At 42.6% G+C, this 56064-nt stretch carries 65 protein-coding genes (2 of these 65 only partly in view); 22 read left to right on the forward strand and 43 right to left on the reverse strand.

The genetic code is table 11. The annotated features are described in order from the left end of the window. Both SKC37_RS06985 and SKC37_RS06990 read right to left on the reverse strand, forming a co-directional pair. Positions 1 to 314, reverse strand: partial view of a hypothetical protein gene (locus SKC37_RS06985; RefSeq protein ID WP_377980788.1) — the 5' end (the start) only. 910 nt of this gene lie to the left of the window's left edge; the window shows 314 of its 1224 coding nt (coding positions 1-314); its start codon is at positions 312 to 314; its stop codon lies off the left edge, out of view. 22 nt (positions 315 to 336) lie between these two features. Then, entirely contained in the window at positions 337 to 1236 is a 900-nt protein-coding gene (locus SKC37_RS06990) for a hydrogen peroxide-inducible genes activator (protein WP_377980789.1), read from the reverse strand. 270 nt (positions 1237 to 1506) lie between these two features. On the opposite strand from SKC37_RS06990, the gene katG reads away from it, so the two are divergent. Continuing rightward, complete coding sequence (gene katG / locus SKC37_RS06995) at positions 1507 to 3654, forward strand: catalase/peroxidase HPI (protein ID WP_377981075.1); 2148 nt, start codon at positions 1507 to 1509, stop codon at positions 3652 to 3654. Between the two features lie 59 nt (positions 3655 to 3713). On the opposite strand, the gene SKC37_RS07000 is transcribed toward katG, so the two are convergent. From SKC37_RS07000 to SKC37_RS07020, 5 genes are read right to left on the reverse strand one after another with little or no spacing between them, the layout of a single operon-like run. Continuing rightward, on the reverse strand, positions 3714 to 5114 hold the full coding sequence (locus tag SKC37_RS07000) for a Gfo/Idh/MocA family protein (RefSeq protein ID WP_377980790.1): 1401 nt from the start codon (positions 5112 to 5114) through the stop codon (positions 3714 to 3716). A 33-nt stretch (positions 5115 to 5147) separates the two neighbouring features. Next, positions 5148 to 6065 carry a TolB family protein gene (locus SKC37_RS07005; RefSeq protein ID WP_377980791.1) on the reverse strand — a complete coding sequence of 306 codons (918 nt, stop codon included), beginning with the start codon at positions 6063 to 6065 and terminating at the stop codon, positions 5148 to 5150. 36 nt (positions 6066 to 6101) lie between these two features. Continuing rightward, on the reverse strand, positions 6102 to 6452 hold the full coding sequence (locus tag SKC37_RS07010) for a VOC family protein (RefSeq protein ID WP_377980792.1): 351 nt from the start codon (positions 6450 to 6452) through the stop codon (positions 6102 to 6104). Positions 6453 to 6455: 3 nt separating this feature from the next. After that, positions 6456 to 8597, reverse strand: coding sequence for a xanthine dehydrogenase family protein molybdopterin-binding subunit (locus tag SKC37_RS07015; RefSeq protein WP_377980793.1), 2142 nt, complete (start codon positions 8595 to 8597; stop codon positions 6456 to 6458). 5 nt (positions 8598 to 8602) lie between these two features. After that, positions 8603 to 9082: a (2Fe-2S)-binding protein gene (locus SKC37_RS07020; protein ID WP_377980794.1), complete on the reverse strand. Its 480-nt coding sequence runs from the start codon at positions 9080 to 9082 to the stop codon at positions 8603 to 8605. A 124-nt stretch (positions 9083 to 9206) separates the two neighbouring features. On the opposite strand from SKC37_RS07020, the gene SKC37_RS07025 reads away from it, so the two are divergent. From SKC37_RS07025 to SKC37_RS07055, 7 genes are read left to right on the forward strand one after another with little or no spacing between them, the layout of a single operon-like run. Further along, on the forward strand, positions 9207 to 9803 hold the full coding sequence (locus SKC37_RS07025; RefSeq protein ID WP_269001221.1) for a TetR/AcrR family transcriptional regulator: 597 nt from the start codon (positions 9207 to 9209) through the stop codon (positions 9801 to 9803). Between the two features lie 50 nt (positions 9804 to 9853). Then, positions 9854 to 11128, forward strand: coding sequence for a TolC family protein (locus tag SKC37_RS07030; RefSeq protein WP_377980795.1), 1275 nt, complete (start codon positions 9854 to 9856; stop codon positions 11126 to 11128). A 9-nt stretch (positions 11129 to 11137) separates the two neighbouring features. Beyond that, entirely contained in the window at positions 11138 to 12073 is a 936-nt protein-coding gene (locus SKC37_RS07035) for an HlyD family secretion protein (protein WP_377980796.1), read from the forward strand. An 8-nt stretch (positions 12074 to 12081) separates the two neighbouring features. After that, on the forward strand, positions 12082 to 13008 hold the full coding sequence (locus tag SKC37_RS07040; protein ID WP_377980797.1) for an ABC transporter ATP-binding protein: 927 nt from the start codon (positions 12082 to 12084) through the stop codon (positions 13006 to 13008). Beyond that, the gene (locus tag SKC37_RS07045; RefSeq protein WP_130922354.1) at positions 12992 to 13729 is read left to right on the forward strand and encodes an ABC transporter ATP-binding protein; all 738 of its coding nucleotides are present in this window, start codon (positions 12992 to 12994) and stop codon (positions 13727 to 13729) included. The genes SKC37_RS07040 and SKC37_RS07045 overlap by 17 nt, the downstream gene beginning before the upstream one ends. A 4-nt stretch (positions 13730 to 13733) precedes the next feature. After that, positions 13734 to 14831 (forward strand): ABC transporter permease, encoded by a 1098-nt coding sequence (locus SKC37_RS07050; protein ID WP_377980798.1) that lies wholly within the window; start codon positions 13734 to 13736, stop codon positions 14829 to 14831. A gap of 1 nt (position 14832) precedes the next feature. After that, a complete protein-coding gene (locus SKC37_RS07055; RefSeq protein ID WP_377980799.1) occupies positions 14833 to 15942 on the forward strand; it encodes an ABC transporter permease in 1110 nt (369 codons plus the stop codon). A 4-nt stretch (positions 15943 to 15946) separates the two neighbouring features. Here the strand turns inward: SKC37_RS07055 and SKC37_RS07060 are convergent, their stop codons facing one another. Continuing rightward, positions 15947 to 16435, reverse strand: coding sequence for a 2TM domain-containing protein (locus SKC37_RS07060; protein ID WP_377980800.1), 489 nt, complete (start codon positions 16433 to 16435; stop codon positions 15947 to 15949). A gap of 59 nt (positions 16436 to 16494) precedes the next feature. Continuing rightward, positions 16495 to 17142 (reverse strand): DUF1801 domain-containing protein, encoded by a 648-nt coding sequence (locus tag SKC37_RS07065; RefSeq protein WP_377980801.1) that lies wholly within the window; start codon positions 17140 to 17142, stop codon positions 16495 to 16497. A 53-nt stretch (positions 17143 to 17195) separates the two neighbouring features. Here SKC37_RS07065 and SKC37_RS07070 point away from each other — a divergent pair, with 53 nt between their 5' ends. From SKC37_RS07070 to SKC37_RS07080, 3 genes are all read left to right on the forward strand, one after another. Next, positions 17196 to 19193, forward strand: a complete 1998-nt coding sequence (locus tag SKC37_RS07070; RefSeq protein ID WP_377980802.1) for a glycoside hydrolase family 3 protein — start codon at positions 17196 to 17198, stop codon at positions 19191 to 19193. A 117-nt stretch (positions 19194 to 19310) separates the two neighbouring features. Beyond that, positions 19311 to 19460 (forward strand): hypothetical protein, encoded by a 150-nt coding sequence (locus tag SKC37_RS07075; protein ID WP_377980803.1) that lies wholly within the window; start codon positions 19311 to 19313, stop codon positions 19458 to 19460. Between the two features lie 8 nt (positions 19461 to 19468). Beyond that, positions 19469 to 19957 carry a DUF4442 domain-containing protein gene (locus tag SKC37_RS07080; RefSeq protein ID WP_377980804.1) on the forward strand — a complete coding sequence of 163 codons (489 nt, stop codon included), beginning with the start codon at positions 19469 to 19471 and terminating at the stop codon, positions 19955 to 19957. Here the strand turns inward: SKC37_RS07080 and SKC37_RS07085 are convergent. Then, entirely contained in the window at positions 19952 to 20584 is a 633-nt protein-coding gene (locus tag SKC37_RS07085) for a hypothetical protein (RefSeq protein ID WP_377980805.1), read from the reverse strand. The genes SKC37_RS07080 and SKC37_RS07085 overlap by 6 nt on opposite strands. A gap of 85 nt (positions 20585 to 20669) precedes the next feature. Here SKC37_RS07085 and SKC37_RS07090 point away from each other — a divergent pair, with 85 nt between their 5' ends. Together SKC37_RS07090 and SKC37_RS07095 are read left to right on the forward strand one after the other, a co-directional pair. Next, entirely contained in the window at positions 20670 to 22133 is a 1464-nt protein-coding gene (locus SKC37_RS07090; RefSeq protein WP_377980806.1) for a cryptochrome/deoxyribodipyrimidine photo-lyase family protein, read from the forward strand. Further along, the gene (locus SKC37_RS07095; protein WP_377980807.1) at positions 22130 to 23569 is read left to right on the forward strand and encodes a cryptochrome/photolyase family protein; all 1440 of its coding nucleotides are present in this window, start codon (positions 22130 to 22132) and stop codon (positions 23567 to 23569) included. Before SKC37_RS07090 ends, SKC37_RS07095 begins: the two co-directional genes overlap by 4 nt. On the opposite strand, the gene SKC37_RS07100 is transcribed toward SKC37_RS07095, so the two are convergent. From SKC37_RS07100 to SKC37_RS07130, 7 genes are read right to left on the reverse strand one after another with little or no spacing between them, the layout of a single operon-like run. After that, on the reverse strand, positions 23549 to 24625 hold the full coding sequence (locus SKC37_RS07100) for an FAD-binding domain-containing protein (RefSeq protein ID WP_377980808.1): 1077 nt from the start codon (positions 24623 to 24625) through the stop codon (positions 23549 to 23551). The two genes, SKC37_RS07095 and SKC37_RS07100, sit on opposite strands and share 21 nt — an antisense overlap. Next, the gene (locus tag SKC37_RS07105; protein ID WP_377980809.1) at positions 24625 to 24918 is read right to left on the reverse strand and encodes a TIGR03643 family protein; all 294 of its coding nucleotides are present in this window, start codon (positions 24916 to 24918) and stop codon (positions 24625 to 24627) included. The genes SKC37_RS07100 and SKC37_RS07105 overlap by 1 nt, the downstream gene beginning before the upstream one ends. Continuing rightward, entirely contained in the window at positions 24893 to 25030 is a 138-nt protein-coding gene (locus SKC37_RS07110; protein ID WP_377980810.1) for a DUF2256 domain-containing protein, read from the reverse strand. Before SKC37_RS07110 ends, SKC37_RS07105 begins: the two co-directional genes overlap by 26 nt. Before the next feature lie 54 nt (positions 25031 to 25084). Beyond that, positions 25085 to 25600: a DinB family protein gene (locus tag SKC37_RS07115; RefSeq protein ID WP_377980811.1), complete on the reverse strand. Its 516-nt coding sequence runs from the start codon at positions 25598 to 25600 to the stop codon at positions 25085 to 25087. 5 nt (positions 25601 to 25605) lie between these two features. Then, positions 25606 to 25767: a hypothetical protein gene (locus SKC37_RS07120; RefSeq protein WP_377980812.1), complete on the reverse strand. Its 162-nt coding sequence runs from the start codon at positions 25765 to 25767 to the stop codon at positions 25606 to 25608. 2 nt (positions 25768 to 25769) lie between these two features. Then, positions 25770 to 26555, reverse strand: a complete 786-nt coding sequence (locus SKC37_RS07125) for a PhzF family phenazine biosynthesis protein (protein WP_377980813.1) — start codon at positions 26553 to 26555, stop codon at positions 25770 to 25772. Further along, on the reverse strand, positions 26555 to 27211 hold the full coding sequence (locus tag SKC37_RS07130) for a DUF4386 domain-containing protein (protein WP_130922368.1): 657 nt from the start codon (positions 27209 to 27211) through the stop codon (positions 26555 to 26557). Before SKC37_RS07130 ends, SKC37_RS07125 begins: the two co-directional genes overlap by 1 nt. A gap of 151 nt (positions 27212 to 27362) precedes the next feature. On the opposite strand from SKC37_RS07130, the gene SKC37_RS07135 reads away from it, so the two are divergent. Together SKC37_RS07135 and SKC37_RS07140 are read left to right on the forward strand one after the other, a co-directional pair. After that, complete coding sequence (locus SKC37_RS07135; RefSeq protein ID WP_377980814.1) at positions 27363 to 28445, forward strand: Fic family protein; 1083 nt, start codon at positions 27363 to 27365, stop codon at positions 28443 to 28445. Beyond that, positions 28438 to 28605: a hypothetical protein gene (locus SKC37_RS07140; RefSeq protein ID WP_377980815.1), complete on the forward strand. Its 168-nt coding sequence runs from the start codon at positions 28438 to 28440 to the stop codon at positions 28603 to 28605. Before SKC37_RS07135 ends, SKC37_RS07140 begins: the two co-directional genes overlap by 8 nt. A 10-nt stretch (positions 28606 to 28615) precedes the next feature. Here SKC37_RS07140 and SKC37_RS07145 read toward each other — a convergent pair whose 3' ends face one another. The 4 genes from SKC37_RS07145 to SKC37_RS07160 are packed head-to-tail and all read right to left on the reverse strand — an operon-like array spanning position 28616 to position 32714. Continuing rightward, a complete protein-coding gene (locus tag SKC37_RS07145; protein ID WP_377980816.1) occupies positions 28616 to 29959 on the reverse strand; it encodes a dihydroorotase in 1344 nt (447 codons plus the stop codon). Then, positions 29956 to 30906, reverse strand: coding sequence for an L-threonylcarbamoyladenylate synthase (locus tag SKC37_RS07150; RefSeq protein WP_377980817.1), 951 nt, complete (start codon positions 30904 to 30906; stop codon positions 29956 to 29958). The genes SKC37_RS07145 and SKC37_RS07150 overlap by 4 nt, the downstream gene beginning before the upstream one ends. 7 nt (positions 30907 to 30913) lie before the next feature. Continuing rightward, positions 30914 to 31756: a DUF6671 family protein gene (locus SKC37_RS07155; protein ID WP_377980818.1), complete on the reverse strand. Its 843-nt coding sequence runs from the start codon at positions 31754 to 31756 to the stop codon at positions 30914 to 30916. Continuing rightward, a complete protein-coding gene (locus tag SKC37_RS07160) occupies positions 31749 to 32714 on the reverse strand; it encodes a sodium-dependent bicarbonate transport family permease (RefSeq protein WP_377980819.1) in 966 nt (321 codons plus the stop codon). Before SKC37_RS07160 ends, SKC37_RS07155 begins: the two co-directional genes overlap by 8 nt. Positions 32715 to 32830: 116 nt before the next feature. Between SKC37_RS07160 and SKC37_RS07165 the strand changes: the two genes are divergently transcribed. Beyond that, on the forward strand, positions 32831 to 33742 hold the full coding sequence (locus SKC37_RS07165) for a LysR family transcriptional regulator (RefSeq protein ID WP_130895686.1): 912 nt from the start codon (positions 32831 to 32833) through the stop codon (positions 33740 to 33742). A 154-nt stretch (positions 33743 to 33896) separates the two neighbouring features. On the opposite strand, the gene SKC37_RS07170 is transcribed toward SKC37_RS07165, so the two are convergent. After that, positions 33897 to 34799, reverse strand: coding sequence for a CorA family divalent cation transporter (locus tag SKC37_RS07170; RefSeq protein ID WP_377980820.1), 903 nt, complete (start codon positions 34797 to 34799; stop codon positions 33897 to 33899). A gap of 206 nt (positions 34800 to 35005) precedes the next feature. Here SKC37_RS07170 and SKC37_RS07175 point away from each other — a divergent pair, with 206 nt between their 5' ends. Then, the gene (locus SKC37_RS07175; RefSeq protein WP_377980821.1) at positions 35006 to 35521 is read left to right on the forward strand and encodes a hypothetical protein; all 516 of its coding nucleotides are present in this window, start codon (positions 35006 to 35008) and stop codon (positions 35519 to 35521) included. Between the two features lie 3 nt (positions 35522 to 35524). Here the strand turns inward: SKC37_RS07175 and SKC37_RS07180 are convergent, their stop codons facing one another. The 4 genes from SKC37_RS07180 to SKC37_RS07195 are packed head-to-tail and all read right to left on the reverse strand — an operon-like array spanning position 35525 to position 39172. Next, a complete protein-coding gene (locus SKC37_RS07180) occupies positions 35525 to 37765 on the reverse strand; it encodes a xanthine dehydrogenase family protein molybdopterin-binding subunit (RefSeq protein ID WP_377980822.1) in 2241 nt (746 codons plus the stop codon). A gap of 1 nt (position 37766) precedes the next feature. After that, on the reverse strand, positions 37767 to 38222 hold the full coding sequence (locus SKC37_RS07185; RefSeq protein ID WP_276528112.1) for a (2Fe-2S)-binding protein: 456 nt from the start codon (positions 38220 to 38222) through the stop codon (positions 37767 to 37769). Between the two features lie 45 nt (positions 38223 to 38267). Continuing rightward, positions 38268 to 38717 carry a nuclear transport factor 2 family protein gene (locus tag SKC37_RS07190; protein WP_377980823.1) on the reverse strand — a complete coding sequence of 150 codons (450 nt, stop codon included), beginning with the start codon at positions 38715 to 38717 and terminating at the stop codon, positions 38268 to 38270. A 5-nt stretch (positions 38718 to 38722) separates the two neighbouring features. Continuing rightward, positions 38723 to 39172 (reverse strand): nuclear transport factor 2 family protein, encoded by a 450-nt coding sequence (locus SKC37_RS07195; protein ID WP_377980824.1) that lies wholly within the window; start codon positions 39170 to 39172, stop codon positions 38723 to 38725. Positions 39173 to 39322: 150 nt separating this feature from the next. Between SKC37_RS07195 and SKC37_RS07200 the strand changes: the two genes are divergently transcribed. Beyond that, the gene (locus SKC37_RS07200; protein WP_377980825.1) at positions 39323 to 40234 is read left to right on the forward strand and encodes a helix-turn-helix domain-containing protein; all 912 of its coding nucleotides are present in this window, start codon (positions 39323 to 39325) and stop codon (positions 40232 to 40234) included. 71 nt (positions 40235 to 40305) lie between these two features. Further along, on the forward strand, positions 40306 to 41442 hold the full coding sequence (locus SKC37_RS07205) for a Fic family protein (protein WP_377980826.1): 1137 nt from the start codon (positions 40306 to 40308) through the stop codon (positions 41440 to 41442). Here the strand turns inward: SKC37_RS07205 and SKC37_RS07210 are convergent, their stop codons facing one another. From SKC37_RS07210 to fabV, 4 genes are all read right to left on the reverse strand, one after another. Next, positions 41443 to 41994: a sugar O-acetyltransferase gene (locus SKC37_RS07210; protein ID WP_377980827.1), complete on the reverse strand. Its 552-nt coding sequence runs from the start codon at positions 41992 to 41994 to the stop codon at positions 41443 to 41445. A 3-nt stretch (positions 41995 to 41997) separates the two neighbouring features. Beyond that, on the reverse strand, positions 41998 to 42360 hold the full coding sequence (locus tag SKC37_RS07215) for a cyclophilin-like fold protein (RefSeq protein WP_377980828.1): 363 nt from the start codon (positions 42358 to 42360) through the stop codon (positions 41998 to 42000). A gap of 79 nt (positions 42361 to 42439) precedes the next feature. Further along, a complete protein-coding gene (locus SKC37_RS07220) occupies positions 42440 to 42673 on the reverse strand; it encodes a hypothetical protein (RefSeq protein ID WP_377980829.1) in 234 nt (77 codons plus the stop codon). Between the two features lies 1 nt (position 42674). Continuing rightward, on the reverse strand, positions 42675 to 43877 hold the full coding sequence (gene fabV / locus SKC37_RS07225) for an enoyl-ACP reductase FabV (protein ID WP_377980830.1): 1203 nt from the start codon (positions 43875 to 43877) through the stop codon (positions 42675 to 42677). Positions 43878 to 43987: 110 nt separating this feature from the next. Between fabV and SKC37_RS07230 the strand changes: the two genes are divergently transcribed. Next, positions 43988 to 44401 carry an SRPBCC domain-containing protein gene (locus SKC37_RS07230; protein WP_377980831.1) on the forward strand — a complete coding sequence of 138 codons (414 nt, stop codon included), beginning with the start codon at positions 43988 to 43990 and terminating at the stop codon, positions 44399 to 44401. Here the strand turns inward: SKC37_RS07230 and SKC37_RS07235 are convergent. The 5 genes from SKC37_RS07235 to bla all read right to left on the reverse strand — a co-directional run bounded on the left by SKC37_RS07235 (position 44394) and on the right by bla (position 49085). After that, positions 44394 to 46865: a zinc-dependent metalloprotease gene (locus SKC37_RS07235; RefSeq protein WP_377980832.1), complete on the reverse strand. Its 2472-nt coding sequence runs from the start codon at positions 46863 to 46865 to the stop codon at positions 44394 to 44396. The two genes, SKC37_RS07230 and SKC37_RS07235, sit on opposite strands and share 8 nt — an antisense overlap. 116 nt (positions 46866 to 46981) lie before the next feature. Beyond that, a complete protein-coding gene (locus SKC37_RS07240) occupies positions 46982 to 47536 on the reverse strand; it encodes a hypothetical protein (RefSeq protein WP_377980833.1) in 555 nt (184 codons plus the stop codon). A gap of 94 nt (positions 47537 to 47630) precedes the next feature. Then, positions 47631 to 47858 (reverse strand): hypothetical protein, encoded by a 228-nt coding sequence (locus SKC37_RS07245; RefSeq protein WP_377980834.1) that lies wholly within the window; start codon positions 47856 to 47858, stop codon positions 47631 to 47633. A 38-nt stretch (positions 47859 to 47896) separates the two neighbouring features. Further along, the gene (locus SKC37_RS07250; RefSeq protein WP_377980835.1) at positions 47897 to 48343 is read right to left on the reverse strand and encodes a QcrA and Rieske domain-containing protein; all 447 of its coding nucleotides are present in this window, start codon (positions 48341 to 48343) and stop codon (positions 47897 to 47899) included. A gap of 37 nt (positions 48344 to 48380) precedes the next feature. Further along, on the reverse strand, positions 48381 to 49085 hold the full coding sequence (bla, locus tag SKC37_RS07255) for a subclass B1 metallo-beta-lactamase (protein ID WP_377980836.1): 705 nt from the start codon (positions 49083 to 49085) through the stop codon (positions 48381 to 48383). Between the two features lie 161 nt (positions 49086 to 49246). On the opposite strand from bla, the gene SKC37_RS07260 reads away from it, so the two are divergent. Then, entirely contained in the window at positions 49247 to 51670 is a 2424-nt protein-coding gene (locus SKC37_RS07260; RefSeq protein WP_377980837.1) for a TonB-dependent receptor domain-containing protein, read from the forward strand. Here the strand turns inward: SKC37_RS07260 and SKC37_RS07265 are convergent. Next, positions 51667 to 52113 (reverse strand): DinB family protein, encoded by a 447-nt coding sequence (locus SKC37_RS07265; RefSeq protein WP_377980838.1) that lies wholly within the window; start codon positions 52111 to 52113, stop codon positions 51667 to 51669. The genes SKC37_RS07260 and SKC37_RS07265 overlap by 4 nt on opposite strands. A gap of 39 nt (positions 52114 to 52152) precedes the next feature. Between SKC37_RS07265 and SKC37_RS07270 the strand changes: the two genes are divergently transcribed. Continuing rightward, positions 52153 to 52371 carry a DUF4287 domain-containing protein gene (locus tag SKC37_RS07270; RefSeq protein WP_377980839.1) on the forward strand — a complete coding sequence of 73 codons (219 nt, stop codon included), beginning with the start codon at positions 52153 to 52155 and terminating at the stop codon, positions 52369 to 52371. Here the strand turns inward: SKC37_RS07270 and SKC37_RS07275 are convergent. From SKC37_RS07275 to SKC37_RS07305, 7 genes are all read right to left on the reverse strand, one after another. Continuing rightward, on the reverse strand, positions 52368 to 52625 hold the full coding sequence (locus SKC37_RS07275; RefSeq protein WP_377980840.1) for a Txe/YoeB family addiction module toxin: 258 nt from the start codon (positions 52623 to 52625) through the stop codon (positions 52368 to 52370). The two genes, SKC37_RS07270 and SKC37_RS07275, sit on opposite strands and share 4 nt — an antisense overlap. Next, positions 52625 to 52876, reverse strand: coding sequence for a type II toxin-antitoxin system Phd/YefM family antitoxin (locus SKC37_RS07280; protein ID WP_252624698.1), 252 nt, complete (start codon positions 52874 to 52876; stop codon positions 52625 to 52627). Before SKC37_RS07280 ends, SKC37_RS07275 begins: the two co-directional genes overlap by 1 nt. 110 nt (positions 52877 to 52986) lie before the next feature. Continuing rightward, positions 52987 to 53538 carry a nuclear transport factor 2-like protein gene (locus SKC37_RS07285; RefSeq protein ID WP_377980841.1) on the reverse strand — a complete coding sequence of 184 codons (552 nt, stop codon included), beginning with the start codon at positions 53536 to 53538 and terminating at the stop codon, positions 52987 to 52989. Positions 53539 to 53684: 146 nt separating this feature from the next. Further along, a complete protein-coding gene (locus SKC37_RS07290) occupies positions 53685 to 54131 on the reverse strand; it encodes a winged helix-turn-helix transcriptional regulator (protein ID WP_377980842.1) in 447 nt (148 codons plus the stop codon). 24 nt (positions 54132 to 54155) lie between these two features. Further along, positions 54156 to 55034 carry a sugar phosphate isomerase/epimerase family protein gene (locus SKC37_RS07295; protein WP_377980843.1) on the reverse strand — a complete coding sequence of 293 codons (879 nt, stop codon included), beginning with the start codon at positions 55032 to 55034 and terminating at the stop codon, positions 54156 to 54158. Between the two features lie 64 nt (positions 55035 to 55098). Next, positions 55099 to 55725: an SCO family protein gene (locus tag SKC37_RS07300; protein ID WP_377980844.1), complete on the reverse strand. Its 627-nt coding sequence runs from the start codon at positions 55723 to 55725 to the stop codon at positions 55099 to 55101. Next, positions 55703 to 56064, reverse strand: partial view of a toxin-antitoxin system YwqK family antitoxin gene (locus SKC37_RS07305; protein ID WP_377980845.1) — the 3' portion only. It continues 43 nt past the right edge of the window; 362 of the gene's 405 nt are visible here — the last part of the coding sequence; its start codon lies beyond the right edge, outside the window; the stop codon is at positions 55703 to 55705. The genes SKC37_RS07300 and SKC37_RS07305 overlap by 23 nt, the downstream gene beginning before the upstream one ends.

Below are 56064 nucleotides of genomic sequence, written 5' to 3' on the forward strand. Positions count from 1 at the left end.
GCTCCGATGCCTGGCATTACAAAAAAGGACATATTGCGCGGAAAATACCGGTCATGAGACAAACTAAAAATATCCGGAAATTGCATGAAAAAAGCAGCTAGAGAAGCGACAAAAATAAGCAACACCCAATCACCCTTAGAACCCCAAGAAGTAGACGAGACAGCTAGACGTTCGTGCCAAATTTTTGCCGAAATCTCTGATGAAATCTGTGGATAAACGGTGTGAAAGGCGCGAGTAAAAGCAGACGGATTCGAGCGATATAATTGCTCTAAAGCAGCCGGATTTGCAATCTGTTGTATGATTTGATTTTCCATAGGAGGAAATTTACGACAAGGTTTAAGAATTCAATCGCTCATTCACTTTAACGGTGATTTCCGCTTTTAAGCGGTTCAAAATATTCCATTTTGCATACGGGCGATAATACGCAAGACTCACTTCGCGTGTCAAAGCTCCATCCGTTAAATCAATTAAATGCGCTTGCCTGGCTTCGCTCATTTGGCCTACATACAAAGCTGGTAACACCGTAAAGCCACTGAATTCGTCCACTAAATTTAATAAAGTATCAAACGTGTTCGATTCCACTGATAAATTAGACGGCAAGGACTTGTTCTTCTTCAAATCACACAGCTGAATGATTTGATCCCGAAGGCAGTGCCCCTCTTGCAATAGAAACATCCGTTGCTTCGCTAATTCAGATTTCGCAATGGAACGACTTCCTGATGGCAAATGGCCATAAACACACAAATCTTCCACATACAAAAGCTCCGTTTCTACCTCGGTCGAGGCAATGGGTGTACTTAATACACCTACATCTAATTTCCCTTCACGTAAATCCTTGATCAGTTGATTTGTTGTCACTTCGTACACTTCTAGCTGTAACAAAGGGTATTTCTCTACCAAATGCTTCAGAATTAGGGGCAACATCGAACTCGCAATGGTAGGAATAACGCCCATCTTAACGCGTCCCTCTACTTTTTGATTAATCGCCTTAGAGGAAGATAATAGCGCGTTCGCGTGGGCCACCACTTGCTGGGCCTGCAGTAAGATCTCTCTACCATTTTCAGTAGTCGCAATGGGACTTGCCTTTCGATCGAAAATCACGATATCCAGCTGCTCCTCCAGCTTTTTTACCATCGCACTCAAAGTCGCCTGCGTAACATGACAATAATCAGCTGCTTTCGAGAAGCTTTTAAATTGATCAACGGCCAGTATGTATTCTAATTGCTGTATATTCATTGTTATAGATATTGTCTATGTCAAATATAGAAAATTTCAGTTTTCTCTATCCATTTTTTGCCACTAATTTGGCACTACTAAAAATCAAGAATCATGAAAAAACTACTTTTCCTTTGCGGCGTCCTTGCTTCCACAGCAACTTTCGCGCAAGATTATCCGAATCCGCACGCGGCGGCGGGCGCAAACCCCCACACGGCAAGCCCACACGGAGCGAATCCTCACGCAGCAGCTGGCGTGAATCCACATGCTGGAATCAATCCTCACACGGGAATGAAAGCGTCTGGAACGACAAACAAAGATTGGTGGCCTAACCAATTGAATGTGGGTATGCTTCGCCAAAACTCAGAGAAGTCAAACCCGATGGGCCCAGACTTCAATTACATCAAAGCATTTAAGAGCCTAGACTACTTTGCCTTGAAAAAAGACATCGCAGCGGTCTTGACTAAATCACAAGATTGGTGGCCGGCTGACTTTGGCAATTATGGTCCACTATTCATTCGTATGGCTTGGCATAGTGCGGGTACGTATCGTACAGGCGATGGCCGTGGCGGTTCTCGCGCGGGTCAACAACGTTTCTCTCCATTGAACTCTTGGCCAGATAATACGAACCTAGATAAGGCGCGTCGTTTGTTATGGCCAATCAAGCAAAAATATGGTGATAAAATCTCTTGGGCAGACTTAATGGTCTTGACAGGAAACGTATCATTAGAGCAAATGGGCTTCAAAACCTTTGGTTTTGCGGGTGGTCGTACGGATGTATGGGAGCCAGAAGCGAACGTATATTGGGGATCTGAGAAGAAATGGTTAGACGATAAAAACCGCTATTCAGAGGGTCGCAAATTAGAGAATCCATTAGCGGCGGTTCAAATGGGCTTAATTTATGTAAACCCAGAAGGTCCTAATGGTGTGCCAGATCCGGCAGCTTCTGCGAAAGATATCCGCGAGACTTTTGGTCGCATGGGTATGAATGATGAGGAGACAGTTGCGTTGATCGCGGGTGGTCACACATTCGGTAAAACACACGGTGCGGGTCCGGCTACAAACGTTGGAGAAAATCCTGAAGCAGCCGGAATCGAGGAGCAAGGCCTAGGCTGGAAGAGCACGTATAAATCAGGTAAAGGAAAAGATGCGATCACGTCTGGTTTAGAAGTGACGTGGACTTCAACACCTACACAATGGGGTATCGGGTACTTGCACTTATTGTTCAATAATGAGTGGTCTTTAGAGAAAAGCCCAGCGGGTGCGAACCAATGGATTGCGAAAAATAGCGCCAACATTATTCCTGATGCATTTGACAAAAATACCTTCCACAAGCCTACGATGTTAACAACGGATATTGCTTTACGCGTGGATCCGGCCTACGAGAAAATCTCTCGTAACTTCTTAGATAATCCAGAAGTATATGCAAAGGCTTTTGCCAAAGCTTGGTTCAAATTAACGCACCGCGATATGGGTCCTAGCTCTACTTACTTAGGACCAGAAGTGCCGAAGGAGCAATTGGTTTGGCAAGATCCCATTCCTGCTTTAAACCACGAGGTAATCAACGCAACGGACATTGATGCCTTGAAATTGAAGTTATTGAACTCGGGATTATCGATCAGCGAATTAGTTTCGACAGCTTGGGCTTCGGCTTCAACCTACCGTCACTCAGATCGCCGTGGTGGTGCTAATGGAGCACGTATTCGTTTAATGCCACAACGTAACTGGGAGGTAAATAATCCGAAGCAATTAGAGAAAGTATTAGCTGTATTAGAGAAAATTCAAAAAGAATTCAACGCTACATCTAGCAAGAAAAAAGTATCGATCGCAGACTTAATCGTCTTAGGTGGTTCTGCTGCGGTAGAAAAAGCCGCTGCAAATGCGGGTGTGAAGACTACTGTGCCATTTATCCCAGGCCGTATGGATGCAACACAAGAGCAAACTGACGTAGCTTCCGTAGGATTGTTAGAGCCGATGGCTGATGGTTTCCGCAACTACTTGAAAACACAATACACGTTATCGACGGAAGAATTGTTCGTAGATAAAGCGCAATTATTAACCTTAACAGCGCCAGAAATGACGGTATTAACAGGTGGTATGCGCGCCTTGAATACGAACTACAATGGTTCGAAGCACGGTATTTTCACTACGAAAAAAGATGCGTTAACAAATGACTTCTTTGTGAACTTATTAGAGATGGGAACGACTTGGAAGCCAGCGAACGCAACGAAAGAAGAGTTCGTAGGAACGGACGAGAAAACGGGTGCGGCACGCGCTACGGCGACACGTGCGGACTTGATTTTTGGATCGAATTCTGAGCTTCGCGCTTTAGCTGAAGTGTATGCAACGAAAGATTCTCAAAACAAATTCGTCACTGACTTTGTTAAAGCATGGGTTAAAGTGATGAATCTTGATCGCTTTGACGTCACATTCAAATAATAATTAGTTGAGTTTAATTAATGAAAAAAGCCGGCCCTTATTAGAGCCGGCTTTTTTGTTTACTTCAATTTCATATTGACTGGATCCCACTGGATGATTTTCTTTTGGAAGTAACTTTCGTTACAAGCTAAGGCTGGCGCCGCTGCTCTAAATCCAAAGGTAGCATCTTCTACTACGGACGTCCCGTTGCGAATCGCATCAAAGAAATGTGTGAAGTGATCCACGTGCTCATCATATCCAGCAGGTGCTCTGAAAATCACGTCCTCTTTCGTAGGGCGTTTGCGTTGTGCGTCTGTCCATTTCGCGTTATAATCGCGCGTCATTTCTTCCTGCATACTCTTAGGTAGTGTAAACACGGAATCATAACCACCAAAGCCCGGAGCTTCTGGCATAATGCTATGCTTCACAGAAATCGTATTTCCTTTCACATCCATCACACCCTCTGAACCGATCAAACGTATCACCTCTTGCCCGCCTGTTCCGCTGACAAAGTTGACTTGCAAGGTTAACTGGAAGGCAGGGTGCTCAGCCGTGTTACCATATTGCATCACACCTGACATCACATCTGGTAAGTTACGGCCGTCGTTCCAGTGGCTAAATTGCCCTGTCGAGAAGATCGTTTCTGGACCATTCGAGTTTGTCATGAAGTGCGTTCCAGACAATAAGTGGATGAATAAATCACCCGCTACGCCGGTTCCTACTTCTTTAAAGGCACGCCACCAGAAGAATTTCTTCGCGTCGAATTCCATTTTCGCGGTTGCCTCGATGAAACGATTCCAATCACAAGTGGAAGCGTCTGCATCCTTCGGAATGGTGTATTGCCAAGCGCCGATGGAGCTTTGGCGATCGTAGACCGCGTTCACCATATTTAATTTTCCGATCTCACCAGCCGCTAACATCTCTTTTGCTTTCGCTAGGCCGATGCTGCTCACGCGCTGAGATCCTACTTGTAAGACTTTGCCGTATTTCTTTTGGGCTGCAATGACCTTAGGGCCTTCATCTATTTTATAAACCATCGGTTTTTCGATGTAGACGTGTTTGCCTTTTGCCAAAGCGTCGATCGTAATGCGCGCGTGCCACACATCATGTGTCGCAATGATCACCGCATCGATGTCCGAACGGTCTAATAATTCTTTGTAATTACGCGTCGTGTATAAATCCTTGCCGTATAATTCCTTCGCATTTTCGATGCGACCCGTGTATAGATCACAGATTCCGGCTAATTCCACCCCTGGCACTTTCAGCGCTGAGGCTAAATCAAAGTGACCCTGTACCCCAAAACCAATCACCCCTAAGCGAATCTTTTCGCCCACCGAGATGCGTTTTTCGTAAGTTAAAATGCGTTCCTCTGCTTTTTGTTGTGCGCCCAAAGAGGCGAATGGCGAAGAGGCTGCCACAAGGCCAGTTGCCCCGATTTGTTGTAAAAACTTCCGTCTAGAAGCTTGACTATCTTTGTTCATGTTAACTAGGTTTTTTGTGAATTTACTCCCTTTTTACAAATCTTCCAAAGCATAACGTACATAGGCAAATTTCTGGCCATCTGGGCTCCAGGAGGGCACATTAATCGTTCCTTGACCGCCATAAAATGCGTCCGTTAAATCTTTGACCGCTTTTGTTTTTAAATCCAATAAGCGCAGTTTGACTTGATGGCCAAAGGGGTGGGCCTGCTTTTGGTCCTCCATATAGGTGATAATCGTCGCCACTTGATTGTTAGGCGCGATGTGTGCAAACCAGTTCGAGTGCGCATCGAACGTCATCTGTTCCGGCTCTGATCCGTCCGCTTTCATTCGCCAAATCTGCATCATCCCAGACCGATACGAATTGATATAAATGTGCTTGCCATCCGGCGCATATTCCGGACCGTCATCTAAGCCTTCTGTAGAGGTCAACCGAATCTCATCGCCGCCATTCGAAGACATCGCATAAACGTCATAATTGCCATTTCTCGCCGCGCAATAGACCATCGTCTTGCCATCTGGAGAAATGCCATGCCAGTAAGAGGGGGTTAATGGAGTAAGCTGAACCGGATTTCCGCCTTCGGAAGAAACTTTGTAGATGAAGGAGGTATGCTCTTTGATCTCGGCTTTAGCACTCGAAATATACAAGGATTTCCCATCGAACGAATAACCATGATCGTTATTCGCTTTGTCCACCGATCCGGTGTTTAATTCGCCTAATTTTACGCCTGTCGGGCTGATTTTCTCTAGCTTTCCGTACGCATTAATCAACAAATACTGGCCATCTCGCGACCAATTAGGGGCTTCGAAATGGCGCTTTTCGGTGAGGATTAATTCCGATTTGCCAGAGTCCAAATCATACACATAGAGAGAAGAAATCACTTTTTTTCCGGCAGGAATCTGCGCAGAAAGAGACAGGCTGAATCCCAGCAAGAGAATCGCTAATTTTTTCATGTTTCATAGGTTTAGAAACGTAAGTTAGAAAAATAATTAGCTATTCATATCCTGACCGAAATGAATGATATTCCCACTGTTATCTAAGATGCTGAATTGGCGCATGCCCCAGGCCATCGTTTGAAGCTTCCCATTAGGGTGCACGATTCCAAGTACTTCGCATTCTATGTATAAAGCGTCAATCTCATCCACATAGACGTAACATCCCGTGTTTTTCGGGATGCTCTCGTCATCGCAACACCACAAATGAATGTTGATTTCGTCTCGCGAAAACATCAAATAGCCATCCCATTTGGCATTACTTGTAAAGCCCAAATTTTCATAGAACGCTACCGTTGCGTCGCGATCTAAATAGGCTAGAATGGGGGTGGCTTTTAATAAAGGCATAGCTTAAACAAAATCAATCTCTAATGGCAACTTGCGTAAACGCTTCTTCGTCAAAGCAAAGATAGCGTTCCCTAAAGCCGGCGCAAACGGCGGCAAACCGGGCTCGCCTACCCCTTTAATTTTTGTGCCTTCCGTGATGATTTCGACAATCACCTCTGGGGCCTCGCTCATGCGCGTCACTGGAGTGGTATCGAAGTTCTTTTGCTCCACTACCCCGTTTTTCAAGGTAATGGCCGGATGAATCGCTGCACTTAAAGCCATTAAAACGGCACCTTCCACTTGTGCTTTCACGTTATCTGGGTTTACGACTGTTCCTAAATCGATGACCACGTATACTTTGTCTACCGACACCGCTCCGTTTTTCGCCAAACTCACTTCCACCGCTTGAGCCGAAAGTCCTGCAAAAAAGTCCCATTGTGCCACACCGCGAGCTTTACCTGCCGGCAGCGGTTTGTCCCAATTTGTGATCTCGCGTAATTTTTTCAACACGCGTTTGGTATCAGTATTCGTTGATTGTAAATCGATGCGGAAGTCTAGCGGATCTTTTTTGGCCTTGTGCGCTAACTCATCAATGAAACATTCGTGTGCAAATGCCAAAGTAGAACTTGTTACCGAACGCCAAGCCGCCATAGGCACGTGATAATCCGCAAACACAAAGCTATTCTTCATGTTCGGGATATCGTATTCCTGGGCACTAATGCCCTCCGTCATCATACTGTCTAACTTCGTTTTGTCCCAATTAGGCATCGCGCTGTCCATAAAACCGGGGCTGATGACCTTGTGTTGAAATGAAACTAATTGATTTTTTTCAGACAAACCGCCGATCATTTTAGAGAAAGTCATGGGACGGAAAGGCCCCTGCGTCGTCGTGTCTTCGCGCGACCAAACCACCTTCACCGGACTATCCACCTGCTTCGCCACATTAATCGCTTCCACGATATAATCGAAGTACAATCTTCTGCCAAAGCCTCCGCCAATAAATCCAGCGTGCAGCGTGATATCTTCTGGATTAATGTCCAAAACCGCCGGCATACTTCCCATCATTCCCGGTCCTGTCACTGAAACAGGCACCTGAGTCGAAGTCCAAATCTCTACCTTCTTGCCTTTTACGTGCACCGTGCAGTTCATCGGTTCCAACGGATGATGCGCCACCATAGGCGTCTCATAAAAGGATTCGACCACCTGATTTACCGGAATGTCGACTGATCCTTTTTGCTTATCTAAAATGCCCTCCTCTTTCGAAAGCGCACGTAATTTGTTCTCGTAATCGCTGGAATTGAATGTCTCAAAACCTTTGGTATCCCAGTCTATTTTCAAGGCTTTTCTTCCTTGAATTGCCGCCCAATAGGTCTTCGCAATGACTGCAACTCCCGTCGAACTGTATTTCCCAATCACGCGTTCAGCTGAAACCACTTTCACCACACCTGGAACTTTCAGGGCCGCAGTGGCATCGAACGTTTTCAGCGTACCGCCTATGACAGGGCATCTTTCCACGCTGGAATATAGCATTCCTGGAACATCGGCGTCGATCCCGAATTCAGCCTTACCGGTCACTTTTAAGGGAATATCAGGGCGCTTGACAGATTTTCCAAGCATTTTGAAGTCTTTCGGATCCTTTAATTTAGGCTCTTTAGGGATTTCTAAAAGAGACGCGGCCTCCGCTAATTCTTCGTATTTAAGAAAGCGATTAGTCGCAGTGTGTAAGACTTTTCCTTCTTTCGCCGTACAAGATTCGGGGCTAACTCCCCATGTCTGGCTTGCGGCTTTGACTAGCATTTCTTTAGCGGATGCACCTATCTTGCGGTAGGTCAAATAGCCTTCGCGAACGGTCGAACTTCCGCCAGCCCATTGGCCTCCGCCGAATTCCTTCTCACCGCTAGTATTTTTGATGGTGATTTGGTCCAAAGTTACTTCTAACTCTTCCGCTATCATCGAGGCAACGGCCTGGTATGACCCTTGTCCCATTTCTGGATTTGGGTTGAAGATTGTGATGCCGTTGGCGTCAATTTTAATGAAAGGCGTTAGGGATTTTGCCGTGGAAATGACCGCAGTGCTTTCTCCTTTTACGTAGGACAATCCTAACCAAAACGTTAGTCCCGTTGCCCCTGCTTTTTTGATGAAACTTCTTCTAGATTCGAGTGACATAAGGCTTAGGATTTAGTGGATTTGGACGCGTTTTTGGCAGCAGTTTGAATAGCTGACTTAATGCGAGAATACGTACCACAACGGCAAATATTTCCGGACATATAATTCTCAATATCGGATTCCGATGGCTTGGGATTTGATTTCAACAAAGCGGTGGCTGACATAATTTGGCCAGACTGGCAATAGCCACATTGGGGTACTTGGTGCTCGATCCAAGCCGCTTGAATGATTTTCTCTAAACGCGTCGAAGCACCCTCAATCGTCGTGATTTTCTGTTTAGCGGTAATACTGCCTACCGGAGTTTGACAAGAACGAATAGGTTGTCCATCTAGCTGTACCGTGCAAGCACCACACAGGCCCTGACCGCAGCCAAATTTCGTTCCTTTCAATCCTACGATATCGCGGATCGCCCACAATAAGGGCATTTCTGGGTCCACCTCGATGCGGTGAACTTTCTGATTAATCGACAGTTCGATTGTTTTCATAGATTTAGAGTATTCGTCCGCTACTAAATTAATAGGTTAATCCGATATGATTTTAAAAAAATGAAAAACTAAGTTGGACGAGTAAAAATAAATTCTGACATTTGTGTCAAACGTAGTTGTCAGCATGGAAAGCCCAGAAGAAGAAATCTTAGTGTCAGCCTTTCAAGTCTTTGTCGAAAAAGGCTTTGAAAACGCTACGATGCAAGAAATTGCAGAACGGGCAGGCATTAAACGTACGGTATTAAACTACTATTTCAGATCCAAAAAACTGCTTTACCATCAAATTGCTAAAACATTGATGCGTCAAGCGCTTCCGCAGATGTTAAAAATCTTGAATAGCGATCTGGCTTTTGAAGACAAAATAGCGTCGTTTGTTAAAAATTACATTGAACTAGGATTGAAAAATCCATTTATGCCCCTGTTCATCATTAATGAGTTAAACAGCCTTGGGATAAAATTTGTCGAAAATTTACTCGATGGAGATAAGCCTACTATCGAACCATTTCTCACACAAGTAAATGCCGAAATCAAAGCTGGCCGAATTACCCCCATTGAGCCCATCCAATTATTTATGCACATCATTTCACTTTGTGCATTCCCTGTTTTGGCTAAACCAATGATCATGTTAGTAACTCAGACGAACGAAAAAGAATTTAAAGACCTTTTAGAAACGCGTAAGACAGAAGTCACTCGCTTAATTTTAAGAAGCATCAAACCTTAAAAAAATTTACCTAAAAACTGACAATATTGTCAGACACAAAAGTCAAAACGATGAAAATAAAAATTTACACACTTTGGGCGATTCTACTCATTGGAAAACCCGTGATAGGTCAAAATGTGACGCTTGCTATGTGCTTAGAAGCGACTCAAAAAACAGCGACCAATACTAAACAAAAAGAAATTGAACAAGAACTAGGTAAGCTAAACGCGCGTGTCATTCAAACAGGATGGTTACCGCAAATGTCACTCAACGGGCAAACAACTTATCAATCAGATGTTACAGGGTTAGCCATCGAAATACCTAACCTTCGTATGACCCCAATCAATAAAGATCAATACAAAACCTTTATTGATATAAATCAATTAATCTACGATGGAGGTGCAAGCAAGACAAGAACAATGCTTCAAGACCTTAGCTCAAAAAACTCACTCACTCGCATTCAGTTAGCGAATCGAAATCTCCTTCAAGAAACACAAAAAATATATTTTAGCGCCTTATTAGCGCAAGAAAATCGGCAGATTTGGGAAACCGCCAAAGAAGAAATTTTAGCAAGGAAAAGCGTCTTAGAGACGGGCATTCGCTTTGGTGCACGCACGAAAAATCAACTTGATATTTTAGCTGTTGAGTTGCTTAAAATTGAACAGCAAATCACAGATATCAGTGCTGCAAAAACGATTGCCGTTGAAATGTTAAACCTATTAACCGGCATGAAACTAAACAACCTAACCTCATTCCAAATCCCGGCTAACATTCAAAAGATCACACCGCTTTCCTATGAAACCTATGAAATGAAACTGCTTCAAAATCAGCAATCTTTAATTGCGACAACCGAAGAGCTGAATCAATCGAAGCTACGCCCTAAAGCCTTCGTTTTCGGACAAGGTGGCTACGGAAATCCGGCTCTAAATATGTTGAAAAACGAATTTCAGTCCTATTATTTGATGGGTGTCCGACTAAATTGGGACCTTTCCTCATTCTACACGAAACGCCTGAACCAAAAAAGCTCCCAATTACAAAAAGAACTAATTCTTCAACACCAAAGCGATTTAGAACGCCAACTTTCGATGCAATACACGAAAATGTCCGAGGAAGTGAAACGCTATGAGAAGTTGATTGAAATGGATCAAGCCATGATAAGCATTCGGGAACGCATCAGCGTTACGGCTGCCTCAGAATTAGATCTGGGTACAATCACAGCGACACAATTCGTAACAGAAAAAAATGCAGAAAAAGTAGCTAAACAATCCTATCTATTACACCAAATTCAAAAACTAGCTTTCCTTCAAGACGCTACCTTATTATTTGACTCAAATTCTTCTTTATAAATCAATCACATGAAATCATCTATTTACTTATCCCTTCTAATTTGCGCTTCCTTAGTAAGCTGCAATCAAACAAAAGAAGCCGACGCTTATGGCAATTTTGAAGCTACAGAAACGATCGTTTCTGCCGAGGCAAATGGAAAAATTAAATCCATCTTACTTTCGGAGGGAGATGTCATTTCAGCGGGCACACTCGTTGCAGAAATCGACCCCTCTATTTTAGCCCAACAAAAAAATATTGTTGAGGCAAATATCCGAACAGTCAAAAGCAAATCCCCTGCCATTGAAGCTCAATTAAACGTATTGCAAAATCAAATCGCTAGCTCTGAAAGTCAACGAAAAACCTTTGCTCATGAACTAAACAGAGTTTCAAATTTACTGGCAAATGGAGCTGCAACACCTAAGCAGGTGGATGATATCCAAGCGCAAATCACGCAATTAGATAAGCAAATTATCACGCAAAAAAGCCAACTGAAAGCCCAAGAAATTGCCTTAAAAAGTCAAGCAAAAACCATTACTAATGAAGCAGCTGGTCTGAAGGAACAAATCAACCAAATTCAACTTCAGTTAGATCAAGCCAAGGTGTTAAATCCGATCAATGGTACCGTTACAGCTAAATTTGTAGAGGCAAACGAAATCGTATTCTATGGTAAACCATTGTACAAAATCGCAGATTTATCCAACCTAATTTTACGTGCCTATTTCTCCGGAGATCAATTAAGCCAAGTTAAACTGAATCAGAGCGTTAAGGTCCGTATTGATGAGGCAGCAGGAGCATACAAAACGTACACGGGAAAGGTCATCTGGGTAAGTCCAAAATCAGAATTCACCCCAAAAATTATTCAAACAAAACAAGATCGCGTCAATTTTGTCTATGCCGTCAAGATCAAAGTAGTGAATGACGGTGGGTTAAAAATGGGGATGCCTGCAGAAGTTATTTTAAACTAAGCATCAGATTGAAAAAGAGCGCAATACATATAGAATCGATATCCAAAAGATATGCTGAAGTCCAAGCTTTAGATCAAATAAGTTTAGACGTAGAAGAGGGGGAATTATTTGGATTGATAGGGCCAGATGGTGCTGGAAAAACGACGTTGATTAAGATCTTAGTCACCCTTTTTAGTGCTGATGACGGGAATGCCAGTATATTGGGAATGGATACGAATGATTCAAAAGCATCTATTCGAAAAATTATAGGTTATATGCCTGGGCGTTTTTCCCTGTATCCTGACTTAAGTGTAGAAGAAAACTTGTCCTTTTTTGCCAGGGCTTTTGACACCACAATGGAGGAAAATTACTCCTTAATACAATCGATCTATGACCAACTAAAGCCGTTTAAAGATCGAAAATCAGGAGCTCTTTCTGGAGGAATGAAACAGAAATTAGCCTTGTGTTGTGCGCTGATCCATCGACCAAAAGTCTTAATTCTTGACGAACCCACCACCGGCGTGGATGCTGTTTCTCGGAAAGAATTTTGGCAAATGCTACACGAAATAAAATCACAGGGAATCACCATTTTAGTATCTACCCCTTATATGGATGAAGCGAATTTATGCGACCGAATTGCGTTTTTACAAGGAGGAAAAATACTATCCATTGATACGCCAAGTAAAATAACAGGCCAATTCCCTTGGCAACTTTTTGCGATTAAAAGCCAGCAAAAATATGCATTAATAGAATGGCTAAGAGCCTGGGAAAAGGTAAGCTATTGTTATGCTTTTGGAGAATACCTCCATATAGCCTTTTCAGAAAATGCTATTCAAATGAACGAGATAAAAGAATATTTGTCCGCAGGTTCCATTTCAGATGCAGAAATAGTGAACATTCCTCCGACAATAGAAGACACATTTATATACCTCATGGAGAATGGAAACAGTCGTTAAAGTAGATCAACTTACGAAGAAATTTGGTTCCTTTATTGCCACAAATGCCATCAGCTTTGAGGTAAAAAAGGGTGAAATTTTTGGGTTTCTAGGGGCGAACGGCGCCGGGAAAACCACCGCAATGCGCATGCTTAGTGGCCTCTTAACCCCAACGTCAGGAGAGGCGAGTGTCGCCGGTTTTGATGTGGCCACACAAGCAGAACTTGTCAAACAAAACATAGGCTATATGAGTCAAAAATTCTCACTTTACGAGGATTTGACCATCCAAGAAAATATTGATTTCTATGGTGGGATTTATGGGTTAAGCCGACAAGAAATAAAGGATCGATCCAAAGGCATCGTTTCCAAGTTTCAGTTAGAGTCTGTCATTCACAAATTAGTGAAAACAATTCCGCTGGGATGGAAACAGAAATTAGCGTTCGCCTTAGCCCTTATACACAAGCCCAAAGTGGTTTTCTTAGATGAACCCACTGGAGGAGTCGACCCTATCACACGTCGCCAGTTTTGGGACTTAATTTATGAAGCGGCTAACGATGGGGTGACCATTTTTATTACGACGCACTACATGGATGAAGCGGAATATTGCGACCGAGTGTCCATCATGGTAGATGGACTCATTAAAGCATTAGGAACGCCAAGTGAATTGAAGACCTCTTTTCAAGTGGATAGTATGGATGCCGTGTTTCAACTTCTCGCCCGCGGAACGGCAAACAAAATATAATTTGATGAAAAAATTCTATGCCTTCGTTCAAAAAGAGTTCTATCATATTTTCCGCGATACGCGGACAATGATGATTCTTTTCGCATTACCCATCGCGCTGGTAGTCATTTTCGGCTATGCGCTAAATAACGACTTTAAAAATATCCCTATCGGAATCTTAAATCAATCGAAAGGTCAAACATCGGAAAAACTGATTCATCGAATCATTGGTTCCGGTTATTTCGTAGTAGAACAAACTTTAGAAAAACCTCAAGACATCCCCAAGGCATTTAAATCAGGCAAAGTCAAACTTGTTATCTTTTTCCCCACGAACTTTCAGCAAGAATTATATCATGCAAAAAAAGCTCAAGTACAATTAATTGCAGATGCAAGCGATATTAATACAGCGATCAATACTACCAGTTATGTATCGGGAATCATAGGGGATTTTAATACTGAAAATGGGCGCGAAAACAGCGTGGGGATCCAGCTAAGCACGCGGATGATATTTAATCAACGATTACTCTCTGTTTACTTATTTATTCCTGGGGTAATCGCCTTGATTCTTTTGATTATTTCAGCCTTATTAACCTCCGTAACCCTAGCACGAGAAAAAGAAACTGGGACCTTAGAGTTACTATCCATCTCTCCAATTAGTCCCTACATGATCATCATTGGAAAAGTAATACCTTATTTGATCCTTTCCCTCCTAAACAGTTTTCTAATCATCCTATTGGGAATCTTTGTATTCGGATTACCCATGGTAGGATCTGTAGCTTTATTAATTTTAGCCTGTCTTGTCTATACCGTAGCCTCCTTATCACTTGGAATTCTTATATCCACTCGCGTAGAAACACAACAAGCAGCGATGTTTGCGAGCTTAGTGTCGCTCATGATGCCCACCATGCTTCTTTCTGGCTTCATTTTTCCCATTGAAAGTTTACCATTGCCCTTACAACTCATTTCTAATATCATCCCAGCTACTCACTTTATCATTTTGATTAAAAGCATCATGATCAAAGGAGCAGGAATAACACTTATTTGGAAACCATTTTCCATCTTAATCGCAATGACCGCGGTCTTTATTTTAGTGAGTATTCAAAGCCTGAAACGAAACAAATAATATGCGCAACATTCTCATTCTTGTCCGAAAGGAATTTTTACAAATCTTTAGAAATAGGCAATTACTGCCATTCATGACCGTGTTGCCCGTAGTCCAGGTGATCTTGCTCACGTTTGCAGCAAATTATGAAATCAAAAATTTGCGATTGGGAATTTGGGATTTAGACAAGAGTACAAGCTCTTCCCAACTCATTCATAAATTTACGGGAGCTAATTTCTTTCAAAAAACAGACTTGATTAACAATCAAAAAAAGGCGGATGACCTCCTCATGCGAGATGCCATTGATCTTGTTTTAGTCATTCCAAAAGACTTTGAAAAAAACATCAAAATACAAAACTCTCCTCCCGCAGTTCAATTTCAAATTAACGCATTAAATAATTCAAAAGCGGGAATTGTTCAAAATTACGCTAGTGCAATAACTCAGGATTTCATGAGTGACGTGCGAGGTAATTCAAATACCTCCGCAAGCCCTAAAATTATACCCGTAACGAATTTCTGGTACAACCCTACCTTAAATTATAAAACCATTATGCTTCCGGGTATCGTTGCTGAAGTAATGACCTTAATCATTATCTTAATTTGTGCCTTGAATGTAGTGCGAGAAAGAGAAATTGGAACCATTGAACAACTGAATGTAACCCCCTTAAAGAAATACGAATTTATCCTTGGGAAATTAATCCCCTTTTGGTTTATCGGACATTTTATTTTTTGGGCTGGTATTGCCCTAGGCCGACTGATCTTTCATATCCCAATGGTGGGAAGCTTAGGTTTACTTGAACTATTCTTAGCTGTATTTCTTTTTGTCCCGCTTGGCATTGGTTTGTTCATTTCAACCGCAGTCGAAACTCAACAACAGGCTTTATTTACCTCATTCTTTTTTATCATCCTGTTTATTCTGATGTGTGGATTATTCACGCCCGTAGAAACCATGCCGGATTGGGCTCAATGGGTAAACGAATTGAATCCCCTGAAATATTTTGTTGAAGTGAATCGGCTCATACTCCTCAAAGGAAGCGGAATCGCGGAAATTTATCCCTTCATCCTAAAAATGTTCGTCTATGGAATAGGAATAAACGCTTTAGCGATATGGCGATTTAAGAAGACGAGTTAAGCGATTATTGGTTATTCTTCAACTTTTCGTATTCCCGTTGTTCTAAAGATCCGACTTGAATTACATACGCTTTCAGGTATTGAATCGCTAGACCTATACCCCAGCCTAACATAGGCCAGATAGGCCATGGTATGCGATTAATATCTTTATCTTGTGAGGTTAAAAACCAAATAACCCACAGAAAAGGGATGACGATAGAATAAGAACCAAGGCTCCTTTTGAATTTGGCACGGCTTCTCGCAATCGCCCATAATTGTTGGTCTGTACTTTCCATAATATTTCGTGTTTCGGTTTCGAAATCCGGAGCATACAACAAAGTCAAATTCGTCCCCAAAACATCGCCGATCGCATTCATCGAATACAAACTAGGCTTGCCCTCGTTGCGCTCCATGCGTTGAACGGTGCGCAGGGCGATCCCTGATTTTTCAGAAAGCTCGATTTGCGTAAAGCCCTTCGAGGTACGGATTTCTTTTAATTGTTCTCCAAAATTCATGGGGCAAATTTGAGATTAAAATCTGGTGCAAAAAACGTCATGCATACGACTTGTAAACGTCATCTTTTAAAATGCTCGATGGCTCTATGCGATCCATCGCAACTCGGCTTTCGCTTCGTTAGGCCGCAAATGCAGTCCGTTATTCCAATCCCTTTTAAGATGTACTTCTCGTTTTTCTCAATGCGCGAAGTACGCGTTTCAGATTGTTTTCCGTCTGTGAAAAAACGAAGGTAAGCGCGCTGGCGGCCCGGGGTGAGTTTATCGAAAGCTATTTTTAAAGCAGGTTTTTTATCAAAAATTGCCTTTAATTCTTCTGGATGAGGGATTTCGGTGGACTTTTCCATTTTCAGACCCAGTTTCTCTACCTCGATGGCTTCTAGGATGTAGGCTTTGATGAGATCTTCTTTGGCCAAAATCTGTTCCACCGAACTGAACTTCATCCAGCGACCTAACTGCGTATGTTCGCCGGGTTTAATTAACATGCTTTCCTCATCCTGCAATAACGCACCGTTGAAAAAATTCAAAGCACAATGGTCTTTCAGACTAGAGATCGCAATGATATTTTTCGTGCCCACCATGTACACGGGTGTCCGCCACTTATAGGTTTCTACCATCAAACAGTCAAGCAAAATGCGGCGCAAAAAGGCCATCTCCGCTGACCACTTGTCGGCACTTTGTATGAATTGGTCTACATTCGGATCTTTCATGTGATTAGAAATGGCTACAGATTTGCTTTCCTATACAAAGAAAGAAAAAACCTATGAAATCTCGTGTGCTTATTGCCTTGCTTTTTGCTTCTAGTTCATTACTAGCACAAACGCAACCCGTCATTGTCGCTATGAAAACGCCTACATTGCGCGTGGGAAAATTATCCTTTAAAGACTTAAACAAGAATAATAAACTGGACAAATACGAAGACTGGCGCTTGCCTGTGGACGTGCGTGTGAAGGATTTAGTATCCCAAATGACCGTCGAGGAAAAACTCGGTTTCATGCTCATCAGCACGACGCGTATGGGCGGGGACCAAGTTTTCGCGAATGGAGTACAGGGAGGTGGTCCGAGAACGCCGATCACCGAAGGATTTAATGAAGAGGATTTAGTACAAAATACGAATATGTTTACCCGCAAGCCTTTAGGCGCCCCTAACATGTCTGCGGCAGGAACCACAAAAGGAGTGACTCAATACCACTTGCGCCATTTCATTTTACGTGCGAATGCGTCGCCAGAAATCATGGCCAAATGGTCCAATAACTTACAAGAACTTTGCGAATCAACGCGTCTAGGTATTCCGGCGATTGTCGCTTCGAATCCCCGTAACCACGTGACGACGGATGCTTCCGTAGGTTTAAGCGTGGGTGTTACCGCATTCTCTAAATGGCCAGGCGAACTAGGTTTAGCGGCGATGCGCGACTTTGAACTAACTCGTAAGTTTGCGGAAACGGCTTCAGCAGAATGGCGTTCGGTAGGTCTTCGTAAAGGTTATATGTATATGGCAGATTTAGCGACTGAACCGCGTTGGGGTCGCGTTGAGGGTACTTTTGGGGAAGATGCAGATCTAGCGTCGAAGATGATTACTGAGATCGTCTTAGGCTTCCAAGGAACTAAGCTTTCCAACACCTCTGTCGCGATGACTACGAAACACTTCCCAGGCGGTGGCCCGCAAGTGGACGGACAAGATTCACACTTTGACTGGGGCAAGTTTGCGCATTACCCTGGGGGTATGTTCGATTACCACGTAAAGCCATTTAAGGCAGCGATTGCTGCCGGAACTTCCGCTATTATGCCCTATTATTCTGCTCCAAAAGGAAAGGAATTCGAGGAGGTGGGATTCTCCTATAACAAAGCGATGATCGGTGATTTATTGCAGGACAAATTAGGCTTCCACGGGATCATCAACTCGGATACAGGCCCTATCGAAATGATGCCTTGGGGTGTGGAAAATATCAGCATTCCTGAGCGCTATAAAAAAGCCTTGAACGCAGGAGTGGATATCTTCTCTGGGGCGGCAGATCCTACGACTTTGATCGAAGTGGTGAAGAGTGGATTGGTTTCAGAGGAGCGCATTAATCAATCGGTGGCGAAATTATTACAAGAGAAATTCGATTTAGGTCTTTTCGAGAATCCGTATGTGAATGTGGAGGACGCTGTGAAGACAGTAGGCAATAAAGAAGCGGTGGCGGCAGCCGATTTAGCTTTGCGCAAATCGATTGTCTTATTACGCAACGACGACAAGCGTTTGCCTTTAGCTAAGAAAACCAAAGTGTACTTCGAGACGTATTTCCAATCAGGCCGCAACGCCGGAGGAGAAGCGATTAAGGTTTCGAAACCCAATTATCCTGGTCTAGAATTCGTGTCCACGAAAGAAGAGGCGGATGTCGTATTGTTGTGGCTAGTTCCTACTTCAGGGGGATTATTCAGCTCGCAGGGTTCAAAAATCGATTTGAATCTGTCTAAGAATCGCATCGATGTGAATGAAGTATTGAATGCCAAACCGACGATTGTAGCGATTAATTACACGAACCCTTGGGTGATTGAAGAGATTGATAAAGGGAAAGCGACTTCCATTATTGCGACTTTTGGAACTACCCAAGAAGCGCTTCTTGATATCGTGACAGGAGCCTATAAACCTACGGGAAAGATGCCATTTACGACTCCTGCGAATCAGGCGGCAGTAGAGGCGAATAAATCAGACGTTCCAGGGTATATGGAAGGTCCAGGTTATGGCTTGTTTGCGTTTGGGCATGGATTGAGTTATTAGAATATCAGTTTATTTGTTTTGTTTGTATTGGTTAACTAGGTAATTTATAGAGCATTAAGCATCCATAGTAAGTGGATGTTTAATTTTCTTACCTTTGTAGAACCAATAAAATGAAAGATGAAATACAATATATCCTTTCAGGAAAGAGCCAAGTTAAGCATTGCCATCTTATCCAAACAACCTGTAGTTACCTTAAAAGAAGCCAAGGAGCAGGCTCAGTGGCTGAATAGTACAAGCAAAACAAACAACAAGAAAGAGAGAGTTTAATTCAATTAATGAACCCACATTTCCCCGCTTTCAAGCGGATCATCACGAATCCGGTATTATTCAAATTTTTTGTTTTCCAAAAACTGTCAGCGGCCTTTTGGGCGGGACTATCCATGGCTCATTTCGATGAAGAATCGTGTGGTGTTCGCGTGAAACTTTCGTGGTTTAATCAGAATCCATTTCGCTCCATGTATTTCGCGGTAGAGGCGATGGCGGCGGAGATGAGTTGTGGAATGCTGGCTTTTGGACAGGTGTATAAGCGCCAGCCGGCGGTGAGTATGTTAGTCGAAAAGCTCGAAGCGAAGTTCGTTAAGAAAGCGACGGGGGTGATTATTTTTACCTGCGCAGATGGGCTTGCTTTCCAACAAGCGGTCAATGATGCGCTTGAAAATAAAGAGGGCTCGAAGCTCCTCTCTACTTCCATTGGGAAAAATCAGGCAGGTGAAGTCGTGGCTGAATTCCACTTCACTTGGACCTTTAAAGCGAAAAAATTATAGATTGTACTTCAAGCCGACCGTTGCAATAACTTGACCATCTGTGAGGGTATAATTGCCAAAAGCTTTGGCCTGAAAATGGGAATTGATATCATACGATATCGTCTCTGCTACACCCGTTAAATCTCCCACCGTTAGGTAATATCCCTGAGTTAAAAATCCCCAGTTTTTATGGCGGTAATTCGTATTTCCAGAGACTAGCGTCACTTTAAAATCAGTATTCCGAGCGTTTCCATTTAATATAAAGGACCCTAGGGTCAATTTTTCAGAAATGGGATAAGACATAGTCAATTCCCGTCCGAAGAAACTCGTCACCTCATATTCCTCCGTCATTTGAAAAGCGGGAATATGAATCCCAGCAGTGGCTTTAAATTTCTTATCGATAAACCGGTAGCGTGTAAATAAGGCCACCGTAGTAGGTGTCATACTCTTCATACGCATCATGTACATCAATGAGCCTGTTAAACGTTTCTTAGGATTCGTCCCAGCATTGATGATGATATTAGGTTCTTTCGAAGTGAAGGCAGGGATAAAAGAGAAGCCTCCGGTGCTCATTTCGATGCTTCCTGTTTGGGCATTCAGGGTGCTGGTCGCGAAGATGATAAAGCAAAGTGTTATAAATTGTTTCATTTTGATACATTAAGGTTAAAAACCGGTGCAAAGGTACGCTTTTTCTTTCTGAAAACATCCTATGGGTTTTTTCAGTTAGTATTTAATGGCCAAAACCCCTATCAACATCGTCTGGTTCAAACGTGATCTCCGCTTTACGGACCACGAGCCTTTGTACCGGGCTTTGGATTCTGATATACCGGTTTTATTGGTTTATTTTTTCGAGCCATCCCTGATCGCTTTTCCAGACAGTGATGTCCGCCATTGGCGATTTATTCATGAATCTTTAGTCGAGATGCAGGGGAGATTAGAGGACCGAAGCGGGGTTCTTTACCTCTTTCATACCGAGGTTTTGCCGGTGTTTCAGGCGCTATCTGAGCAATATGAAATTCGCCAAATTTTCTCCCATCAGGAGATTGGAAATGATTTGAGTTTTCAACGGGACAAAGCGGTGTCGACTTTTTGCTCGAGTGCCGGAATTACCTGGAACGAAACGCCCACGGGCGGTGTGATTCGCCGTTTGAAATCGCGTAAAACATGGCAACAACGTTGGGAAGAGACGATGCGTCACGAACCCTATTTAGTACGTGAGGATAATTGGAATTTGGTGCGCTTGTCGAATGAATTTTATGATGCTTTTAAAGGGCCAGAACTTCCACTTACATTTAAAACCCGGAATCCTATCTTCCAAGAAGGCGGCGAATACTGGGGCTGGAAATACCTGAAAAGTTTCATCGAATCAAGGCACAGAGACTACAGCTTTTCCATCAGTAAACCGGAGGCAAGTAGACGCGGATGCAGCCGGATTTCTCCCTATTTAGCTTACGGAAATATCAGCATGCGGATGGCTTATACGTTCACCATGCAGCATTATAAGACCGCTGTGAATAAACGAGCCCTCTCTAATTTCACCTCCAGATTACATTGGCAAGGGCATTTCATGCAGAAGTTTGAGGATGAATCGAGAATGGAATTTGAACCTGTAAATAAGGCCTATAAAGCGCTCGAGAAAGACCGCGATGAGTTCTTGATTCAGGCGTGGCAAAACGGCCAAACCGGAGTTCCTCTCATCGATGCGTGTATGCGCTGCGTGGTGGCAACAGGTTATTTAAACTTCCGAATGCGGGCAATGGTCGTATCGTTTTTTGTGTTTAATCTATGGCAGGATTGGCGGGATTTAGCGCATTTTCTAGCACGACAATTTCTCGATTACGAGCCTGGCATTCACTACCCTCAAATCCAAATGCAAGCGGGTGTGACCGGAATTAATACTATCCGCATTTATAACCCGATTAAGAATTCTTACGCCCATGATCCAGATGGAATTTTCATTAAAAAATGGGTGCCGGAACTAGCATCGATTCCGTCTACCTTGATTCACGAACCTTGGAAATTAAGTGACATGGAACAAACTTTGTACGGGGTCAAAATCGGAGTGGATTATCCCGCTCCGGTCGTGGATTTAAGTGCGACAAGAAAGATGGCGTCGGATCAAGTTTGGGCGATGCGGAAAACGAAAAAAGCCCGGCAAGAGGGGGCGCGAATCCTTCAAAAACACGTGAATAAATGAGCGCATTTCTAATTTTTCCGCATCAATTGTTTGAAGAGACACTCGCTCAAGAAGCGGCTATTTTCTATGTCGTTGAATCTGAATTGTTCTTCAAACAATACGCCTTCCACAAACAGAAAATACTCTTCCACCGGGCGAGCATGCGCGCCTTTGCGGACAGACTTCGCGCGGCTGGAAAAACGGTGGAATACATCGAAGCGCAAGATCCGCGTGCATCGGAAGTCGCGCTGGTTTCTTCTATCGATGGCGCGATAAGCTTGTTCGATCCGAATGATTATTTACTAGAACGCAGACTTCGCAGTGCAAGAGAAATCCAAGTTTTAGCAAGCCCGAATTTCCTCAATACGGATACCGCACTGCTGGGTACGCGCAAGCCCTATTTTCAGACAGCTTTCTATACCCAGCAGCGTAAAGACCGCGGAATTCTACTCGAAGACGACGGGAAACCAATGGGCGGTCAATGGACTTTTGATGCGGATAACCGCAAGAAAATACCGAAGAATACCTTTATCCCGGCACCTTTCCCAGAGACGGTTCCGAATGAGTATATCCTAGAGGCCATCGAGTATGTTACTAGGCATTTTCCGAATAATCCAGGTTCTTCCGATCGCCCCTTTTCGGGAGCATATTACCCAGTGACACAGGCTGAGGCGCAAGCCGCACTGGACCAATTTATTCAGGAACGGATTCCGCTTTTTGGGGATTATGAAGATGCGATTAAGGCGCAAGAAAAGACCTTGTTTCACAGCATTTTAAGTCCACTTATTAATGTGGGATTATTGAATCCGGCACAGGTAATCGATCGCGTTGCGGCCTCCGCTGCGCCCTTGAATAGCGTGGAGGGCTTCATTCGCCAGGTCGTAGGTTGGCGGGAATTTGTGCAATTACTGTATCGCAAAATCGGTGTTCAACAGCGTACGGCGAATTATTGGGGATTTACCAAAGAGATGCCAGCGGCCTTTTACGACGGTACGACAGGTGTGGAACCCATCGACCAAACAATTCGCAAGCTCTTAAAAACGGGCTATAACCACCATATCGAAAGATTGATGGTGCTGGGAAATTTTATGTTATTGTGCGAAATCAAACCGGATGCGGTTTATCGCTGGTTCATGGAAATGTACATCGATGCGTACGATTGGGTGATGGTGCCTAATATCTATGGGATGTCACAATTCAGCGATGGAGGTTTAATGACCACGAAACCCTATATCTGCGGTTCGAATTATATCCTGAAAATGAGTGATTATCCGAAGGGCGAATGGCAGGAGATTTGGGATGGTTTGTTTTGGCGATTCTTAGATAAACAACGCGAAACGTTCCGCAAAAATCCGCGCTGGGCGATGCTGATCAGTACTTGGGACAAGATGCCTTTGGAAAAAAGAGAAGCGAATCTTTCGCGCGCGGAAACTTTCTTAGCTCAGTTGTCTGCTTAATTTATTCCAATAAGAAAAAAAGCTATTGAACTCCCCTTGCAGGCCTGGAGCTAAACTCGGATGCGCTTCGCGAGTACCCTGAAAATGAACATTGATGGGATGATCACGGAAAATCCCTTTTAAATTAAGGTCTGCATATTCCCCATAAAAAATTTGAATTCCGGGTATGTTTTCTGCTAGCGATAAAATGAACTCCATCGTCTTAGGTGACATCGGATGCTTCGCAAAATGACTCGGTTCTAAGACCAAAATCCGGTTACCGGCTTCCCCCTCGTGGAACGTGGGATCTAATGTGTAATGGGTGTAGATGAAAGTGGGAATATCTGCTTCTAATTCAAGCGGAAGCGTCTTAGGCGGGGTAAACGGAAGTGAAGCCTCTACCGATCTACATAGATGATCCGGGACAGGTTGCGAGGGTAAGTCCTCGTAGTCAAAATCCAAGAAAGTCCCTCTTTGATGACTCCCAGTGTATCGATTGATATTCTCTTGATTCGCGTAATACAACTTGTTACTGAAAGTCCCGGCGCACCATTGCCAACTCAGCGCATTACTCGCTAAATCGCCGTCCAACAAATGGTAATACAGCCATTGGGCAGGTTCTAACCAGTGGTATTTAGCCACGTTACAAATCGTCGAGGCCAGGTACATTCGGAGGTGATTGTGGAGATATCCCGTGTCTGGGAAGTTCTTTAATGCCCCATCTAAAGCTTGAATTCCGGTCGAAGATTCTAGCACCCCGCGAGGAATTCCAAAGCGTTCAATCCCCTCCTGCGGATGGCGAATGTCTTCGAAAATAGCATCGCCCTTTTGAAACCAGGTGCGCGTATAAAACTCCCGCCAGGCTAATTCTTGGATGAATTTTTCCGCTTGTTCTAAACCGATTCCACGATCCTTTAATCGTTTGACGACTTGGGGAACCGTGATAAAACCGCGGGATAAATAGGGGGATAAATAGGAGACTCCACCGGTAATAAAGTTCCGGCTTCGTGCATACTTTTCTGGATCGAATTGATCGATGCGGTCGTAAACGGCGGCGAGGTTCGTAGGGAAATTCACTAGCGTTTGCTGATTTTATTCATGCTGATGCTGCGTTGCAGCGTGCACTTGAAGCGTGGATCTACCGCAACGCGCTTTTGCAGGTGTTTCGTGCCGCGGCCAGTCATTCGTTTTCGCCACATACGGAAACTCGACTCTTTGCTATTCAGGCGCATGAATTCGATGACTTCTTTTTCCTTTAAGCCAAACTGAAATTCGATCGCCTCAAATGGCGTGCGATCTTCCCAGGCCATTTGGATAATACGGTCAATATCTTCGTCCGAAAACTTATTTGCTACGTCTACACTTTTCACCACAGTAGATGATTTGGTCCCAATTCTTCTCCCACTTCTTACGCCAGGCGAAAGGGCGTTGACATACGGGACAGGTTTTGGAGGGTAAATGTTGTTTTTTAACGCCTTGCATAAAAAAGGGCTTGCCTATAAAAGACAAACCCTTTTCTGAATAGAATGTTTCAGACTAGAACAACTTCTCTGCTGGAGGCGTTGCTCCTGCCATACGAATATAGACCGTTGTTTGACCGCGGTGATGCGTTTGGTGTTCGAAAGCCTTATCAATAACTTGACCGCGCGTTACATCGAAACGATTGAATAACTTAATCATCTCCGCCCATTTCGCATCCGGGTAATTTTTAATGGCATTGATCGCAAAATCATACGACGCTAATACTTTTTCCGTTACGCTTACTTTCGCTACGTCATTCGATTTTTCCAAATCTTTAACCGTCGGCGCAACTTCCGTAGCAGTTCCTACGATACCATAATTAGCGTCAGCGATGTGAAGCATTTGACCTGCAAACGAACGCATTTCTTTAGTCGGCTTTAACGCATACCCTGTTTCAGGCATTGCATCTAAATATTCCTTTGTGTAAGCACGCGCGCGCTCCCAGTCTTTTAATAGATTCTCTTTAGGTGTTTGAGCTGTTAAGCTAGTTGCCATCGCTAAAACGGCGAAAAAGGTAAATAATTTTTTCATGATCATTATAATTTATAGGGATTGTTTACTCGTTTATTAACTGTTTTTACCAAATTACTTTTGAATGGACTTTTAGGAATTACATTCGCTTTATGCGGTAAATCTGAAACAGATTTTTGTTGTTTCCCCAGCATTCCGCCTGCCTTAGCTAGTTTACTGTTTTTCATCTTTATACGTTAATCTCTCCTCGCAAATATAACACCGCTTCTCCAGCTATCTCTACTCGATCCCCGAGAAGTTTGCACGTTAAATCCCCCGTTCTTAAAGATAATTGACGAGCCGTTAATTCCGTTTTGCCTAAAACCGAAGCCCAATATGGTATCAACGTCGTGTGTGCAGAACCCGTCACCGGATCTTCATTCACCCCACAAGCTGGACCAAAAAAGCGCGACACGAAATCGGTCTTTTCGCCCGGAGCTGTTACGATAATCCCGCGAACAGGATGCGCTTTTAATGCTTCGAAATCGGGTTGCAAAGCCAAGATTTCTGCTTCCGAATTGTAGACAAATAAGTAGTCCGTTTTGCCTTTATAAACGGCGCGAGGCGCCTGTGATAATCCAATGGCAACCGCAGGCTTTAAGGGTAATTCCGATAAGGCATCCACCGGAAAATTCAAGGCTAAAATGGAGCCATTCTTTGTCACGGATAAAGGACCGCTTCGATGAGAAATGAAGTTGATTTGGTCACTTACAAAACCCAATTCATTGAACAAAACATACGCGCTCGCTAAAGTCGCATGCCCACACAAATCCACTTCGACGGTGGGCGTAAACCAGCGAATTTCGTATTCATTACCTGCGGCTACAACGAAAGCAGTTTCTGCTAAATTATTCTCCGCAGCGATGTTTTGCATCACGACATCCGGAAGCCACGAATCTAAGGGGCAAACAGCAGCAGGATTGCCTTTAAAGCGTTCGTTCGTAAAGGCGTCGACTTGATAAATAGGAATTTTCATTAACCTAAAATTACGGCATTTTCTTTAAATCCTTTAAACGTCAAATAAATCCCCAGCGAAAATTCCCACAGCGCAATTGGGACCGCTGATAAGCCGGCGATAGGTGCTCGCTGATCATACACACCATACAAAACGGCTACATCACCGGCTACTAAAGTAAAGGCGCCGATGATCCCAATAATGGGTAAAATGCGAGGGACTAAACGAGTTTGGTACAAGAGTGATCCTAACAATAGCCCATTAATGGCCGGGATGAAACTTTGGCTAATCAAAAACAAACGATCATACAACATCACTAACCCTCGGGAAACCACCTGTGCTTCTGCACCTAGAGAGCGCAAATTCAAGACCGTTAATAGGCTCGCAACTCCCGCAAAAATCAGCGCCGCTTCTAAAATCCGCGCCGCCACAAAACCCAAAGCGAGCATTTCATTTTGCTTCTTTAGGACCGGATAAAACGCCAAAGCCGTACCGATACAGGCCAAAGCCATCACCAATTCTAACATCCCTCCGAGCACAACATCATTCGATGGAGCTGAGCCTAAAACAAAATTCGGTTGGTGAATTTCGTGATAAAGCGACAAAGTCGGGATGGAAATAAAAGTGAGCAGGTAAAGAATACCGGCGGTCAAAGAAGTTTTGCGCGATGCTGTCATAGTCTGCAAGTACGACAATTTAAACATCTTTAGATCCGCCCATTATATAAACGGCAATTGAGTGCAGCAGATATATACCAAAATGTTGATTATTTGGGTTATAATTAATCAAAACAACCCAAATAATTAAATTTTTGGGTTATATTTCGAAATGGAAACGACAAAAATCCCTTTACTGCCTTTGCATCAGGATATTGAAACCAAGGCTGTTTTGCGTAAATCGGCATTAGCACATCAAGCTTTGGCAGAGTTTAAAGGGGTCATCAGTAGCCTTCCAAATGAACGTATTCTTTTAGAAACGTTAGCACTTAGAGAGGCGAGGGAAAGTTCCGCGATCGAAAATATCATCAGCACATTTGATGAAATCTACCGAAGTAATTTTCAAAACCAGCAGTTTGCAAGCCCTGCAGCTAAAGAAGTTCATCAGTATGCGAAAGCATTAATTGAGGGCTTTGACCTTGTTAAAACAAATGGATTACTTACCAATAATACAATCCTGCAAATCCAAGAAGTCGTTGAACAAAACAAGGCCGGTTTTAGAAAGCTTCCTGGCACAAAATTATTAAATGATCAAACGGGAGAGGTTATTTATACACCCCCACAAGACTACGATACCATCCTTAACTTGATGCAAAACCTGGAATCCTTTATCAATGATGATTCGATGATGGACCTTGACCCATTAATAAAGATGGCTATCATTCATTATCAATTCGAAAGTATTCACCCCTTTTATGATGGTAACGGCAGAACTGGACGAATTATTAATGTATTGTATTTGGTCCAAAAAGGACTCTTAACTTTGCCTATTCTTTATCTAAGCAGCTACATCATCACCCATAAAAACGACTATTATCGATTACTTCAAGAAATCCGTGTAAAAGAGTCGTGGGAGGCATGGATGTTATTTATCCTAGATGGAGTGGAAAAAACGGCTAAAGAAGGGATTGTATTAATTCAAGCGCTCCGATTATTAATGCAAGAACAAAAAAGCCAGATTAGAGCATTAGCACCTAAACTATATAGCCAAGACCTACTAAATAGTCTTTTCAAATACCCATATACCAAAATAGAATACCTACAGAAAGATTTAAGTGTTAGTAGAAATACTGCCATTCGCTATTTGGAAGATATGGTTGACGCCAATATCTTGGTAAAACATAAAATAGGTAGGGAAAATTATTATGAACACGTGAAATTATTTAAACTATTAAGTGGTCAAAAAAATGCCTAATCTAAGCCTACAAATCCTTCCGGCTACTTTAGAAGACCTCGCTGCCTTACAAGCCATCGGTCGAAAGACCTTTAAGGAGGCTTTTGCCGCTAACAATTCTGAGGAGAATTTGGCGAACATATTTTTCAACTCGGAGATGACGCACAAAGGGATGTATTGATGAAAAAACGTTACCTGATCTTTTCGAAGAATAAGCGGGAACCTTTGGCATCCGACATAAACGCATCCTCCTGAAATACGAGATTTCCATTTACAAACGTACGTTTTACTTTAGCAGAAAGTCGCTCCCCCACTACCGGTGCCCATCCACACCTATAGAAAAGAGATGTTGTGGTAACATGCCACGGGGAATTGGGCTGCATTTCCACTAGATCTGCATAGTAGCCTTCGCGTAGATACCCTCTGTCCTTCAAACGGTAGATATCCGCCACCCGATGACTGGTTTTTTCGACAATTTGTTCGACGGAAATTTCCCCCCGAGAAGCTAATTCAAACAGGAGCGGCAAGGTATGCTGTACGATGGGCGCACCCGATTTTACTTGTTCGTAGGTTCCTTGTTTTTCTTCCATACTGTGAGGCGCGTGGTCTGAGGCGATAATATCGATCCGCCCTTCTTTCAATGCCTGGATTAACGTTACCCGATCAAATTCCGTCTTGATGGAGGGATTCCATTTAATATCGCCCCCTCTTTTTTCATAGTCTTTTTCCGTAAACCACAGGTGATGAATACAGGCTTCTGCTGTTACTCGTTTGTTTCTATAATCGGTAGAGGCGGGGAAAAGCATCGCTTCTTCGCCAGTGGAAATGTGGAAAAAATGGAGCCTGTTTTGGTAGTTAGATTGTATGTCCAAAACCCGTTTGGTAGCTGTCACGCAGGCCTCCGTACTTCGAATTTTGGCATGTAAAGCAAAGGAAATTTGGCCTTTCGTTTCGGTAAAATACCGCTCGTAATTTTGATCAATAATGGATTCGTCCTCGCTATGTAAGGCAACCAAGGTTTCTGCACGCGAGAATAATTTTTCCAAATATTCCGGATTATTCGCTAGAATTTGTTGCTCATTAAAATACAACCCATCATCCGTAATTCCACAGACGCTCTCGTTATCTACCCGCAAGGCCTCCTCTAAATTGCCAGCGGTTACCCCCATAAAAAAGGAATAATTCGCGAGCGATTGTTGCGCCGCTGCTTGGTATTTTTGCTCTAATAAATCGCGGTTCAACGTATTAGGAACGGTGTTAGGCATATCCATAAAGGAGGTCACGCCACCTGCAACTGCCGCTCTAGATTCTGACGTTAAATTGCCTTTATACGTTAATCCCGGATCTCTAAAATGCACCTGATCATCAATCATTCCGGGGATCAAATAATTCCCATTGATGTCGAAAACATCCGCATTGGGGTCAGAAATATGGGTGGCTATTTTTTCAATTCGACCGTGATGAATCAACACGTCCGAAAAAAAGGAGGTGCCTTCATTGACGATTTTAGCGTTTACAAATACTTGTTTTTTCATTTCGCGGCGGCTCTTTCAAATCGGTCATTAATGGTACGTCCCAAATTATAATTAGGCAGACGCTCTACAATAATTAATTCAACCCCTGATTTTTCTAATTGATGCAAAGCGTCATACATGTTTGCGCCCGCCTCTTTAAAATTTCCACTAGGAGATAGAATGTGATTGATAGCGACTTTGGGACTATCAATTTTCACTTCTTTAAACCATAAAATAGCCACTTTCTTTTGCTGAACGGCACTCAGCATAAACAACGGTTCATAGCTGATAATTAATTCACATAAGGGCGAATAATGCTTCTTGCTTCTGCCGGGTGCGAGGTGCAAGGACTCAGAGGATGTTCTGTCCAAAATACGTCCGACTACCTCCTCAATTTGCTCTATGGAAATAGCGCCATGCCGCAGTAAAACGACCTCATCTCCATCAAAAGAGAGAATGGTCGACTCTACTCCTGCCTCGCAATTACCGCCTTCTAAGATAGAAATTTGGGGGAAATAATCCTCCACATGCGCAGCGCAGGTAGGACTAATTCGGTTATAGGGATTTGCGCTGGGAGCTGCTAAAGGGAAGTCCAACGATTCCAGTAAATGTAAAATAACGGAGTGGTTAGGCATTCGTATTGCTACCGTTGATTGTTGAGCAGTTATCGCGTCAGAAATCAAATCGCTTTTAGGCAAGATTAAGGTTAAAGAACCTGGCCAAAAACGCTCCGCCAATAGGGTTGCTTTGGGAGGGAAATACGAGACCAAGGTGCGCGCTTGATCCATCGATTTGACGTGGACAATCAAAGGGTTCGTGTTAGGCCTTCCTTTGGTACTAAAAATCTTCGCAATCGCTTGCTCATCGTAAATGTTAGCCGCTAAACCATAGACGGTTTCCGTAGGAATTCCGACCACTTCACCCTTTTCTAACTGGTCTTTAACAAGCGAAATATCAGACGTAATCATAGTCAACTTAGGGGTTACAAAAATCACAAAACATGGGGTCCTCCATCATTTTCGAATCTGGAAAATCAATACAATTCGTGTAGTGGCATCCTTCACAACTATAAATAAGCGATTTAATCGATTTCGTAGGTAAGGAACAACAAGAACACAACAGGCCACGAATGATATCGGTGGGACTAAATCCCGGTCTTTGGCAACTAGGACAACAGCTCTTCATTTTCTCCACTAATTTTCCCGCCAGCTTCTGAATAACAGCCATTCGAGTCGGATTATTCATCGCCCGCATATCGGTTTCTAGGGTATAGGTTCCAAAGCGATTAACAGCCTCCTGAATCGCTTGGTTTAATCGATCTTCTAATCTAATTCCTTTTGCCATGTAAGCCTCTGGGGATTTCACATGTAAGCCGTGACTGGGGAATTTTACCTGCAGTAAAAAAACAATTAAATCCTCCTCTGACCCCATCTCAAATGAAGCATAATTCGTTTGCAGGCTGGTGTGCTTTACCACAATCTCAAGCTCCCTTTTTCGGTCCAACAGTAGCAGAATTTCTTCATCCGCAGGCAGAAAATACAGCGTAGAATGTGGGCCAAAAGATCCTTCAGAACCAATGGCAAAATCGGCATCACATTCCGCTAAAGCTAAAATGCATTTTTGCCTAGCCACCTCGACTGGTGTTAATACACGCTCCACTTCTCCTGTGAATGTGCCCAATAGATCCGTATCTACTTTCTCTGTAACGACATATTCCATCCCAAATGCCTCTTGTAATGCCGGGCCTATTACTTGTTCCTTTTGGTGTTTTGTCGCAATGACAACCTGACGTCCGCTGAAATACTGTTCGCTAGCCATGGATAATTTGCATATATAATGGCAAACCAATCGTGACATTGAGTGGGAATGTGACGCCCAGAGCCATCGGAATATAGATCCCCGGATCCGCTTTAGGTGCCACCAAGCGCATCGCTGCAGGGACTGCAATGTAGGAAGCGCTGGCTGCTAAAATGGAAAATATCAGTCTATTCCCTACATTATCTGTAATGAATTGGGAAATAAAGGCGACACAAACTCCATTAAAAAGTGGCACTAGCAAGGCAAAAAGCAGTAAAAACGAACCTTGTTTTTTGAATGCCTTAAACCTGCTAGCCGCCACCATCCCCATGTCTAATAAAAAGATGGCTAAAAAGCCCTTGAAAATGTCTGAAGTAAAATGCTTAATTCCAATAGATTGAGAGGAATCGGACACAAAACCGATTAATAAACTTCCAAAAATCATCAGTACACTTCCATTGGTCAGTGAATGTTTCATAGCTCCCTTCCACTGCACGGGGGCATTCTCTTTTTTATCTGGGAATAGATTCATTAAAATAACCCCCATAATAATGGCCGGAAACTCCATGGATGCCATGACGGCGACCATTTCCCCTCCCACCTTTAGGTCATTCATTTCTAAAAAAGCGACCGCAGAAACAAACGTAACTGCGCTGACAGAGCCATAAGAGGCCGCGATAGCTCCCGCGTCAGAGGAATTTAATTTAATTCGTAAAATGAAATAGGAGTAGAGCGGAATAATCAGCGCTAATAACATACCAAATAAGAGACTCACGATGACTTCTGTCGTTATCCCGGTAACGGCTAATTCGCTTCCCCCATTGAACCCAATGGAAAACAATAAATACAAAGAGATAAAGTTTTTTGATGCCGCCGGAACCTCTAAATCACTCTTAACATATTTTGCAAAAACCCCTAAAATGAAAAACAATAAGGTGGGATTCGTCAGATTAAAGGAAAGTAGTTCAAAGTTGATCATATTTAATTGCCTTGTGTAAAAGGCGGAGGGCATGCTGCTTGATTCTACCACAAAGTAAATCACTAAATATTGATAATTTTTATTTAAGTTTATAATGCAATACATAATGACACGTTATGAACTATACCCTAAATCAACTACAGATTTTCTTGAAGGTGGTACAAACCAACAGTATCACAAAGGCTGCTGAAGAACTAAACCTTACACAGCCCGCAGTTTCCATTCAGATCAAAAACCTACAAGCGCAGTTCGACATTCCTCTGATCGAGATCATCGGGAAGAAAATTTACATCACGGATTTTGGAAAAGAAATTGCGGAATCTGCTAAAAGCATCTTGGACCAGGTCTATGCCATTAATTACAAAACGATGGCGTTCAAAGACCAGCTGGTGGGTCGTCTAAAAATTTCCATTGTATCCACAGGCAAATATGTTTTACCCTATTTTCTGAGCGATTTCCTGCGTACGAATCCCGGCGTGGAAATAAGTATTGACGTAACTAACCGAGAAAAAGTACTCGAAAGTCAACTCGAAAACGAAGTAGATTTTAGCCTCGTTTCAGATGCTTTAGACAACCCCACCTTTGACTCCATCGACCTACTTTCAAACGATTTATACCTCATTGGTAACAGTGAAACGGCTAAGATGAAGCCCACCTTTAATTACCAAGATTTCAAAAATGAACTTCCCCTCATCTTCCGTGAATATGGGTCAGGCACGCGAAAAATAATGGAAAGTTATTTTAAAAAACAGGGGGTAGATGGCTTGAAAAAAATTGAATTAATGTCAAATGAAGCCGTTAAACAGGCTGTCATTGCAGGTTTAGGCTATTCCATCATGCCCATTATAGGCATTAAAAATGAAGTCAAAGCAGGGACTTTAAAAATTATCGAGCGAGAGGGTTTGCCCATCTCCACGAAATGGAAATTAATTTGGCACAAAGACAAAAGTTTGTCCCCCGTTTCCAAAGCGTTCTTAACTTATGTAGGCGAAAATAAAGACCAGATCAAGCAGAAATACTTTCAATAAAAAAGCCAAGCAAAGGATGCCTGGCTTTTATAGATTATTTTTTCATTAATTAAACTAACACAAATGAATTGAGTCAGAGTCGTTTGCGAACAAATCTAGGCAAGCGTAATGAATAATAAAATTTAAACTATTTTATAAAAACCATAAACAGAACTTATAACCACTTCTTCCGCCTAAACCACACATAAATCGAAGCACTCAGCAGCAACATAAATCCGATTAAAGCTGGATAACCCCAACGTTCTCTTAGTTCCGGCATATAGTCAAAATTCATCCCATAAATCCCCACCACAAACGTTAGGGGCATAAAAAATACAGAGAAAATCGTCAAGACCTTAATCACTTCATTGGTCTTCTGCGCCGAAATCGACAAGTAAAAATTCACCAAATTGGATACATCTTCATGAATCTGGTCGTAGATGTTCATCAACTTTAAATGCAAATCGCGTGTGTCTTGCAAGACATCTGACTCTGAATCTGACAACTTAATGGAACTCACCGCCTCTTGACTAAACAGTAATAGCTTTTTACTCATCAGCGATTTGCGTTTGATTTGGTATAATTCCGATAGCATTTGAGGTGTCAAATTCTGCGAAAATACCTTGCTTTCAAAGTCATCGAGTTCATTCGACAAGCGCACCGCCGGTGTTTCATAGGAATGTAAAATATGCCAAAGCATTTTGGCCACAATGGATTCCACGACACGCAATTGCCCGGTATCAAAAAAACGCGTCCGTACATCTTCAATAAAATCATGCGGAATGCGATGTATCGAAATCAACAATCCCGGTCGATAAAAAAAGGCAATTTTAGTTGAAATAGATTGAATCGAAACGGATTGTCCTACCCGAATTGGAATGAGCACGCGCGTTATAATGAAATGCGTTCCTTCTATATCCTCGTGTTTAGGAAGGTGGTCTGGTTGTAAACAGGCCGATAAAGCATACGCATTTAAGCCATATTGCTGACTGAGATCAGATAATTCGGTTGCAGAAGGAGCGGTCACATCGATCCAAGTCAATTGTAATTCTTTGTTCTCAAAAATTGCTATAGCCATGTGTACATTTAATCAGCTCGATAAATTGAATTTAGTAACTTGCTATTCAAATCTAAACATTTATGCGCGTTCTTACTTATTTATCGGCACTAATTCTACTCGCTAGCTGTGGTGTCATTCGAAATACACCCAAATTCGGTTTACAAGATGGTGTGTATGAATTGAACAAATAACCGGTTTTCATCGAAAATCTGGAAGATACGCTCTTGATTTCAACGACAAAGGGCGCCTTCATTCAAGCATTGCCTACCATTATTTCTAAAAATCAAAACTTAATCACCTTTCAAAAATCTACTTTCGATGTAGATGTACTTGCCATTCCAGTCAAATTCCGCGCTTCTCAGTCGGCGATACCTACCCAACTAACGAGTGAAATAAATGGGGCCTTGTATGTGGGGAAAAGAAAAGATTATTTTCAAATAAGCTACCATAAAACCCCCACAAATCGCTTTAAACGTACACTTGACCATTATGGATTTTCCGTTGGGGGGTTTGTAGGATTAGGCAATTCTTTAGTTAATTCAGATTTGAGTCAAGGAAAGATTGTCAACGAATACCAAGGCATCACTATTTCAAAAGGCATCGCAGGTATTATTGCCATCAATAATTTCACATTAGGCGTCGCCTATGGTTTTGACCAACTACTCGACTCCAATGCCTCAAACTGGATTTATAACCAAAAGTCATGGGTTGGTTTGGCGTTAGGTCTAAATCTGAACTAGGTATCATCCTTTCAATTGGGGTTGAAAAGGCTGTTGGTAAAAACGTTTCCCCGTCGCCTTATAAAGCGCATTCGCCATCGCAGCAAAAATAGGCGGGAACGGCGGCTCGCCTAATCCAGTCGGATCGATTTCATTCTTCACAAAATGCACATCGATTTTCTTCGGTGCTTCGTTGTGACGAATCATGCGGTAGGTATCAAAATTGCGTTGATCGGTGCGACCGTCCGTTAAAGTTAACTGTCCAAACAAAGCATTTCCAATCCCGTCGATTGCCGCACCTTCGGCCATGTTTTTCGCCCCTTCCGGATTCACGACCACGCCACAATCTAGGGCAGTAGTTACTTGGTCCACCGTCACTTGATCGCCTTTCACCTGTAAATCAATGACCTGTGCCGCATAGGAATTGTGGCAGAAATACGCCGAAACCCCGCGCTTTTTACCTGCGTTTTCCGGTTTTCCCCAGCCTGATTTCTCGCGCACTAATTCCAACACGCCTATGTAGCGGCTCGCGTCGTAATCGTTGGTTTTGCCTACCGGGTTATCTTTGGCCCGCTGCAATAATTCCAAACGGAACGCAATCGGATCCTTGCCCATGTACTCTGAAATCTCATCCAAGAATGACTGCTCCGCCGCCGCGTTAAAATTCGAACGAGGGGCACGGAAAGCGCCGATCGTAATGTTCGATGGAATCACAAAACTCTCCGCTAAGTAATTGTCAATTGAACCTGCCGGGAAACGATTCGCATGTAAAGGGGATTCAGGAACGCCTCCACCTTTCGCATGAAAAGCAATCAGCTTTTTATTTTCATCGAAAGCTGCGCGGTAGGTCAACTGGTAGGACGGACGGTAAATACCCGCACTCACATCATCCTCCCGCGAGTAAATTAATTTAACGGGTGCATTCGCTTGCTTAGAAATCAAGGCCGCCTCGATCATGTAGTGACCATACGCACGACGACCAAAACCGCCGCCCATCCGTACTAATTCAATCGATATATTTTCCTTCGGAATGCCTAAACGAGCCACGATAGAGGGCATAATCCAATCTGGGATTTGGATAGGTGCAACAAACCGAACTTTATCGCCCACATAATGTGCAAACGTGTTCGTAGGTTCCATGATATTATGTGGCAAAAACGGTGCGGTATAAGTTCGCTCAATCACGTGTTTCGCCTCCGCAAAAGCCTTTTCTGGATCCCCGTCTTTTCGCTCGACGACACCCGGCTTTTTGCTCATTTCAAGCATTTGGGCGTAATGTTTCGTCGTGCTTTCAAGTCCAGAGGGAACCGTTGTTTCACGGTTATTCACGCCCATCTCTTTTCTTTCTGGCGCGACTTCCCAAACAGCTTTAATTTTCTTGCGCGCATTCATCACATCCCAGGTGGACTTGCCCACGACGGCAATCACCTCGTTGAACGAACGCGTATCAAAACCCGCAAATTTATGGTCGTCTTTAAACACTTGAATCGGGAAAATATCCACGATTCCCGGCATCTTCTTCGCTGCGGTTGCATCGAACGATTTCAATCGCATACCAAATGCCGGAGGACGTTCCGTCATCGCAATTAACATCCCCTCCTCGCGGTAATCCATCCCGAACAAGGGTTTTCCTTGTGCAATTTTAGGTGCTACTACATTCTTTTGTGGGGTTCCAATTAAGCGGAACGATTGATTTCCTTTCAAGACGATGTCTTTGGGCACCGGCACTTTCGCAGCTGCCGCCGCAAAAGTGCCGTAGGTTTCTGACTTCCCACTGAACGCGTGCGTGATCATTCCATTCGCCGTGGTCAATTCCGAAACAGGTAAATTCCAAGCCTGGCTGGCCGCCGTCAAAATCATCTGACGCGCTGCAGAACCCACAGTCCGCAATTGCTTCCAAGCCATGCGAATACCTTGGCTACCTCCGGTAAACTGACGCGGAAAAGCTTTGGGGTCGTAATTTCCTTGTTCCACCTCCACTTGCTTCCAATCCACATCTAATTCCTCCGCGATTAACATCGGTAAAGAGGTCATTACGTTTTGGCCAAACTCTGGATTAGGAGAGAATATTTTGATCGAATTATCTGACGCAATTTTGATGAAACTGGTCACCTCTTGCCAGACCGGTTCGATATTTAATTCTGCTAGACTGTCTTCCGGCTTCGCACTTGCGAACCAAGAAATACCCAGCATCATGCCTCCACCAGAGAGCGATGAAACTTTCAAGAACGAGCGTCTGCTATAATTTGAGTCTGTCTTTTTCATCTTATTTCGAAGCGGCTAGTTGAATGGCTTTTTTGATACGCGTATAGGTTCCACAACGGCAAATGTTGCCGGTCATGAAGTTTTCAATATCTTCTTCGGTGGGATTCGGGTTGTTTTTCAAGAGAGCCGCGGCGCTCATGATTTGGCCGGACTGACAATACCCACATTGTGCGACGTCCACATCCACCCACGCTTTCTGTACCGGATGATCACCCTTCGCTGATAAGCCTTCGATGGTGGTGATTTCTGTTCCTGCCAAAGCCGAAATAGGCAACTGGCACGACCGAACCGCCTCCCCATTTAAATGCACCGTGCAAGCGCCGCAGGAGCCCACGCCACAACCATATTTCGTTCCTTCCATTCCCAGAATGTCACGGAGCACCCACAAAAGGGGCATATTTTCGTCCGCCTCTACCTGGTGGACTTTCTTGTTAATCTTAACGGAATATTTCTTGATCATAGTCGTGGTGATTTAAAAGACTTGTGGTAAAGATATTCAAATTTAATGTTTTATCTGATGCGTATCACGCACGCTACTAAATGTCAATGCGAGCATCTTCCAATCATTCCCTTGTTTTTGGTAGACTTCCGTCACCGTAAACTCCGTAACCGCCACTTGTTCCCGCACGATAGCATCTAATGTAATGCGATTCCAAACGATCGCTGCATTCCCTACGATCTCCACCGCGGTATCTTTCACTGTCGCTTTTTTATACCAAATGCGCCCCGTTTTAATGATGTCCAATTCTTCGTCTTTCTTCCAAGTTCCGCTCATATGAACGAATTTGGCTTTAGCATCTAATAATTTTTCGAGTTTATCGACGTCCTTGTCTGACATCCATTGCCACTTGTCCATCGACAATTGGATCAATTCTTTTTCTGTAGCGGTCTGTGCAAAGGAAGATGAAATAGAAACGAGCAAGATGCTCAATAAGAATACTAGCTTTTTCATGTGATTTATTGTTTTAATTTAACTGGTCGAGATAAATGAGAAAATGTTAATTGAGCCATTTTCCATGTATTATTTTCCAATACATATACTTCAGTTACCATAAATGGATTCGTCACAACGTTTCCCCCTACTTGTGCAACTAAATCGATATCGCTTAATAAAATGGCCGTATTGCCATAGAATTTTACATTGGTAGAATACACTTCCGCTTGTTTATACCAAATAAACCCGGCTTTGATGATATCCACTTCACGCGCTTTCCCCCAGGTTCCTCCCATGTGAACAAACTCGCACTTTTCATCAAACAATGTGGCTAATTTATCGGCATCTTTGTTGGCCATCCACTGCCACTTATCTTTCGATAATTGCTTGATCGTTTCTTCTGAATTCGTTTGTGCGAAAGCATTGGTGAGTGTCAAGAGCACAATGCTCAAGAATAATGCGATTGATTTCATAGATTTATTGTTTAAGCTACAAATTTCAAACTTCCTTCGCACAACCAAGTAGATAAATTCCGGGATTTTCTACCATTTTTACTTATTTAGAATTTAGGCCATTTGCATCTATTCGATAAGTGGTAAATTCGTTTTCAAATCTTACGGCCCATGGAACTGAACTACCCAGTCAATAGTATTGATAAATACAATGCAGATAATAATCATAAAACGTTACATCCGTTAGTATCTGTTGTTGATTTTTCCAAAGCAGACCTGCGTAATTGGGGCAATGCTGATACTATTAGACTTCAATATGGCCTTTATAGCATCTTACTAAAGGATGTAAATTGTGGTGATCTACGTTATGGTAAACATACCTATGACTACCAAGCGGGAACATTAATCTTTTTTGCACCTGGCCAAGTCGTGGAAATCGAGAATACGAAAATTCCTTATCAACCAATGGGCTTCGGTTTAGTTTTTCATCCTGACTTATTAATCGGAACTAGCCTGGCCAAAAGTATTTCACAATTCAAATTCTTCCATTACGAAACTCACGAGGCATTACACTTATCAGACGATGAGCGCCAAATGATGGTCGATTCTTTCGCTAAAATCGCTTATGAACTTAAACAACCCATTGACAAGCATAGCAAGAAATTAATTGTTTCTACCATCGAATTGTTTTTGGGTTATTGCCAAAGGTTCTACGACCGTCAATTCATCACGCGGGAACATGTGAACAAGGGCATTTTAGAACGCTTTGAAACCTTATTAAACAACTATTTTGAATCCGATCAGGCGCAAGTTTACGGCATTCCATCCGTTAGTTATTTCGCGAATGAGCTGCATTTATCGGCCAATTATTTTGGGGATTTAATCAAAAAGGAAACCGGTTTAACCGCGAAGGATTACATCCAAAACAAGACCATCAACGTAGCGAAAAACCGCGTATTCGAAACTGATAAAACGATCAATGAAATTGCATTTGAAATGGGCTTTAAATACCCACAACATTTCACGCGCTTGTTCAAACAACGTGTGGGACAGACGCCTAATGAGTTTAGGTTGTTGAATTAATTCTTATTTTACTTTGGAGGCACTAAAGTAAAATAACGGATTTTTTATTTTACTTTGCATAAAAGTTAATAATGATCGATTTAGCTCAATATACTTCCGGGAAACTCATAAAACACCCAACGGGCTACACGTATTTTGTACCCAGTAAAATCAATGAGCAGTGGATTTGGGATAATGCTCAAATCAATGCCCTACTAGAAAAAGCAGCCGCTAAACTGGGGGAGTTAAATTCGTTCTCCAAGCTTGTACCGAATATCGACCTATTTCTTCAGCTCCATATCACAAAAGAAGCTGTTATTTCCAGCAGAATTGAAGGAACAAAAACACAAATAGATGAAGCTCTTTTAGAGGAAGAAGATATCTCCCCTGACCGCAGAAATGATTGGCAAGAAGTAACCAATTATGTAAAGGCACTTAACAATGCCATTGTGGATTTAGAGACCTTACCCATTTCCGCACGTTTGATTAGAAAAACGCATGGTATTTTGCTGAATAGCGTGCGTGGAGAACACAAACAGCCAGGAGAATTTAGAAAAAGCCAAAATTGGATAGGTGGAAATTCTCTACTAGATGCGATCTTTATTCCACCCAATCAAGAATTAATATCCGAATTAATGAGTGATCTTGAGTCGTTTTTACACAACCAAGCTATTCAGATTCCTGCCTTAATTAAAATTGCGATAGTGCATTATCAGTTTGAAACGATTCACCCTTTTTTAGACGGAAATGGACGTATAGGACGTTTACTTATTCCGTTGTTTTTAGTAGACCAAAAAATCCTCGAAAAGCCGCTACTTTATATTTCAGCCTTTTTTGAAAAAGATAAAAGTCTGTATTATGATAATTTAACACGCGTAAGAACCAAAAGTGATATGACACAATGGCTAAAATATTTCCTCGTGGGAATATTGGATACGTCTGAAAATGCGATTGAAACCTTGAATCGTGTTTTGTCACTAAAAAGCCGACTAGAAGAAGAAATGGCTACCACTTTTGGGAAAAGAAGCCAAAAAGCAAACCTGCTTCTCCAATACTTATTTGAAAAACCGGTCGTCCACGTTAATCAAGTAAAAGAACTGACCAATTCCTCCTTCAAGGCGGCAAACGACTTAGTTAACAATTTTGTAGAAGCTGGTATTTTGAAAGAAATGACAGGAAAAAACAGAAATAGACTATTTATTTTTGAAAAGTATATTCAGCTATTTTAATTAGATATTTTTAATGTGCTTCGCCGGCACCCCACCCACAATTGTATTAGCAGGCACATCTTTCGTCACCACCGCACCAGCTGCCACAATCGAATTTTCGCCTACCGTAACGCCCGGTAATATAATGGCACCTGCTCCCAGCCATACATTTTTGCCAATGTGAATCGATTTCAGATCCAGACTTTTGCGATTGCTCGGATCCACCGGATGATTTTCCGTAACTAATTTCACTTGCGGCCCTATCAAGACATCGTCTTCAATCGTGATACCACCTAAGTCTAAAAACGAACAGCCGTGGTTAATGAACACGTTCTTACCTATCGTCGTATGCTTTCCAAAGTTGGTTGAAAATGGCGCTAAAACAGTCGTGGATGGATCGATGCTTTGGCCTAAAATTTCAGATAAAATCGCGCGAATCTCCTCCACATTGCCTGAAGCATTCAGCTTAGCAGATAGCGCAATCGTTTGATTCACGATCTCCCAAACCTCCGTCCATTGTGGGTCAGTGTGCGGAATAATTCCGCCGGCACGCATGCGTTCGAAAATGTTCATCTTTTAGGGATTAAGCTCAAATTTCACTTGACAATTCCCGGCACCTAGAGCTTTCGCTAAACCAGCTGTATCCGTTACTTTTCCAATACGCGTGTAACGATAGGGCGTGGAAAAAGATTCGTAAAAAAGGACCAACACATTATTCCCATATAGAAGTAAATCCCCGGATTGTATTTTACCTACCAATTCTGCTTGAGTAGGTAAAGCCTGTTTTAATTCAGCGTATTTTTCATTGCCATTCAACTCCACCATAGATAGGGTAAAGGGCAATTGCTTTAATAAGGCCGTTGTGCTTTCGCTCGCCTGTAAATTAGCCTGAAATACCTGTGAGCCAACGGATATTTTTAAACGTGGGGTTTCCATCATTTCTCGAATAGAGGCTAAGCAAACATAATTAACACATGCGAATATGAGAATAAACCCCAAAATGGCGTTTTTCATTTCCTTAAAAATAAAATTGGGCCAAAGCTTTTAACGCCTTTGGCCCAATACCATGTACTTTTTGCAAAGTCACAAAATCAATCTTTTGTAAATCCGAAACCTGCTTTACTTGCAAATTAACTAATGCCCGTAAAGCTGGTTGGGCTAAACCTATCGAATGAAAAACGATGTCCATTTGGGCAATAGCGTCCTGATAATCAAGTCGCTTTTCGGAATCATTTTTCAGCTCGCAAGCCATCCTATTTCACTACCGTAATCAATCCCGGAATCTCGACCATTTCGTTCGCCTCCGCCGCGTAATCTACGCCATCAAATCCGAAACCAAATAGGTTTAAAAAGTCTGATTTATACCCAGCTAAATCGCCAATGGCAGTCAAGTTTTCTGTCGTAGCTCCTTTCCATAATTCGGCCACTTCTTTTTGAACTTCTGGATTCATTTCCCAATCGTCGATACGGATACGTCCTTTCTCATCTACTGGAATGGTTCCATTTGTATAAAGACGCGCGCTGAATAGGCGTTGGATTTGCTCGATGCAACCTTCGTGCGTGCCTTCTGCCTTCATTATTTTGTACAATAAGGAGATGTATAAAGGAATGACTGGAATCGCTGAACTGGCTTGTGTTACTAAGGCTTTGTTCACTGAAACGAAGGCTTTGCCTCCTATTTTGGCCAAATCATCCGTAATCTTAAACGCCGTAGCCTCTAAATGGTCTTTCGCCATTCCGATCGTTCCTTTGCGGTAAACCGGCTCCGTTACTTTAGGTCCAATGTAGGAATACGCAACGGTCATCGCACCATCCGCTAAAACGCCCGCGTTCAACAAAGCGTCCATCCACATCGCCCAATCTTCGCCACCCATCACTTCCACCGTGTTCGCGATATCTTCATCACTGCAAGGAGTAATCGTCACATCTGAAACAATCCCTGTGTGGAAATCAACCGTTTTATCTGTGAATGTATCGCCGATAGGCTTCAAAACCGAACGGTGCAACACGCCTGAAACCGGGTGCTGACGCACGGGTGAAGCTAAGCTGTAGATTACTAAATCGATTTGGCCTAAATCAGCCTTGATTAAATCGATCGTCTGCTCTTTTACCTCGTTAGAGAACGCGTCGCCATTAATGCTTTTCGCATAAAGACCCGCTTTGCCTGCCGCTGCTTCAAAAGCAAGGCTATTATAATATCCAGGAGAAGCCGTTTTGCCTTCTGCAGGTGCTTTTTCAAAGAAAACGCCAATCGTCGCAGCATCCGATCCGAATGCACTCGTGATGCGAGAGGCTAAACCAAAACCCGTTGAGGCTCCGATCACAAGCACTTTTTTAGGGCCATCGATGGCTCCTTTTGACTTCACATAGTCAATTTGATTTAATACGTTTTTTTCACAACCTTTCGGGTGCGATGTCAAACAGATAAACCCTCTCATTCTAGGTTCAATAATCATAGTGCTTGTATTTTGTTTGTGCAAATATAGTTAAAGCCCTATATTTTACATAATAATGAGAAAAAGGTCTGAGCTTTTGATAGATTTGCAAAAAAATCAACGAATCACTTATGGCTTTCATTACGATTGAATCAACGATAAACGCGCCCATCGCGCAAGTTTGGGAGAAATGGACAACACCCGAACACATCCAAAACTGGAACTTTGCTTCCCCCGATTGGCATTGCCCATCGGCGAAAACAGACCTACAAGTAGGCGGTGAATTTCACTATGAAATGGCGGCAAGAGATGGGTCGGCGAGCTTTGATTTTTGGGGTACTTTCCAACAAATCGAGGAACAAAAATCACTCGACATTCTGATTGGTGATGGCCGTAAAATGAAAGTTACTTTCGCATCCACCGAAATGGGCACGAAAGTAACTGAACAATTTGAGCCGGAAAATCAAAACCCGGAGGACATGCAACAAGCCGGCTGGCAGATGATTTTAGATAACTTTAAAAGCTACGCAGAAAGCGCTATTTAGCAGGTTTCAATATCAACGAAACACGCTCCAAACAATCATCCAAATGGTAGCGCACTTCTTTATCAGCAAACTTTGCTTTCGAAGCCGCTAAACTCGCTTGAAGTGCCTTCAACTCGCCACGCACAATCGAGCGGACATCGGATTGGGCTACTGGATAGCTTTCACGCGACATTAAAACAACAGGCGCCTGATCAGTCATCAACGTTTTCAAACGTTCAATGTAGGCCTTTTGTAAATTACGACGGTATTGATCGATGTTTTTCCCTGAAGCTAATTCGCTCCAAATGCCTCCGCGTACATCTTGAAAAAGATCGATTGTCTTGTAATGATTTGGGGTAGTCAAACCTGAATTATCCAATCGTGCAAAAGTCTCTAAACTTAACATGCGATTCAATGGGCTAACTTGCAAGCTTCTCATCCGATCGATATAACCGGCCATGTTGTGCGTTACTACCTCTCTATTAATCAACCAATCCACATTTGTAAATACATTCGAAATGATCCAGTTAACAGCGGCTTGTTGGCTCGCTTTCGGTACTGGATTATAGGAAGAAATGTTTTGATTTGGTTTAGCATATTGCTCATACACGCCGCCCACCATCGTTGTTACGTGGCCCACATAACGCGACCAAGAACTCAATAATTCATCGTTTAATTCGATCAAATCCTCGTAATCATTGGTCTTTTTGCTCGTCCAATCGGCTAAGTTTTTAGTCACATATTTCAAGTTCTTCACCCCATACGTACTCGCACGAATGGGATCATTTCCGATATCTTCTGTTTGAGAACTTGGATCAAAAGTCGTTCCTTGATTGCCAAAACGGAATCTGGCATCCCCTGTTTTGGCCTCAATCCACTTATCTAAAGTAGGCACTTCATCTTCTGGTCGAACCGCGTCTGGTAAAACTCTATATCCCCAATTCACGGCATAGTTATCATAAGGCCCCATTTGTCGGATGTAGCGAACGCCCTGGTCACCCGGCTGCGCGATGTAATTAAAGCGCGCATAGTCCATAATACTCGCAGAGATTCCCTCCTTATTCGTGAAGTCTGCTTTGCGGTAATTCTCCACCTCATACGAGCTGCTGGCCCCCATATTGTGTGGGAAACCTAAAGCGTGACCCACCTCGTGCGAAATCACCATTTCCATCATTTCACCAATGTCCTCCTCGCGCGTATCAAGGGTACGAGCGTTCGGATTAGACGCTCCCGTTTCTAATAAGAAACGGTTACGGTACGAACGTAAATGGTTATGGTACCAAATAATGTCACTCTCAATAATCTCTCCAGAACGCGGATCGCTGACGCTTGGTCCTGTTGCATTTCGGGTGGTACTCGCCACATAACGAATCACCGAATAGCGAATGTCTTCTGGTGAAAAATCTGGATCCTCCGCCGCGGTCGGTGGATCTTTGCAAATAATGGCATTTTTAAACCCGGCCACCTCAAAGGCTTTTTGCCAATTCTCCACTCCTTTTTTCATGTGCTTGCGAAGCTTCATCGGAGTCGCTGGATCCAGGTAATAGACAATCGGTTTGATCGGTTCAACTAGTTCCCCGCGCTTGTAAGCGGCCATGTCTTTAGGCTCTAGACGCCAGCGTTGGATATAGGATTTTTGAACGGATTTTAATTCCTCACTAGAGTAATCGTATTGCTTTTGGGTGAAATAACCCACGCGCTCATCAAATAAACGGGGTTTCATCGGCTTCTCTGGCAACAAAATCATCGACTGATTCATCTGCAAACTAATGGTCTCAGTGTAGGCAGTTGCAGATGGTTTCGAAGCATTGTAAGTGAAATCTTGTAACACCTCGATGTTCAACGGGAATGATTTGATAGAACGAATGAAACTCCGAGACGCATCTAAATTTCTTACCCCATGTGTCACGCGCAAGGAGGCATCCAATGCGCTCATCGCTGGAATGTCACTGCTATAAAACTTCGTTACATCGATAACGACATTTGAAGAGTCTTTGCTATATGTTTCAATATCGAACATATACAAAGTAGGCTCGTAATTATTTGCCTTGACCGATAAGCTAATGGGCAAGGAATCCGCTGCAACAGCCACATAGGATTTGATTTTGATTAAGATCTTTTCTTGGAACTTTTCCCACACAATTAATTGCTCGCGTGAGGATGTTCCTGCATTGACATAGCCGCCGCCGATGCCCGTTGGAAGTTTGGCGATTTGGCTAACTAATAACATGTCTTTCCCTAGGTGTTTTTTCGGGATTTCGAAATAGAATTTGTCGCCTATTTGGTGAGTGGTGAATAGTCCTTTTTTAGATTTAGCCTCTTTCGTAATAACCTGATCGTAAGATTTAGCTTTCGATACGGGCCTCTTTGCGGCGGAAGAATCCGCTGATTTTGGCTGCACGGCTGCAGGTGATTTAGTGGTTTGCCCAAGGCTTAAAAAAGTAGCGGCTAGTAGACCGCAGCTGAGTAGAAGTGCTTTTTTCATTCGTTATTTGAATTTGGTCCAAATTAATGAAATAATTTTTTAATCCACGAACGCCTTGTAGGCTAACCATAAAAAAAGCCCTCAAATGAGGGCTTTCAATTTAGTTAATTTAGCTATTATTTCACTTCCACATCAAAACTAAGATCAATATCCGTGCTTCCGCCCGCTTCTTGACCCGTCTTCACTTTCACCCCATTTAATTCTGGCTGGTGCTTTAATAATAGATTTAATTTACCCGTTCCGGCTGTGGACTGAGTCAAAATGGAGGAGGATAATCCGATAGGTAAACCATTTTTGTCCTTGTCCAAAATAGTCGTCGTTAATAAAGCCGCCGGCGTTGTCTTGTATACAAAAAGATGCACATCTGATTCTTCGTCGATTTCCTGGGTAATATCTTTTACCGGAGATTTCGTATCGTCATAAACCCCGACAGAAACGGAATAGGTTACTCCCTTATTTAACACGATTTTATCAAACTTTTCAGGAGCCGTTTTCGGGTCCCCATCCTTATCTTGAAAAGTATAGGTAAGGGTAGTCTTCGCGGCTACATCTGTGAATTTTAATTCCACACGCGTGATTAACTCGTTGTCATCTGTAGGTTCAATCTCCTCCTCTTTTTTACAAGATGTAAACAGTAGCGCGGCAAATAAAATGGGTAGGTATTTTTTCATATAATGTTGATTTATTAATGGGCCAAAGTTCCGCACAGAATCTCCAAATAGTACCCCCAATCGTCTATTGAATCTACTGATTTCGTCTACGCAATTATTGCGGTCTATAAATTGCACCGGTTACAAAATCAACAATTGCTCCTGGCCAAAACAAAAGTACATCAGCAATCAATGCTGCACTTCTAATTTCTCTGGCAGGTTTTCCTGGAACCGGCTTAGTTCGTTGGTATTCTGTTACTCTTCCTCCGAGTACAGTCGCACAAGAGCTCATTGAGGCAAGTATTGCCAAAGCAAATGCAGTTTTAATAAGTGATTTTTTCATAAGGCATTTCGTTTTATCTATTTCAAAGATAAACTAATTTATGCCTTGACGGTCAAAGTAGAACCAGTAATTTCAATCGTTAATTTCGTTAGACCCTTTGTCGCTGGACCTTGCACTAAAGCCCCATTTCCACTGAACGAAGATCCGTGAGCTGCGCAGAAAAAGGAGGAAGTTGAATTATTGTATTCCACCGTGGCACCGGCATGAGGGCAAACAGAAGAGAACGCTAAAAAACTAGTGACGGCATTTCCGGACGCGGTACGGATGACGATGGTGGAACTTTTGGCAACAAAATCGTTGATGTTTTTTAACTCTGAATCTAAATTTACTGTGGTCCCCGCTGAATTTCCTGACGGATTTGATCCAGTAGCTGGCGGCATAGGCCCAGGGCTTTCTGAGGAACAAGCAGCAGCCATACAAGCAACACAGGTTGCGGCTAAACCACCGGATAATTTGTGTAAGAACTCTTCGCGATTCATGTTCATCTAAGTAGCTATTTTTCAAGCTATAAACCAGATAAACTTAGTTTTGTTTCGTGAACAATTTTTGCGTGTAATCCAGCAAACTCAAGCCCCCAGCTTCCCCATGTCCAGGAACCACATGTTTCGCACGCGGAAATGCCTTTTTTACTTTTTCCACGGTGGCAGACCATTCATCTACATTTGCATCGCCTAGATAGCCCTTAGATGCGCCCATTTCTTTAATCAAACAGCCCCCAAACAACACCTTTTCGCCAGGAAAATAGCCCACCACGTTATCCCACGTATGGCCTTGGCCTAAAAATTTGATCCAAACTTTTTCGCGTCCTATTTCCAATGTTAAAGAATCTTGAAAGCCCTTTTTAGGTACTTCAGCGCCACTATTTTTTGCTAATTCTACCGTTAAGTTATTAGCGTATGAGCGTATTCCGGCATCATGAAATGCCTTTAGACCGCCTAAACAATCATTATGAAAGTGAGTGGGAACTACTGCAATGATTTGGCAATGTAATGAATCTTGAACCAAACGAATTAATGCTTTTGCACTTTGATCATCCGTGGGCGTATCAAAAACAAGGGCTTGCTGCCCATTTCGAACCACTAAACCATTGCAAGGAACATGGCCAAAATCCTCCGTTTGTAAATAGGAGGTATGGATAAAGGTATTTTTCGTGAGCTGCTTTAACAATACTTGTTGGGCTTGAGCAAGAGGTGCGCTAATTAACAATAAAAATAGAATTCGTTTCATCCGGCTTTAATATTAGAATCCCAAAATTACCTTTTTCAACACATCACCACCGAAACAGTCCCTAAAAAATCTTATTTAAAATAATTCTAAATAGTGTTGCGTGAGTCGCGTCTGCTTTCTACATTTGTGTTCTATTTAAAATTAGTCTAAATAAAGTTTAAATGAAAAAAGTGCTATTCGCCTTCGTATTACTACTTAATTTCTCCTCACTTGCACAATTAGGCTCTATCTCAGGCCTAATTTTGACGGAGTCGAAAGAAGCTCTTCCAGGAGCAACAGTCACTTTAGTGGGGACTGTTCGTGGTGTGCAAACGAATGCAAAAGGTCATTATAACCTCAAAGGATTAAAGCCAGGGCAATACACCATTCAAGTGAGTTTTGTGGGTTATAAAACCCAATCGCAGGATGTCAACCTTAAAGAAGGCGAACAGCAAGAAGCAAATTTTATACTAAGCGACGTGACAGAACTTCAAGGCGTTTCGGTCACGGCTCAATCAGGCGTAAAAGGCAATTCCTTTTTACCTCAAGTCAACGAATACACCATAACAGCAGGCAAAAAGAATGAGGTGATCTTACTCGATAACCTACAGGCGAATTTAGCGATGAATAATTCTCGCCAAATCTTCTCTAGAACTCCGGGAATCTCGGTTTGGGAAAGTGATGGTTCCGGGATTCAATTAGGGGTGGCCTCGCGCGGATTATCGCCTAATCGTTCTTGGGAATTTAATGTGCGCATGGACGGATACGATATCACGCCAGACCCGATGGGCTATCCAGAAGCGTATTATACGCCCCCGATGGAAGTAGTGGATCGGATTGAAATCATTCGGGGAGCGAGTTCTTTGCAGTATGGGCCACAGTTTGGAGGGCTGATGAATTTCGTTCTTCGCAAGCCTGATCTTTCTACAAAGCTGGTAGTGGAAAGCCAAAACACCACCGGAAACAATGGCCTCTTCAGCTCCTTTAATTACGTGGGTGGAACCGCTGGACGTTTAAGTTATACAACCTACTATCAAAAACGCGTAGGAAATGGATGGCGCCAAAACTCCTATTTTAACACGGACCATTCCCATGCGGAAGTGTCTTATGCGCTTTCTAACAAACTTAAAGTAGGAGCTCAACTCACCTATATGTATACACAAAGTCAACAAGCGGGCGGTTTGACTGATACAGAATTTGCCCTCAATGCACAGCAAAGTAAGCGCGCGCGAAACTGGTTTAGTAATCCTTGGTTCATCTACGCGCTAACTGCGGACTATGTCATTTCCGCGGATTCGAAACTGAGTTTGAAATATTTTGGGACGACGGCTGAACGCAATTCTGTGGGTTTTACGAAGGCGATAACGGAGGTGGATCCGATGGGAAATAGGCAGGTCGATCGCGATTTTTACCAAACAAATGGTACGGAATTGCGCTACTTAGTGAACTATCAAGTAGGATCTTGGAAGAATACAGTAGCTACAGGTTTGCGGTATTTCGCTGGAGAAATCAAACGCAAGCAACTGGGGGTAGGAAGCAATGGAAACGGAATGGATTTTAATATTCAAGGGCTATACACCCGCGACTTAGAATTTCATAACACGAATTACGCAGCTTTTGCAGAGACCATTCTGAGACCATCAGAACGTTTGCTGGTGACGATGGGCGCACGTTTGGAACAAATCGAAACACATATGATTGGGCAATCTGGGTTAAGCACTACCGGTTCGCCCATCGCAGCCACACCAAGTACGCGAGGAAGGTCTTTCGTTTTACTAGGCGCAGGCACGGAATATAAGATAAGCGCTAACACAAAAATCTATAGCAACATTGCGCAAGCCTATCGGCCCGTATTAGCTTCGGACCTTTTACCCCCTGCCACCACAGACGTGATTGATCCGAATTTATCGGATGCCAAAGGCTTTAACTTTGACCTAGGATACCGAGGCGAACTAGGTAATTATTTGACCTTTGATGTAGACTATTTCTACCTCGATTACGATAACCGCGTAGGGACTATTTCGCGTACAAATATGGAGGGAAAGATCTACCAATACCGCACAAACCTAGGGCATTCGGTTTCCAAAGGCGCAGAGGCCTACATCGAATTTAGCCCTACCACCGCGTGGCTAAAAGGGGCAAAAATCGGTAATATCTCTGTATTTGCCTCTGTCGCTGCCATTCAGGCGCGCTACCTCGATTTCAAAACAACAGCTGTGGTAAGCGGTCAAATTTTGGAGGGTAATTTAGCCGGGAAAAGCGTTGAAAATGCGCCAGAAAAAATCAATCGCTACGGAATTACGTATTCGAAAAAAGGACTTTCCCTGAGCTGGCAAATCAGCGACATTGGTCAAGCTTTTGCGGATGCCAGCAATACGGTTGCGGCAAACGCTGCAGCGACCACGGGTTTAATTCCAGCGTATCAGGTGCAAGATATTTCTGGGTCTTACAAGTTTAAAAAGTACGCTCAGCTGAAATTTGGAGTGAACAATCTAAGTGATGCTCGCTACTTTACCAGAAGATCTGGCGGCTATCCGGGACCGGGAATTTTACCTGCAGATGGACGGACTTGGTATGTGGGATTGAATGTGAAGTTTATGAATTAACTCAAGATCCGTCTGTGGTAATTTATTTGGCCTAAATGATACGCCAAATGTGTCTCCAAATGGATAAAAATATAAGAGACCGTTTTCTCTTCATCGAAAATCTTGATGGGATAGATTTTACTCAGATTTTCAGCCGGAAAATCACCTAAAACCTGCAATACAATCGGATGAATTTCATCCAACATAGCTAGTAATTTTGCTCGGGGAATTCCCGTCGCAGAAAACTCAAGCGGGCGATCACGAACATATCCTGTATTCGCGTAAACTGCCCCGAAAAACGTGTTCAAATTACCCATCAAATGCAAAAATACATTGCCCCCAGGATTTGAAATCCCTGGAGTCTTTTTCCAAACCGAAGCATCATCGAGGTAAGATTCGATTTCGTTTCGAAGCGACTTCAGGTCGCGATCGTAAAGGGATATAAGATCTTTTAATGTGCTCATTTTTTTTAATTATTTAGCGCTACCAAAAGTACTAACATTATGTCATTCCAAGCCTACCTAAATAACATTCAAGCCAAAACCGGTAAAAGTCCAGACGAGTTTAAATCATTGGCAGAACAAAAAGGCTTTCTGCAAAACGGGAAACTGGTACCTTCTGTAAAAGCTACAGACGTCACCAATTGGTTAAAAGACGAGTTTCAATTAGGCCATGGACATTGTATGGCGATTTGGGCGCTTTTTAAGGGGAAGACGGATTAGTCGTAATGAAAACGACACTTCGCGATTTGGATTTCATCATCCACGATTCGATAGATTAATCGATGTTCTTCGTCAATTCTTCTCGACCAAAATCCCGCATAATTGAATTTTAATGCTTCTGGTTTTCCGATGCCCTCAAATGGATTTCGCGAAATATCCTTTACCAACTCATTGATCCGCTTGATTTTGTGCTTATCAATTTTCTGCCAATACAGATAATCCTCCCAAGAAAGCTCCGTAAATACGATTTTCATTATTCAGCGAGGTCCTTATATACTTTCTTGCCTGCTCTTAATGATTCGATAGATTCATCCAATCGCTGTTGATTCTTGCGAGAGGAAAGTTCATGCTGTGTGCTTTTAAGGGAATTATATTCCTCTAAAGACATTATTACAACCCCAGAATCCTTTCCTCGGTTTATAATTAGGGTATCAAAGCTTTCGGTCACACGATCAAAATAACTCTTAATATCTTTCCTGAAGTCTGATAAAGTAGTCGTTAACATAATGTACAATTTTATGTACAAATATATGTACATAATTTCGGAAAAACTTCATTGCCACAAATAAAAAGAGGGACACATTGCCCCCCTTTTTATCAAACCCTAAACCAATTTTATTTCTTTTGTGATGCTGCAACTTCTTCATACAATGTAGTAGGGTCAAAGAAGCGGTATTCGCGAACGATTTTATCTCCTTGCCAAATAAAAGCAAGGTGCAATGGTGCAGAAACTTCTTTATTCGTAAACTTTCCTTTACCCGTCCACACACACCAAACTCCTGTATGCTCTTCTCCATTTGCAAATTTTAAAGTCATGATGTTGTCCGTAGTTACCTTGATGTTCGAATAAAAATCATGGTTCATACGCTCATTTGCAGCAAAACCTGCGCGTCCACCTGGATTGGCTTTCGTTTTCCCGCCTTCTTGGTTTGCAGCCATTTGATCGTAAATCTGAACGGTATCTACATAGTACTCATAAATCTTACTGGAATCATTCTTCATGTAAGCTTCCAAAAGCTCTTTCACCTTTGCAGACTTTTCATCTTGTGAGGAAAACGTTCCAGAATGGGGATCTGATGATGTCGAAGCATCAGCCGTTTTTGTTTCTGGTGATGAGCAAGCAAACATTGCAGCGATGACCATCAGGGGTAGTAGTAATTTTTTCATAGTATAATTTAGAATTGTTATGTTTGCCAAATATAAGTATCATTTTGATACTAAAAACATTTTCTAGATTATTTCCCAAAAAAATAAAGCAACAAAAAAGCCCTCGGAAAATTCCGGGGGCTCTAAAAATCGAATAATAAGATTACTTAAATAACAAGGGATTCTTTAAATGACTTATAACTTTCAATCATCTCATTGATATAGTTATCCTTGTCGTTTTTCATACGCGTTTTTACCACTTCGGTATACGTATCTCCTAAATGATCATAATAAAAATCGGTGGTAAACAACGCGATTTCTACCATGATAGGAAATGTTTCCATCCCTTTTTCTTCTAAAAGGTAATGCACATTTTTCTTGTTGACTTCTCCTTTTTTTCTACTGATATATCCAAGTGATTCCAGTTTTTTAAGCCGATTCGAAAGCATTTTACTCGGCATTAATTCTGGTGCAGCCTTGAATTCATTAAACGTAGACTTATGAAGAAACAACATATCTCGCAGAATCAATAGGGTCCATTTATCCCCAAAAACATCCAAACCGGTTGCTACTGGACACAAAGACCGAAACTGTACTACTGTATCATTTTCCATAACGGTCGCATAAGTACACTAAGATTACTTAAATCCTATCTTTTCTAAACCCTTATGGCTGATCACGATTGCCTCTAAAGCCGTTTCATTGAAACAAGCATCTTGCTCTACGAAATAGTATTGCATGCCAGACAATTTCTTGTTGTCTAAAATACGTTTGAAATCAATCTTTCCATTTCCTACTGGAGCGAAACGACCTTGATCATCCATATCCTTTACGTGCCAAATTTTGAAACGACCTGGGTAGCGTTTGAAATAATCCACTGGATCTGCTTCAGCTTTAGTTACCCAATATAAATCCATTTGGAAGTTAACGTGCTTCGGATTGCAATGCTCTAATAGATATTCGATAGGTACAATACCCTCTGCATCTTTTCTGAATTCGAAATCGTGGTTGTGGTACAATAACTGCAAGCCACCAGCGGTACATTTCTCGCCTAATTTGTCTAAGATTTCTGCCAAATTCTTAGCGCCACCTTTCATCGCCATACGCTTATTCACATTATCAAACGTAAACAATCCCATAGGAGGAACTGGAATGACAAAGTACTTGAATCCTGCTGCTTTTAAATCTGCGATTTGTTGATCGATATTTTCAAAAGTAACCGTTCCTTGGTGAGCAGAAATAGGCGTTAATTTCATCTCATCTAATAATGATTTGAAATCCACTGGAGATAGATTATAAAATTTGCCATTGTTGTAACCGGCAGATTCTACGTTTACATAACCCGCTTGCGCTACTTTTTCCAAGGTTGCACGCGCATCTTTCATCGCATCACGAACCGTATATAAGGCTAAACCTCCGAAACGCTTGTCCGATTGAACTTCTTTATCCGTTGCTTTGAAGGAGAATAGGGTCATGGCCAACATGGCACATACCGCTACTATTGATTTGATTTTCATAGTTACTGAATTAAAAATTTTGTTGAAAATTCAAGTTAATGTATTTTTTCGATAAAATAAGCCCTTACTCCTGCAAAAGCAATTTCATGTCCTCTATGCATTGATCTGCATCTAAGGGAATCGTGCCATTATAAATCCCGCGAATGCGGCCTTTTTGATCCACTAAAATGATGTGCTCTGTGTGTAAAAACTCGTTTGTATCCTTATTATAACCGATAGACTCTTCTGCAAAAAAGGATTGGCGGGCGAGGGTGTAGATGGATGCTTTGGGGCCCGTTAACAATGACCAATTCGATGAGGAGATTTGGAATTTTTCGCCAAATTTATGCAGTGTCTTCACATCGTCGAACCAAGGCGTTACGGTAAAAGAAACAAGGGCTACCGTTGAATTTGACTGAAAAGCTTTTTCGATGCGCTTCATTTGAGCGGTCATATCAGGACAAATATTGCTGCAGCGCGTAAAAATGAAGTTCGCGACGTACACTTTCCCTTGAAGTGATTCACTGCGGAATAATGTACTGTCTTGATTATAAAAGGCAAAAGGTTTAATGCGGTGCGTAATTTTCGAACTAGCCTCCGCCTCACTGATAAAATAGGGATTGAAATCAGGGGTGTTATAAAAAGGAATTTTCGAAACAGGGGTTTCCGAACAAGCCACTAAGAAAATACTAATAAGCCAATAATTTCTCATCCCGATTCTTGCAGTTTTTAGTGCCTAATAAACCATAGCGGCGACCGTTTATGATCACAAAATTCGAACGAATTTTGCCGTTTGCATGCCACATTTTTTGGACTCCTTCTTCTTGTCCATTTTTGTAATGGGCTAAGTGAAAAAGTTGTCCATTTTCAGCCCATTCTTTAAGCTCTCCTTCGTATGCATCATTAACCGCAGTGTATTCAAAACGCTTCTTGCCATTCTCCCAAAACGCCGTTTGCAAACCCTGCCGAACTCCATTCTGAATGTATCGAATTTCCCTAATCTGACCAGATGGGAAATACTTTTTTTCGACTACGGTTTTCGGCTCTGATT

The organism is Aquirufa esocilacus (assembly GCF_042715595.1).
Taxonomy (GTDB): domain Bacteria; phylum Bacteroidota; class Bacteroidia; order Cytophagales; family Spirosomataceae; genus Aquirufa; species Aquirufa esocilacus.

Bases quoted from the DNA above. Each gene is read 5' to 3' on its own strand.
- SKC37_RS06990 (WP_377980789.1), bottom strand. From the start codon at position 1,236: ATGAATATACAGCAATTAGAATACATACTGGCCGTTGATCAATTTAAA.
- katG (WP_377981075.1), top strand. From the start codon at position 1,507: ATGAAAGCGTCTGGAACGACAAACAAAGATTGGTGGCCTAACCAATTG.
- SKC37_RS07000 (WP_377980790.1), bottom strand. From the start codon at position 5,114: ATGAACAAAGATAGTCAAGCTTCTAGACGGAAGTTTTTACAACAAATC.
- SKC37_RS07005 (WP_377980791.1), bottom strand. From the start codon at position 6,065: ATGAAAAAATTAGCGATTCTCTTGCTGGGATTCAGCCTGTCTCTTTCT.
- SKC37_RS07010 (WP_377980792.1), bottom strand. From the start codon at position 6,452: ATGCCTTTATTAAAAGCCACCCCCATTCTAGCCTATTTAGATCGCGAC.
- SKC37_RS07015 (WP_377980793.1), bottom strand. From the start codon at position 8,597: ATGTCACTCGAATCTAGAAGAAGTTTCATCAAAAAAGCAGGGGCAACG.
- SKC37_RS07020 (WP_377980794.1), bottom strand. From the start codon at position 9,082: ATGAAAACAATCGAACTGTCGATTAATCAGAAAGTTCACCGCATCGAG.
- SKC37_RS07025 (WP_269001221.1), top strand. From the start codon at position 9,207: ATGGAAAGCCCAGAAGAAGAAATCTTAGTGTCAGCCTTTCAAGTCTTT.
- SKC37_RS07030 (WP_377980795.1), top strand. From the start codon at position 9,854: ATGAAAATAAAAATTTACACACTTTGGGCGATTCTACTCATTGGAAAA.
- SKC37_RS07035 (WP_377980796.1), top strand. From the start codon at position 11,138: ATGAAATCATCTATTTACTTATCCCTTCTAATTTGCGCTTCCTTAGTA.
- SKC37_RS07045 (WP_130922354.1), top strand. From the start codon at position 12,992: ATGGAAACAGTCGTTAAAGTAGATCAACTTACGAAGAAATTTGGTTCC.
- SKC37_RS07050 (WP_377980798.1), top strand. From the start codon at position 13,734: ATGAAAAAATTCTATGCCTTCGTTCAAAAAGAGTTCTATCATATTTTC.
- SKC37_RS07055 (WP_377980799.1), top strand. From the start codon at position 14,833: ATGCGCAACATTCTCATTCTTGTCCGAAAGGAATTTTTACAAATCTTT.
- SKC37_RS07060 (WP_377980800.1), bottom strand. From the start codon at position 16,435: ATGAATTTTGGAGAACAATTAAAAGAAATCCGTACCTCGAAGGGCTTT.
- SKC37_RS07065 (WP_377980801.1), bottom strand. From the start codon at position 17,142: ATGAAAGATCCGAATGTAGACCAATTCATACAAAGTGCCGACAAGTGG.
- SKC37_RS07070 (WP_377980802.1), top strand. From the start codon at position 17,196: ATGAAATCTCGTGTGCTTATTGCCTTGCTTTTTGCTTCTAGTTCATTA.
- SKC37_RS07075 (WP_377980803.1), top strand. From the start codon at position 19,311: ATGAAATACAATATATCCTTTCAGGAAAGAGCCAAGTTAAGCATTGCC.
- SKC37_RS07080 (WP_377980804.1), top strand. From the start codon at position 19,469: ATGAACCCACATTTCCCCGCTTTCAAGCGGATCATCACGAATCCGGTA.
- SKC37_RS07085 (WP_377980805.1), bottom strand. From the start codon at position 20,584: ATGAAACAATTTATAACACTTTGCTTTATCATCTTCGCGACCAGCACC.
- SKC37_RS07090 (WP_377980806.1), top strand. From the start codon at position 20,670: ATGGCCAAAACCCCTATCAACATCGTCTGGTTCAAACGTGATCTCCGC.
- SKC37_RS07095 (WP_377980807.1), top strand. From the start codon at position 22,130: ATGAGCGCATTTCTAATTTTTCCGCATCAATTGTTTGAAGAGACACTC.
- SKC37_RS07110 (WP_377980810.1), bottom strand. From the start codon at position 25,030: ATGCAAGGCGTTAAAAAACAACATTTACCCTCCAAAACCTGTCCCGTA.
- SKC37_RS07115 (WP_377980811.1), bottom strand. From the start codon at position 25,600: ATGAAAAAATTATTTACCTTTTTCGCCGTTTTAGCGATGGCAACTAGC.
- SKC37_RS07120 (WP_377980812.1), bottom strand. From the start codon at position 25,767: ATGAAAAACAGTAAACTAGCTAAGGCAGGCGGAATGCTGGGGAAACAA.
- SKC37_RS07125 (WP_377980813.1), bottom strand. From the start codon at position 26,555: ATGAAAATTCCTATTTATCAAGTCGACGCCTTTACGAACGAACGCTTT.
- SKC37_RS07130 (WP_130922368.1), bottom strand. From the start codon at position 27,211: ATGACAGCATCGCGCAAAACTTCTTTGACCGCCGGTATTCTTTACCTG.
- SKC37_RS07135 (WP_377980814.1), top strand. From the start codon at position 27,363: ATGGAAACGACAAAAATCCCTTTACTGCCTTTGCATCAGGATATTGAA.
- SKC37_RS07140 (WP_377980815.1), top strand. From the start codon at position 28,438: ATGCCTAATCTAAGCCTACAAATCCTTCCGGCTACTTTAGAAGACCTC.
- SKC37_RS07145 (WP_377980816.1), bottom strand. From the start codon at position 29,959: ATGAAAAAACAAGTATTTGTAAACGCTAAAATCGTCAATGAAGGCACC.
- SKC37_RS07150 (WP_377980817.1), bottom strand. From the start codon at position 30,906: ATGATTACGTCTGATATTTCGCTTGTTAAAGACCAGTTAGAAAAGGGT.
- SKC37_RS07155 (WP_377980818.1), bottom strand. From the start codon at position 31,756: ATGGCTAGCGAACAGTATTTCAGCGGACGTCAGGTTGTCATTGCGACA.
- SKC37_RS07160 (WP_377980819.1), bottom strand. From the start codon at position 32,714: ATGATCAACTTTGAACTACTTTCCTTTAATCTGACGAATCCCACCTTA.
- SKC37_RS07165 (WP_130895686.1), top strand. From the start codon at position 32,831: ATGAACTATACCCTAAATCAACTACAGATTTTCTTGAAGGTGGTACAA.
- SKC37_RS07170 (WP_377980820.1), bottom strand. From the start codon at position 34,799: ATGGCTATAGCAATTTTTGAGAACAAAGAATTACAATTGACTTGGATC.
- SKC37_RS07180 (WP_377980822.1), bottom strand. From the start codon at position 37,765: ATGAAAAAGACAGACTCAAATTATAGCAGACGCTCGTTCTTGAAAGTT.
- SKC37_RS07190 (WP_377980823.1), bottom strand. From the start codon at position 38,717: ATGAAAAAGCTAGTATTCTTATTGAGCATCTTGCTCGTTTCTATTTCA.
- SKC37_RS07195 (WP_377980824.1), bottom strand. From the start codon at position 39,172: ATGAAATCAATCGCATTATTCTTGAGCATTGTGCTCTTGACACTCACC.
- SKC37_RS07200 (WP_377980825.1), top strand. From the start codon at position 39,323: ATGGAACTGAACTACCCAGTCAATAGTATTGATAAATACAATGCAGAT.
- SKC37_RS07205 (WP_377980826.1), top strand. From the start codon at position 40,306: ATGATCGATTTAGCTCAATATACTTCCGGGAAACTCATAAAACACCCA.
- SKC37_RS07210 (WP_377980827.1), bottom strand. From the start codon at position 41,994: ATGAACATTTTCGAACGCATGCGTGCCGGCGGAATTATTCCGCACACT.
- SKC37_RS07215 (WP_377980828.1), bottom strand. From the start codon at position 42,360: ATGATGGAAACCCCACGTTTAAAAATATCCGTTGGCTCACAGGTATTT.
- SKC37_RS07220 (WP_377980829.1), bottom strand. From the start codon at position 42,673: ATGGCTTGCGAGCTGAAAAATGATTCCGAAAAGCGACTTGATTATCAG.
- fabV (WP_377980830.1), bottom strand. From the start codon at position 43,877: ATGATTATTGAACCTAGAATGAGAGGGTTTATCTGTTTGACATCGCAC.
- SKC37_RS07230 (WP_377980831.1), top strand. From the start codon at position 43,988: ATGGCTTTCATTACGATTGAATCAACGATAAACGCGCCCATCGCGCAA.
- SKC37_RS07235 (WP_377980832.1), bottom strand. From the start codon at position 46,865: ATGAAAAAAGCACTTCTACTCAGCTGCGGTCTACTAGCCGCTACTTTT.
- SKC37_RS07240 (WP_377980833.1), bottom strand. From the start codon at position 47,536: ATGAAAAAATACCTACCCATTTTATTTGCCGCGCTACTGTTTACATCT.
- SKC37_RS07245 (WP_377980834.1), bottom strand. From the start codon at position 47,858: ATGAAAAAATCACTTATTAAAACTGCATTTGCTTTGGCAATACTTGCC.
- SKC37_RS07250 (WP_377980835.1), bottom strand. From the start codon at position 48,343: ATGAACATGAATCGCGAAGAGTTCTTACACAAATTATCCGGTGGTTTA.
- bla (WP_377980836.1), bottom strand. From the start codon at position 49,085: ATGAAACGAATTCTATTTTTATTGTTAATTAGCGCACCTCTTGCTCAA.
- SKC37_RS07260 (WP_377980837.1), top strand. From the start codon at position 49,247: ATGAAAAAAGTGCTATTCGCCTTCGTATTACTACTTAATTTCTCCTCA.
- SKC37_RS07265 (WP_377980838.1), bottom strand. From the start codon at position 52,113: ATGAGCACATTAAAAGATCTTATATCCCTTTACGATCGCGACCTGAAG.
- SKC37_RS07270 (WP_377980839.1), top strand. From the start codon at position 52,153: ATGTCATTCCAAGCCTACCTAAATAACATTCAAGCCAAAACCGGTAAA.
- SKC37_RS07275 (WP_377980840.1), bottom strand. From the start codon at position 52,625: ATGAAAATCGTATTTACGGAGCTTTCTTGGGAGGATTATCTGTATTGG.
- SKC37_RS07280 (WP_252624698.1), bottom strand. From the start codon at position 52,876: ATGTTAACGACTACTTTATCAGACTTCAGGAAAGATATTAAGAGTTAT.
- SKC37_RS07285 (WP_377980841.1), bottom strand. From the start codon at position 53,538: ATGAAAAAATTACTACTACCCCTGATGGTCATCGCTGCAATGTTTGCT.
- SKC37_RS07290 (WP_377980842.1), bottom strand. From the start codon at position 54,131: ATGGAAAATGATACAGTAGTACAGTTTCGGTCTTTGTGTCCAGTAGCA.
- SKC37_RS07295 (WP_377980843.1), bottom strand. From the start codon at position 55,034: ATGAAAATCAAATCAATAGTAGCGGTATGTGCCATGTTGGCCATGACC.
- SKC37_RS07300 (WP_377980844.1), bottom strand. From the start codon at position 55,725: ATGAGAAATTATTGGCTTATTAGTATTTTCTTAGTGGCTTGTTCGGAA.